Source organism: Treponema socranskii subsp. socranskii VPI DR56BR1116 = ATCC 35536, from assembly GCF_000468115.1.
GTDB lineage: Bacteria > Spirochaetota > Spirochaetia > Treponematales > Treponemataceae > Treponema_D > Treponema_D socranskii.
In genome coordinates this window covers 1-56782 of the sequence record NZ_AVQI01000080.1, presented here as the reverse complement: position 1 = coordinate 56782, position 56782 = coordinate 1, and the positions used below count along the sequence as shown (strand labels likewise).

General features: G+C 49.0%; 56 protein-coding genes, 1 tRNA gene and 1 pseudogene (1 of these 58 cut by a window edge). 31 read left to right on the top strand and 27 right to left on the bottom strand.

Translation table 11 applies throughout. The annotated features are described in order from the left end of the window. The 6 genes in view from HMPREF0860_RS11120 to dxs are tightly spaced (at most 32 nt apart) and all read right to left on the bottom strand, a layout consistent with a single transcriptional unit that may run on beyond the window. A protein-coding gene (locus HMPREF0860_RS11120; RefSeq protein WP_021329245.1) for a DUF2225 domain-containing protein crosses the window boundary here: on the bottom strand, window positions 1-297 show its start. Its footprint begins 588 nt before the window's first position; only the first 297 of its 885 coding nucleotides appear in the window; its start codon is at window positions 295-297; its stop codon lies off the left edge, out of view. 32 nt (window positions 298-329) lie between these two features. Next, complete coding sequence (gene acpS, locus HMPREF0860_RS11115) at window positions 330-704, bottom strand: holo-ACP synthase (protein WP_021329240.1); 375 nt, start codon at window positions 702-704, stop codon at window positions 330-332. Then, window positions 704-1666, bottom strand: coding sequence for a CdaR family protein (locus tag HMPREF0860_RS11110; RefSeq protein WP_021329233.1), 963 nt, complete (start codon window positions 1664-1666; stop codon window positions 704-706). Before HMPREF0860_RS11110 ends, acpS begins: the two co-directional genes overlap by 1 nt. Next, window positions 1644-2459 (bottom strand): diadenylate cyclase CdaA, encoded by an 816-nt coding sequence (gene cdaA, locus HMPREF0860_RS11105; RefSeq protein ID WP_021329237.1) that lies wholly within the window; start codon window positions 2457-2459, stop codon window positions 1644-1646. Before cdaA ends, HMPREF0860_RS11110 begins: the two co-directional genes overlap by 23 nt. A 27-nt stretch (window positions 2460-2486) precedes the next feature. After that, on the bottom strand, window positions 2487-3305 hold the full coding sequence (folP, locus tag HMPREF0860_RS11100) for a dihydropteroate synthase (RefSeq protein WP_021329234.1): 819 nt from the start codon (window positions 3303-3305) through the stop codon (window positions 2487-2489). Between the two features lie 14 nt (window positions 3306-3319). Next, a complete protein-coding gene (gene dxs / locus HMPREF0860_RS11095; protein ID WP_021495776.1) occupies window positions 3320-5320 on the bottom strand; it encodes a 1-deoxy-D-xylulose-5-phosphate synthase in 2001 nt (666 codons plus the stop codon). Between the two features lie 232 nt (window positions 5321-5552). On the opposite strand from dxs, the gene HMPREF0860_RS11085 reads away from it, so the two are divergent. Further along, the gene (locus tag HMPREF0860_RS11085; protein WP_038082449.1) at window positions 5553-6722 is read left to right on the top strand and encodes an ISAs1 family transposase; all 1170 of its coding nucleotides are present in this window, start codon (window positions 5553-5555) and stop codon (window positions 6720-6722) included. Here the strand turns inward: HMPREF0860_RS11085 and miaA are convergent. The 6 genes from miaA to rpsT all read right to left on the bottom strand — a co-directional run bounded on the left by miaA (window position 6664) and on the right by rpsT (window position 10690). Beyond that, complete coding sequence (miaA, locus tag HMPREF0860_RS11080; RefSeq protein ID WP_021331218.1) at window positions 6664-7695, bottom strand: tRNA (adenosine(37)-N6)-dimethylallyltransferase MiaA; 1032 nt, start codon at window positions 7693-7695, stop codon at window positions 6664-6666. The two genes, HMPREF0860_RS11085 and miaA, sit on opposite strands and share 59 nt — an antisense overlap. Then, entirely contained in the window at window positions 7682-7876 is a 195-nt protein-coding gene (locus tag HMPREF0860_RS11075) for a DNA-directed RNA polymerase subunit omega (protein WP_021331210.1), read from the bottom strand. Before HMPREF0860_RS11075 ends, miaA begins: the two co-directional genes overlap by 14 nt. Window positions 7877-7947: 71 nt before the next feature. Continuing rightward, the gene (locus HMPREF0860_RS11070; protein WP_021331223.1) at window positions 7948-8373 is read right to left on the bottom strand and encodes a bactofilin family protein; all 426 of its coding nucleotides are present in this window, start codon (window positions 8371-8373) and stop codon (window positions 7948-7950) included. Continuing rightward, a complete protein-coding gene (lnt, locus tag HMPREF0860_RS11065; RefSeq protein WP_021331222.1) occupies window positions 8373-9995 on the bottom strand; it encodes an apolipoprotein N-acyltransferase in 1623 nt (540 codons plus the stop codon). Before lnt ends, HMPREF0860_RS11070 begins: the two co-directional genes overlap by 1 nt. Next, the gene (locus tag HMPREF0860_RS11060; RefSeq protein WP_021331214.1) at window positions 9992-10309 is read right to left on the bottom strand and encodes an HU family DNA-binding protein; all 318 of its coding nucleotides are present in this window, start codon (window positions 10307-10309) and stop codon (window positions 9992-9994) included. The genes lnt and HMPREF0860_RS11060 overlap by 4 nt, the downstream gene beginning before the upstream one ends. Before the next feature lie 87 nt (window positions 10310-10396). Next, a complete protein-coding gene (gene rpsT / locus HMPREF0860_RS11055) occupies window positions 10397-10690 on the bottom strand; it encodes a 30S ribosomal protein S20 (protein ID WP_021331221.1) in 294 nt (97 codons plus the stop codon). A 250-nt stretch (window positions 10691-10940) separates the two neighbouring features. Between rpsT and HMPREF0860_RS11050 the strand changes: the two genes are divergently transcribed. The 5 genes from HMPREF0860_RS11050 (at window position 10941) to HMPREF0860_RS11030 (ending at window position 15494) form a co-directional block, all read left to right on the top strand. After that, window positions 10941-11363 carry a Fur family transcriptional regulator gene (locus tag HMPREF0860_RS11050; RefSeq protein ID WP_021331212.1) on the top strand — a complete coding sequence of 141 codons (423 nt, stop codon included), beginning with the start codon at window positions 10941-10943 and terminating at the stop codon, window positions 11361-11363. Window positions 11364-11433: 70 nt separating this feature from the next. Next, window positions 11434-14211, top strand: a complete 2778-nt coding sequence (locus HMPREF0860_RS11045; protein ID WP_021331211.1) for an ankyrin repeat domain-containing protein — start codon at window positions 11434-11436, stop codon at window positions 14209-14211. A gap of 9 nt (window positions 14212-14220) precedes the next feature. Beyond that, complete coding sequence (locus HMPREF0860_RS11040; RefSeq protein WP_021331224.1) at window positions 14221-14610, top strand: hypothetical protein; 390 nt, start codon at window positions 14221-14223, stop codon at window positions 14608-14610. Window positions 14611-14991: 381 nt separating this feature from the next. Next, window positions 14992-15234, top strand: a complete 243-nt coding sequence (locus tag HMPREF0860_RS11035) for a type II toxin-antitoxin system Phd/YefM family antitoxin (protein WP_038081676.1) — start codon at window positions 14992-14994, stop codon at window positions 15232-15234. Continuing rightward, window positions 15234-15494, top strand: coding sequence for a Txe/YoeB family addiction module toxin (locus HMPREF0860_RS11030; protein WP_021331225.1), 261 nt, complete (start codon window positions 15234-15236; stop codon window positions 15492-15494). Before HMPREF0860_RS11035 ends, HMPREF0860_RS11030 begins: the two co-directional genes overlap by 1 nt. A gap of 230 nt (window positions 15495-15724) precedes the next feature. On the opposite strand, the gene HMPREF0860_RS11025 is transcribed toward HMPREF0860_RS11030, so the two are convergent. Further along, window positions 15725-15997, bottom strand: a complete 273-nt coding sequence (locus HMPREF0860_RS11025) for a hypothetical protein (RefSeq protein ID WP_021331216.1) — start codon at window positions 15995-15997, stop codon at window positions 15725-15727. 85 nt (window positions 15998-16082) lie between these two features. On the opposite strand from HMPREF0860_RS11025, the gene HMPREF0860_RS11020 reads away from it, so the two are divergent. Next, window positions 16083-16424, top strand: coding sequence for a Trp family transcriptional regulator (locus HMPREF0860_RS11020; RefSeq protein ID WP_021331213.1), 342 nt, complete (start codon window positions 16083-16085; stop codon window positions 16422-16424). A 304-nt stretch (window positions 16425-16728) separates the two neighbouring features. On the opposite strand, the gene HMPREF0860_RS11015 is transcribed toward HMPREF0860_RS11020, so the two are convergent. The 11 genes and pseudogenes from HMPREF0860_RS11015 to HMPREF0860_RS10975 form a co-directional block, all read right to left on the bottom strand. Continuing rightward, a complete protein-coding gene (locus HMPREF0860_RS11015; RefSeq protein ID WP_021331226.1) occupies window positions 16729-17694 on the bottom strand; it encodes an oligopeptide/dipeptide ABC transporter ATP-binding protein in 966 nt (321 codons plus the stop codon). Further along, complete coding sequence (locus HMPREF0860_RS14275; protein ID WP_342341902.1) at window positions 17691-17948, bottom strand: oligopeptide/dipeptide ABC transporter ATP-binding protein; 258 nt, start codon at window positions 17946-17948, stop codon at window positions 17691-17693. The genes HMPREF0860_RS11015 and HMPREF0860_RS14275 overlap by 4 nt, the downstream gene beginning before the upstream one ends. A 60-nt stretch (window positions 17949-18008) precedes the next feature. Continuing rightward, window positions 18009-19373: pseudogene (locus HMPREF0860_RS14270) on the bottom strand (dipeptide/oligopeptide/nickel ABC transporter permease/ATP-binding protein); the annotation flags it as partial. Between the two features lie 15 nt (window positions 19374-19388). Further along, on the bottom strand, window positions 19389-19898 hold the full coding sequence (locus HMPREF0860_RS14265) for a hypothetical protein (protein WP_021495792.1): 510 nt from the start codon (window positions 19896-19898) through the stop codon (window positions 19389-19391). A 7-nt stretch (window positions 19899-19905) separates the two neighbouring features. Further along, window positions 19906-21027, bottom strand: a complete 1122-nt coding sequence (locus tag HMPREF0860_RS11005; RefSeq protein WP_021331208.1) for an ABC transporter permease — start codon at window positions 21025-21027, stop codon at window positions 19906-19908. Window positions 21028-21036: 9 nt separating this feature from the next. Continuing rightward, entirely contained in the window at window positions 21037-22848 is a 1812-nt protein-coding gene (locus HMPREF0860_RS11000; protein WP_021495799.1) for an ABC transporter substrate-binding protein, read from the bottom strand. A 52-nt stretch (window positions 22849-22900) separates the two neighbouring features. Then, window positions 22901-23764, bottom strand: a complete 864-nt coding sequence (locus HMPREF0860_RS13420) for a helix-turn-helix transcriptional regulator (RefSeq protein WP_021331220.1) — start codon at window positions 23762-23764, stop codon at window positions 22901-22903. A gap of 58 nt (window positions 23765-23822) precedes the next feature. Further along, window positions 23823-25994, bottom strand: coding sequence for a glycoside hydrolase family 31 protein (locus HMPREF0860_RS10990; protein WP_021331219.1), 2172 nt, complete (start codon window positions 25992-25994; stop codon window positions 23823-23825). 4 nt (window positions 25995-25998) lie between these two features. Next, window positions 25999-26832: a carbohydrate ABC transporter permease gene (locus tag HMPREF0860_RS10985; RefSeq protein WP_021495778.1), complete on the bottom strand. Its 834-nt coding sequence runs from the start codon at window positions 26830-26832 to the stop codon at window positions 25999-26001. Beyond that, window positions 26829-27719: a carbohydrate ABC transporter permease gene (locus HMPREF0860_RS10980; protein ID WP_021331201.1), complete on the bottom strand. Its 891-nt coding sequence runs from the start codon at window positions 27717-27719 to the stop codon at window positions 26829-26831. Before HMPREF0860_RS10980 ends, HMPREF0860_RS10985 begins: the two co-directional genes overlap by 4 nt. A gap of 72 nt (window positions 27720-27791) precedes the next feature. Further along, window positions 27792-29012, bottom strand: a complete 1221-nt coding sequence (locus tag HMPREF0860_RS10975) for an ABC transporter substrate-binding protein (protein WP_021331182.1) — start codon at window positions 29010-29012, stop codon at window positions 27792-27794. Window positions 29013-29253: 241 nt separating this feature from the next. Between HMPREF0860_RS10975 and HMPREF0860_RS10970 the strand changes: the two genes are divergently transcribed. Beyond that, window positions 29254-30111: an NAD(P)-dependent oxidoreductase gene (locus HMPREF0860_RS10970; protein ID WP_021331197.1), complete on the top strand. Its 858-nt coding sequence runs from the start codon at window positions 29254-29256 to the stop codon at window positions 30109-30111. Between the two features lie 54 nt (window positions 30112-30165). Here HMPREF0860_RS10970 and argS read toward each other — a convergent pair whose 3' ends face one another. Continuing rightward, on the bottom strand, window positions 30166-31989 hold the full coding sequence (gene argS, locus HMPREF0860_RS10965) for an arginine--tRNA ligase (protein ID WP_038081659.1): 1824 nt from the start codon (window positions 31987-31989) through the stop codon (window positions 30166-30168). A 230-nt stretch (window positions 31990-32219) separates the two neighbouring features. On the opposite strand from argS, the gene HMPREF0860_RS10960 reads away from it, so the two are divergent. The 12 genes from HMPREF0860_RS10960 to HMPREF0860_RS10905 all read left to right on the top strand — a co-directional run bounded on the left by HMPREF0860_RS10960 (window position 32220) and on the right by HMPREF0860_RS10905 (window position 44236). Further along, entirely contained in the window at window positions 32220-33167 is a 948-nt protein-coding gene (locus tag HMPREF0860_RS10960) for an L-lactate dehydrogenase (protein WP_021331174.1), read from the top strand. A gap of 274 nt (window positions 33168-33441) precedes the next feature. Then, on the top strand, window positions 33442-34833 hold the full coding sequence (gene fumC / locus HMPREF0860_RS10955; protein ID WP_021495798.1) for a class II fumarate hydratase: 1392 nt from the start codon (window positions 33442-33444) through the stop codon (window positions 34831-34833). A gap of 78 nt (window positions 34834-34911) precedes the next feature. Further along, window positions 34912-35730, top strand: coding sequence for a CoB--CoM heterodisulfide reductase iron-sulfur subunit B family protein (locus HMPREF0860_RS10950; protein ID WP_021331179.1), 819 nt, complete (start codon window positions 34912-34914; stop codon window positions 35728-35730). Further along, a complete protein-coding gene (locus HMPREF0860_RS10945) occupies window positions 35717-36112 on the top strand; it encodes a 4Fe-4S dicluster domain-containing protein (RefSeq protein WP_021331203.1) in 396 nt (131 codons plus the stop codon). The genes HMPREF0860_RS10950 and HMPREF0860_RS10945 overlap by 14 nt, the downstream gene beginning before the upstream one ends. A gap of 2 nt (window positions 36113-36114) precedes the next feature. Then, the gene (locus tag HMPREF0860_RS10940) at window positions 36115-38112 is read left to right on the top strand and encodes a CoB--CoM heterodisulfide reductase iron-sulfur subunit A family protein (protein ID WP_021331199.1); all 1998 of its coding nucleotides are present in this window, start codon (window positions 36115-36117) and stop codon (window positions 38110-38112) included. Next, entirely contained in the window at window positions 38103-38651 is a 549-nt protein-coding gene (locus HMPREF0860_RS10935) for a hydrogenase iron-sulfur subunit (RefSeq protein ID WP_021331191.1), read from the top strand. The genes HMPREF0860_RS10940 and HMPREF0860_RS10935 overlap by 10 nt, the downstream gene beginning before the upstream one ends. Beyond that, entirely contained in the window at window positions 38636-39610 is a 975-nt protein-coding gene (locus HMPREF0860_RS10930) for a 4Fe-4S dicluster domain-containing protein (protein WP_021495797.1), read from the top strand. The genes HMPREF0860_RS10935 and HMPREF0860_RS10930 overlap by 16 nt, the downstream gene beginning before the upstream one ends. Then, entirely contained in the window at window positions 39607-40674 is a 1068-nt protein-coding gene (locus HMPREF0860_RS10925) for a 4Fe-4S dicluster domain-containing protein (RefSeq protein ID WP_021331178.1), read from the top strand. Before HMPREF0860_RS10930 ends, HMPREF0860_RS10925 begins: the two co-directional genes overlap by 4 nt. Further along, on the top strand, window positions 40664-41491 hold the full coding sequence (locus HMPREF0860_RS10920) for an FAD/NAD(P)-binding protein (RefSeq protein WP_021331186.1): 828 nt from the start codon (window positions 40664-40666) through the stop codon (window positions 41489-41491). The genes HMPREF0860_RS10925 and HMPREF0860_RS10920 overlap by 11 nt, the downstream gene beginning before the upstream one ends. A 54-nt stretch (window positions 41492-41545) precedes the next feature. Further along, the gene (locus HMPREF0860_RS10915; protein WP_021331195.1) at window positions 41546-42223 is read left to right on the top strand and encodes a 4Fe-4S dicluster domain-containing protein; all 678 of its coding nucleotides are present in this window, start codon (window positions 41546-41548) and stop codon (window positions 42221-42223) included. Between the two features lie 17 nt (window positions 42224-42240). Next, on the top strand, window positions 42241-43851 hold the full coding sequence (locus HMPREF0860_RS10910; protein ID WP_021331206.1) for an FAD-dependent oxidoreductase: 1611 nt from the start codon (window positions 42241-42243) through the stop codon (window positions 43849-43851). A gap of 37 nt (window positions 43852-43888) precedes the next feature. Beyond that, window positions 43889-44236 carry a hypothetical protein gene (locus tag HMPREF0860_RS10905; RefSeq protein WP_021331193.1) on the top strand — a complete coding sequence of 116 codons (348 nt, stop codon included), beginning with the start codon at window positions 43889-43891 and terminating at the stop codon, window positions 44234-44236. Here HMPREF0860_RS10905 and HMPREF0860_RS10900 read toward each other — a convergent pair. Beyond that, window positions 44207-45595, bottom strand: coding sequence for an MATE family efflux transporter (locus tag HMPREF0860_RS10900; RefSeq protein WP_038082447.1), 1389 nt, complete (start codon window positions 45593-45595; stop codon window positions 44207-44209). The two genes, HMPREF0860_RS10905 and HMPREF0860_RS10900, sit on opposite strands and share 30 nt — an antisense overlap. A gap of 359 nt (window positions 45596-45954) precedes the next feature. On the opposite strand from HMPREF0860_RS10900, the gene HMPREF0860_RS10895 reads away from it, so the two are divergent. From HMPREF0860_RS10895 to HMPREF0860_RS10885, 3 genes are read left to right on the top strand one after another with little or no spacing between them, the layout of a single operon-like run. Continuing rightward, window positions 45955-46530 (top strand): biotin transporter BioY, encoded by a 576-nt coding sequence (locus HMPREF0860_RS10895; protein WP_021331189.1) that lies wholly within the window; start codon window positions 45955-45957, stop codon window positions 46528-46530. Then, on the top strand, window positions 46527-47312 hold the full coding sequence (locus tag HMPREF0860_RS10890; protein WP_021331175.1) for an energy-coupling factor ABC transporter ATP-binding protein: 786 nt from the start codon (window positions 46527-46529) through the stop codon (window positions 47310-47312). The genes HMPREF0860_RS10895 and HMPREF0860_RS10890 overlap by 4 nt, the downstream gene beginning before the upstream one ends. Continuing rightward, complete coding sequence (locus HMPREF0860_RS10885) at window positions 47306-47977, top strand: energy-coupling factor transporter transmembrane component T family protein (protein WP_038081654.1); 672 nt, start codon at window positions 47306-47308, stop codon at window positions 47975-47977. Before HMPREF0860_RS10890 ends, HMPREF0860_RS10885 begins: the two co-directional genes overlap by 7 nt. Window positions 47978-48073: 96 nt before the next feature. Here the strand turns inward: HMPREF0860_RS10885 and HMPREF0860_RS10880 are convergent, their stop codons facing one another. Beyond that, the gene (locus HMPREF0860_RS10880) at window positions 48074-49315 is read right to left on the bottom strand and encodes a hypothetical protein (protein ID WP_021331180.1); all 1242 of its coding nucleotides are present in this window, start codon (window positions 49313-49315) and stop codon (window positions 48074-48076) included. A gap of 259 nt (window positions 49316-49574) precedes the next feature. Here HMPREF0860_RS10880 and nrdR point away from each other — a divergent pair, with 259 nt between their 5' ends. The 8 genes from nrdR (at window position 49575) to HMPREF0860_RS10840 (ending at window position 56541) form a co-directional block, all read left to right on the top strand. Next, window positions 49575-50039, top strand: coding sequence for a transcriptional regulator NrdR (nrdR, locus tag HMPREF0860_RS10875; RefSeq protein WP_021331205.1), 465 nt, complete (start codon window positions 49575-49577; stop codon window positions 50037-50039). Continuing rightward, on the top strand, window positions 50036-52153 hold the full coding sequence (locus HMPREF0860_RS10870; RefSeq protein ID WP_021331190.1) for a ribonucleoside triphosphate reductase: 2118 nt from the start codon (window positions 50036-50038) through the stop codon (window positions 52151-52153). Before nrdR ends, HMPREF0860_RS10870 begins: the two co-directional genes overlap by 4 nt. A gap of 230 nt (window positions 52154-52383) precedes the next feature. Then, window positions 52384-52938 carry an anaerobic ribonucleoside-triphosphate reductase gene (gene nrdD / locus HMPREF0860_RS10865; protein WP_021331198.1) on the top strand — a complete coding sequence of 185 codons (555 nt, stop codon included), beginning with the start codon at window positions 52384-52386 and terminating at the stop codon, window positions 52936-52938. After that, window positions 52935-53717, top strand: a complete 783-nt coding sequence (locus tag HMPREF0860_RS10860; RefSeq protein ID WP_021331200.1) for a radical SAM protein — start codon at window positions 52935-52937, stop codon at window positions 53715-53717. The genes nrdD and HMPREF0860_RS10860 overlap by 4 nt, the downstream gene beginning before the upstream one ends. 211 nt (window positions 53718-53928) lie before the next feature. Then, window positions 53929-54001, top strand: a tRNA-Met gene (locus HMPREF0860_RS10855). 72 nt (window positions 54002-54073) lie between these two features. Continuing rightward, window positions 54074-55018 carry an ornithine carbamoyltransferase gene (gene argF, locus HMPREF0860_RS10850; protein ID WP_021331177.1) on the top strand — a complete coding sequence of 315 codons (945 nt, stop codon included), beginning with the start codon at window positions 54074-54076 and terminating at the stop codon, window positions 55016-55018. A gap of 89 nt (window positions 55019-55107) precedes the next feature. Further along, complete coding sequence (locus tag HMPREF0860_RS10845; RefSeq protein ID WP_156002175.1) at window positions 55108-55542, top strand: hypothetical protein; 435 nt, start codon at window positions 55108-55110, stop codon at window positions 55540-55542. Between the two features lie 12 nt (window positions 55543-55554). After that, on the top strand, window positions 55555-56541 hold the full coding sequence (locus HMPREF0860_RS10840) for a DHH family phosphoesterase (RefSeq protein WP_021331194.1): 987 nt from the start codon (window positions 55555-55557) through the stop codon (window positions 56539-56541). Window positions 56542-56782: the final 241 nt, after the last annotated feature.

Here is a 56782-nt window from a genome sequence, read left to right as displayed (position 1 = left end):
CATCGCGTCTTTATTTTTGATGTCTTTAAAATCCGACCACAGCATCGCCGTAAAGCAGTTCGGACACGCGCCGATGTCGTAGATAAGGGGATATATCTTTCCGTAGCGTTTCGACGGTTCGAAAATGCGGTGCAGTTCGTCGGTGAGCTTTCCGGCGATCATTCTGCCCTGTCCCGACAGCATGATCTCTCGATCGAATTCTTTATGGCACACGGGACACAGGCACTTATCTTTCGACCAATACGAAAGCGCGATTTTCTTTTTATCGGATTCCTTTTTTACGCCTTGAATCGTCATATCCCCACCTCTGTACGAATCATAAAACAATTCTACACTTCAATGACGACAAATGCAACAGTATATTCCTTTTCGTGGCTCAGCGATACCGATATCCGCACAGTCTTTCCGCATCGCATTTCGACAAGGGATGCGGCGCGCCTTTCGAGGCAAAGTTCGGGCTTGCCTTCTTCATTGTGTCCGACATAAACATCGGCAAGCTCAAAACCTGAGACACCGGTTCCGAGCGCTTTCGAAAAAGCTTCTTTGACGGCAAAGCGCGATGCGTAGTGTTCTTGCAGTTTTTGACGAGAACCGGAAGTTTTTATTTCGCGTTTATTGAAAAAACGCGAGATTAAATCGGGGTTTTCGACCCATTTCGCAAAGCGGCGCACATCGGCAATGTCGGTTCCGATGCCGTAGATCATCAGTCCTCCGCCTGCGCTTCGCGCCGTGCGCTTATCGTAACGCTCACCGTTTCCGCGCTTTGATTTTCGATTTGAAAATACGACGGAAGCGTAATGTACACGGGCAAATCGTAAGTACCCGCTCTATCGATCGCGCTGCAGTCGGCGTATACGGCACCATCCGAAAGTTCATAATCTTCAAGCGTCGGCACCGTCCCCGCCACATCGAAACTTATCTTCGGAGATTCTCCCTCGGCTTCGAACGATTCCGGCAAAAACAAGAGCTGTACCGGTACGTCGGTAAACTTTTTTACAAGCGCTTCTTCCGCAACTTCGATCCGCACGGTATAGGATTTTGCGGGATTTATCGCCAGGAGCGAATTGATATTTTGCAGCGACGCTTCAAACGTTTTCGACGCGGCAAGAGCCGTTACGTCGATCGCGGACGTATACACTTGCTTCGTTTCGCCGACCGCCCTGCGAGGACCTGTGATTTCGACCGTAGCAGGCTCCACCGACATTTTCGTAACGACATAACCGTGCTGCACTTCACCTGAAAGAGAAGGCGCGACAGAAACGTATTTCAGCGTTTTTTCTTCGAGACGCACGGACACCGATTCGGGATTTAATTTTATTTCAAAGGGATCCATGAGCAAAAGCTTCGGCGCCAAGTACACGGATACAGGCACCGAAAAGCTCCCTTCCTGTTCGTATTTTGTTAAGTCAAGCGTCGCCTTAAAATCGCTTTGCAGCGTTTCGGCAATGTTTTCCGCCGTCGAACGCACCGTAATGCGCACGTATTCGGGATAATCGCTCATCGGATACATACCGCCGTCAGCGACGACCTTTAACGGAACGGTGTACGTTTTCCGGTCGAGGAGCGATGTGATATGCACGAGATAGAGCACGAGCGCGAGGCCGAAGCAGATCACTTTTGCCGGCCAATTTTCCATAATCGTTTCAAACAGCCGCTTTACTTTCATCTATCGTATCCTCTACCTGATATGCGTCGGGCGTAATTTCGAGAAGGTTTTCGAGAATCTTCGTCAGCTCCGTCATCGTCAAATCGTAGTGCAATTTCGAATCGTATGCGAGGCTTATCGCTCCCGTCTCTTCCGACACGACGAGCACGACGGCATCGGAAACTTCCGAAAGACCGAGGGCGGCGCGGTGGCGCGTACCGAAGGTTTTTTTAATATCATACTGTTCGCTCAGCGGCAAAAAACAGCCTGCGGCGAGAAGCTTTCCGCCGAGTACAAAACACGCGCCGTCGTGAAGAGGCGTGTCCATGCCGAAAATCGTCACGAGCAGGCTCGACGAAAGATCGGCGTTGAGCTTGGTACCGGTGTTGAGGATGTCATCCATCTTCGTGTGCCGCTCGAATACGACGAGCATGCCGCGTTTTTGTTTTGACAGTATCTCAGCCGCGATCAAAACCGAATCGACGTAGGTATGCTTTGAGCGGCTGCCGAAAGCGAACCACCTGCTCTGTCCAAGCTTTAAAAAGAGTTTTCGCATTTCCGGCTGAAACACGATCGCGAACGCGATGAGAAAGCCCGGCCCCATAACGTTTAAAATCCACTGCAGCGTTTCCAGATGCAAAAAAATGGAAGCGGCATAGGCTAAGCCGACGATGACGGCGGCGCGGATAATCTGCATGCCGTTCGTTTTGACGATGAGCTCGTACGCTTTATACAGGATAAACGTGAGGATACCTATATCGAGAATAAGCCGGATATAATCGTATGCCGCACGCAGACTGTCCAACGATTTCAATATAATCCTCCGTTACAATATAAAAACTTAATCGACCAATGCTTTCATCACGCGAAGCGAATCGAGCGCCGCTCCGACGTCGTGTACGCGGACGATAGACGCACCTCTCATAACGGCGATCATATCCGCCGCAATCGTGCCGCAGAGCCGATCTTCGGTGCGCTTCCCCGTCATCTCGCCGATGCAGGTTTTTCGCGACAGCGCCATGAGAACGGGATAAGAGCCGCCGCAAAGCTTTCCGCAGTTTTTAATAAGAATGCGATTCGCTTCGAAATCTTTGCCGAAACCGATTCCCGGATCGACGATGATTTTATTCGACTCGATGCCTCGGGAAAGCGCATACGAAACGCGAGAGGCAAGGTATGCGTCCACTTCCCGAAACACGTCTCGATACGACGTATTGTTTTGCATTATAGCAGGAATTCCGCGTTTATGCATCAGTATGACGGGGATTCCCTTTTCGGCGGCAAAGGATGCGATATCCTCATCGTCTTCGAGAGCGGAAATGTCGTTTAAGATATCCGCACCTTCCGAAACTGCCGCTTCGATCACTTCCTTTTTCCGCGTATCGACCGAAATCGCTACGGACGATGCGGCTCGAATCTTTTTGATCACCGGAATGATGCGCCGTATCTCTTCTTCCGCCGACACGTATGCCGCCCCCGGCCTCGTCGATTCCCCGCCTATGTCGATGATGTCGGCTCCTTCATCGATGAGTTTCAGCGCAAGGCTTTCGTCTCCCCTGCTCCCTTCCCAAAACGAATCGGGCGTCGCGTTTACGATGCCCATAACAAAGGCGGACATTTCCGTTTTAATAATTCCGTCTTTTAGAAAAAGCGTTTTCACCGGCCGTACCCCCTTTAGGCGTTTCGACTTTCGACGAGGTGTAGCGCCGCCGCCGCGATATCTTCGCTCGACATGTGCGCATCCCGGCAGATTTCGGATCGCGTTCCTTGGGGATAAAATCGATCTTCAAAGGCTTTTAAGGCGACGAGTCGCATACCGCGCTTTACCAAGACCCCTTCGAGATACGAAGCGATGCCGCCGGTCAAAACTCCGTCTTCGACGATGACCGCTCCGTCGTAAGAGGAGGCGATGCGCGCAAAATAGTCTTCGTCTATCGGCTTAATAAAACGGAGCGCGTAGATATCGGCATATATGCCCTTCATCAAAAGCGATCGCGATGCGACGAGCGTTTCCGCGTACATTCCGCCCGTACACACAAAGAGCGTGCGGAAAAAAGTTCCCGCTTTTTTTTCTTCGAATTCCGCCGCTTGCAAAGGCGCAATATCCGCTGCCGAAACGATGACGCCCATCCCCTCTTCGACCGGGGAAAAAAAAGATGCCTGCTCCGACGGACAGGTGAGCTTCGGATAGCGGATCACCGTTGCACCCTCGGACTCGACGGCAAAAGAAAGACAGCGCTTTAAATCTTCTGCACTCGCGGGACACAATATGCGAAGATGCGGAATCGGGCGCAAAAGAGCGATATCGAACAAGCCCTGATGCGTCTCACCGTCTCCCGGAACGGCGCCCGCGCGGTCGAGCATAAAAACGGCATGAACGTCCTGCAGCGCGATATCGTGAATCATCTGATCGATCGCCCGCTGCATAAAGGTCGAATAGATGCACACGACCGGCACGAGACCGCCCCGCGCGAGAGCGCCCGCAAAAGTAACGGCGTGTTCTTCGGCGATGCCGACGTCGAAAAAGCGGTTCGGATAACGGCGCGCAAAAGCGTTCAAGCCCGTACCCTTCGCCATGGCGGCCGTCACGGCGACGATCTTTTCATCCTTTTCGGCAAGCGCAAGGATGGCGCCGCTGAACGATTCGGTAAAACTCAATTCATCGAATTTTTCGACCGCGCCGTCGGATATGAGAAAGGGACCGATGCCGTGAAAACGTTCGGGATTGTCTTCGGCGGGACTGTAGCCCTTGCCCTTTTTCGTCACGACGTGAACGACGACCGGACGCGGAAGTTTTTCCACGCGGCGGAACACCTTTTCAAGCGTCTGTTCGTCGTGACCGTTCAAGGGGCCTACGTATTCGAATCCCAAATCGACAAACAAATTGTTCGTCAAAAACATACCCTTGAGGGCACGTTTAAAGCGGAACGCGAGCTTTTCAAGTTTTTTGTTAAAATACGGAACGCGGTCGATAAAGCGGTCGATTTTATAGCGGACGGTTTGATACTGAGCGGACATCGTCATCCGCGAAAGATAGCGCGAAATGGATCCCGTATTGTGATCGATCGACATCTGATTGTCGTTGAGCACGACGATGAGATTTTTTGCAAGCTGTCCCGCGTGCGACAGCGCTTCGAAAGCCATGCCCCCCGTAAGCGCTCCGTCGCCGATAACAGCGACGACCTTTCCGCCTTTGTTTTGAATATCACGGGAGACGAGGAGACCGAGCGCCGAAGAAATCGACGTCGACGCGTGGCCGGCGCTGAAAAAATCGTGCTCGCTTTCGTCTCTCCGCGTAAACCCCGAAATGCCGCCCGAAAGTCGGAGCGTCGGAAACGACGCATAGCGCCCCGTCAGCAGTTTATGCGCATAGCACTGGTGGCTCACATCCCATACGATCGCGTCTTCGGGACTCGAAAACACGCGGTGCAGCGCAATCGTAAGTTCGACGACGCCGAGATTGCTTGCGAGGTGACCGCCGTTTTTGCCTACGACTTCGATAATCGTTTTTCTGATTTCGCGCGCGAGAACGGGAAGCTCGGACGACGGAAGTTTTTTAATATCTTGAGGGGAACGTATGCCGGAAAGGATCGTAAAAAAACCTCCGTAATTACAAACAAAAAAGACCGCGTCGGTTACACGAACACACGCGGCCTCTTCACAAAGTTTAAGCAAAAATCATTTGTTCTTGTGTCTGTTTTTCCTGAGCATCTTCTTTCGCTTATGTGTCGCCATCTTTTGACGTTTTCTTTTTTTTCCGCAGGGCACAACATACTCCTTACATCGAATAGTGTTTTCCAGTATCGCAAAATTCGCGTAATGCGTCAAGAGCGTGACGAAATATTTCACGGAAATCAATTTTGTCCGCGCACTGTTTAAAAAGTTGATAAAGTGGTAAAATGAGCGCATGAGGTGGGAAACATTAGAAGATGCACTTGCAGTGCTTGAGACGGAGCGGGAATACGACGGATATTTTTGTAGCGTACAAGATGCGGTTATCATCGTGATTCTGGGAAGCCTGTGCGATTTACAAAGCGTAAAGAAAATCTACGAGTGGGCAACAACCGAACATGTCAGAACATTTTTGGCAGAAACCTTCGGAATCAAACGGATACCGTGCTATTGGTGGCTGTTAAGTCTGCTTGGAATCATACGGCCGGAATCACTGAATGAGTGTATGAAACAATGGGTTGCTTCGGTTGTACCGGCTCTTGCAGCAAAACTTGAGACGGAAGAGGAAGAACAAAGCAAGAAGAAAAAGAAGCAGCCGTTGACGATAGCTATAGACGGAAAAGCTATCCGCTCAACGGGAAAGATGAAAAAATACGACAATCCCTTGCATATCATCAGTGCACAGATAGGGGAATTGGGGCTGACACTTGCCCAAAGAACGGTCGAATCAAAGAGTAATGAGATTCCGGCTGTACCGGAATTGATAAAAGAGCTTGAAATTAAGGGCTGTATGGTAGTCGCAGACGCAATGAACTGTCAAATAGAGACTGCCGAAGCGATAATTGGGGCGGAAGCGGATTATTTGTTAAGTGCGAAGGGCAATCAGGAAGCACTTATGAACGATATCGCAGAGTATGTTCAGGATACGAAGCTGAGAGCGACGATGGACAGCATCACGCGAACGGAAAAGGGACATGGGCGGAAGGAAAGGCGCAGTGCGTATACGAGTGATGATGTGGGCTGGCAACCGGGCGGCAGAACATGGCCGGCGCTTAAATGCATTGGAGCACTTCATACGCGATTTGAGACGAGCAAAGGTGTAACGGAAGAATGGCATTATTATATTTCAAGTAAAGCGTTACGAGCGGAAGAGCTGCTCCATCATGCAAGAGAGGAATGGTCGGTAGAAACGATGCATTGGCTGTTGGATGTACATTTTGATGAGGACAGATGCAGGGTGCAGAGTAAGAACATACAGCAGAATCTCAATATGCTGCACAAATGTGCGCTTAACATAATTCGCATACATAAGCGTGAGACACAATCGAAGCTGCCGTTGAACGGCATTATGTTCCGCGCTTTGATGAATCCTCAGACGTTATTACTGCTTTTGGGCAAAACTTGATTTCCGTGGAAATATTTTCGTATTTTTTCAAAAACGGCGCGACCGCCGTCTCCGCGATTTTGCGCGCAGCTTCGGTGCTTCCGTCATACGGAAACACGAGAGCACCGGGTATATTGTGCATATACGTATACTGTTTTTTCGCATAAGCGCGGCTCGCCGCTTTTATGCGCGCTTTTACCTCATCTTCGCTTCCGAGCGAAAACCATTCGCGATAGCCGATCGCACGCATGGCAGGCGATTTTTCCGTACAGCCTGCACCGATGAGTTTTTTCACTTCGTCCGAAAGCCCCGCGCGAAACATCTCATCCACGCGCGCGTCTATGCGCTCGTACAGCACTTGGCGAGGCATCGTAAGGATGAGCGTACAAAAATCGTAACGCTCTCGAAGACATGGCCGCCCGGCGAAAAAGCTCCGCGGTTTTCCCGTAGCCGTCACGATTTCGAGCGCCCGCTGTATACGGTAGCTATCGTTTTTGTGGATGATGCGTGCGCTTTCGGGATCAAGCGATAAAAGACGCTCCCACATCTTTTCGGCGCCGAGCGTTTGCATTTCATCATGCAGTTTTGCGCGGAGGGACGCATCGACGGCCGGAGTTTCGGGCAAACCCAGCATAAAAGAGCGGATGTAAAATCCCGTACCGCCCGAAACGACCGGCAGTTTGCCGCGTGAAAAGATATCCGCACACGCGTCGTCCGCACGCGCGATAAAATCCGCAGCCGAAAAAAAATCGTGGGGATCGCATATATCGATTAGATGATGCGGGAGTTCGGAAAGAAAAAATGCGTCGGGCTTTGCCGTTCCGATATCCATGCCGCGGTACACTTGCATCGAATCGGCACTGACGATTTCCGCCAGTCCGTTAAAAAAAGAGAGACTGCTCCGTGCAAACAGCGTTTGCAGCAAAGCAGTCTTTCCCGAAGCCGTCGGTGCAAAGAGGACGAGCACCGGAATGACGGCGTCATTGTCGTTCAATCTTAAACGTCACTTCGTCGTCAAAAAGCTGACGCGCGGCAAGGGAAACGACTTTGCCGTCGTTTTCTTCGATTTCCGGATCTTCGACCTTTGCCATCTGAAACGCGCGGCGGCTCGCCGCAACAGTGATTTCATAAATATTGTCGCTGTATTTTACGAGTTCTTCAAGCGGAAATACCATATACTACCTCACGCGATATTATAAGAGAAAAACACATCGTTGTAAAGACGACGTGTTGTGTCGCTTTCAGATCAATGGATCGCGTCGGATTTCAGCGCGAGCGCGTCTTTGTATTCGGAAGATGCGACGGAAAACAGATCGATGTCAGGCTCTTTATCGAGCATCGTAACCTGCCCTTCAAAATTGACGTCGCTTGCAATGCGAAGACGAGATGTCGTTATATCGCCGGTAACGCTGCTGCCGCTGCATATTTCAACGCGCTCGGATGCTTCGAGGTTTCCGGTAACGCTTCCCGACACGATAATAGAGCGCGCCGTAATCGTCTCTCCGGTACACACCGCGTCCTTTGCGATTTCCAAGTCTCCGCTCGCTTTTATCTTTCCGTTGAATTTTCCGGTGATGATAAGCTTATCCGAAAATTCAAGTTCGCCGTCGAACTCCGTTTCCGGTCCGAATATCGTCACATTGATTTTTTCGTCGTCGTGTTTTTCCGCCATTATATCCTACTTCGTTTTCCATTTAAAATAATGCACACAGTACACATGAGTAAAGCCGCCGCGACAAAAAAAATCGCAAGGGCATCGCCTATTTTATTATACAGTGTTTTTCCCGCACTGTCATCCGCGGCGGGCATCATGCCGGTTAAATACGTTTCGGTAAAGGGCTCCGCTTCGCACAAAATCTTTCCGGTACGGTCGACGATGCACGTCTGCCCAGAGGCGGTACTCCGAACGGCGGGCACTCGATTTTCGGCGCATCGGAAAACCGCCATCGCAAGGTGCTGATTTTGGCAGCTTAGGCTTTTCGACCACGCGTCGTTCGACATATTGATTAAAGCACGCGCACCGTTTGCGACAAAGCGGCGGCAGTCGTCACCGAACGTATCTTCAAAGCAGATCGGCACGGAAAACGAAATTCCCGCAGCGTGAAAAACGGTACGCTCTCTTCCTTTTGCCCATAAATGCGTGTCCGCTTTTTCAAGCGCATCGTAGAGCCGAGGAAGCCGCTTCGCAAAGGGCACCGTTTCCGTAAACGGCACCAAGTGAATTTTCCGATAGATTTCCGGTTCCGGCGGCACGACGTTTTTTCCGGGCGTAAAGACGAAAGCGCTGTTGTAATCGTCGGTACGAGTGCCGCCCGTGTCAACGGAATGAAAGTTTCCGACCACGAATACGGCTTTTTTTCCGTCAATAAAGTGCAGCACCGAATTGATAAGGTCGAACCTTCTCCTGTCGAGCCGCTTGGTATAGTGCGTCAAAATCGACGGAACGACGGCCGTCTCCGGCCACACGACAAGCGCTATGTCGGGATCTTCCGAAAGCGCGCGCTCCGTCAGCGTCATGAGCGTTTTAACATCGCGTTCGTAGGAAACTATATCGCCCTGCCACGGATCGGTATTGTGCTGTACCGCACAGACTTTAATATATGTTCCGTTTTTATTTTTTTGCGAAAGGAGCGCGCCTCCGTATGCGGCGAATGCGACAAGCGCGAAAGCCCAAAGCCCAATACCGCACACACGCCGTTTTGCCGATGCTCTAAAGCCCGCGATGTCTTTTGTTTCCGCACCGATATACACGGCATACAGCCATGCGGACGTAAAATCGATGAGAAAGGTAAGCGCCCACACGCCGAAAAGGGATGCACTCTGAATGAGGACGAGGTTTTGCCACTGCGTATAGCCTGCAACGCCGTACGAAAATCCCGCAAAGCCCGTCGTTTTAAGGTATTCGTGCGAACAGAGGATGAGCCATTCGGCGATCCACGCGTGACGTCCGCAAAACCTGTCGGCGATCTTTAAGCATAAAAAGAGCAGCGCGTACGAAATAAAATATTCGACGCTTATCGCAGCGGCGGCAACGACGTGAAAGGTGATAAGCCACGAAACGTACAAACAGTATGAAAGCGCTCCGTATACGCCGCCCCACAGCCACACCGTTTTAAAAGAGGAACGGCGGACGAGCATAAAGGCGGGAAAATACATCACCCATGCTGCGAGCGGAACGCCTTTTGAAAAGATAAAACCGGGATTTGCGAGCGCGAACAAAACCGCACCCGCAAGCGCTAAAAGAGCATTAATAAAAAAACGGTTCGGCGCGGAACGGTTTTCCGTAAGCGTCATTGTTCGGCCTGCTCTTCCTTGAGATTCCACAGCGATTTTTTGAGTTCCTGACCGGAGCGGAACGCGGCGACGTAGTGCGGATCGACGGAAAGCGTTTCGCCGGTTTTCGGATTCCGCGCGACCGATCTGCCTTTGCGCAAGCGCGGTTCAAAAGTTCCGAAGCCGCGCAGTTCGATCGTCGCGCCTCCCATAAGCGATTTTTTTATTTCCCCCAGAAAATTTTCCATCACCTCTTGAACGATGCGCCGTTCGCAATTCGTATTCCGGTACACCGATTCGATAAGGTCGTATTTTGTTATTTTTTTCCGAGGCATAGAATTCCCGATACGGCGATAAAAAAAGAACTCCGGCAGAAACCGCGCTGACGGCTTCCTCCGGAATTTTTTGGAGACAGGCAATACTTATTTTGCGGCCGCTTCTGCAGGAGAAGCAAAAGTCACATTGAACAGTTTTTTCATGCGGGACTTTTTGCGCGCGGCGGTATTGTGTTTGAGAACGCCTTTGCTGCGCGCGGAATCGAGTTCTTTTTGAACGAGATTGTACAAGTCTTCCGCCGTTTTTTGATCTTTGCGCTGCACAGCTGCAACGAAGTGTTTTACGGCCGTTTTGCACCGCGACTTAATCGCTTTATTATGAAGGCGGCGCGCTTCGCTCTGCTTAAATCTTTTTTCCGCAGACGTCTGTTTTTTTGCCAAAGGAAACCCCCAGTTAATGACCTAAAATGAATGTATATATAGTATCGAAGCGCTTCGCTTTAGTCAAGCGTACCGAAAATCTTATCGAAAAACTCATACATGATTTCGATATCTTCCCGAATTATACAAGTTACCGATTTACAGATAATTCATATTTACAATCGGGGACTGTACATTCTTTTTGAAAACGGCTATAGTAATCGAACGGATATAGAAATCAACCGGATATAAAACAGGAAGAGGTGCAATTATGAAAAATTACCACACAACACTCAGCGAAGCCGGAGTCAGACCCTCGGTACAGCGCGTCGCAGTCTATTCCTATCTGTGCGAACATCCCGTGCATCCGACGGTGGAAACGCTCTACGCTTCCCTGTCGCCGGAATATCCGACGCTGTCGAAAACAACCATATACAATACGCTGAAATTATTCGAAGAAAAAAAGCTCGTGCATTCTCTCAAAATCGAAGACGATAAACTCCGCTACGACGCGGACATACGACCGCACATCCATTTTAAATGCGAAAAATGCGGCAAAGTTTTCGACGTCTTCGACGATGCGAACATCGCCGACTATATGCTCAAGTGTACGGACGCCCTTCCGGAAGGCTTTGCCATGACAAAGATGCAGACCAATATGTGGGGCATTTGCCGCGACTGCGCAAAGCGCTGACGCAATTTCGCTCAATCGTCCGCCGTTTTTTCCCGATATTCTAAAAAGAAATCTATCGGGAGAAAATACGATGATTAAAAAGACACTCACATACGCTGCCTCATTCATTTTCTGCTTTGTTATATTTGCATGTACGTCGACACCCAAAGAAAGATCCGTCGTCGCATTGATTTTAAGCGGCAAAGGAAACGAAGCGAAAAGCCTTTTCCAATCGAAATACGATATAAACGAAACCGGCGCATCGGGAAATACGCCGCTCCATGCAGCCGCGATCGTCGATGATGCGGATTTAGCACTCTTTTTATTGATAAAAGGCGCCGACGACACAAAAATCAATTCCGACGGAGATACACCTCTGCATGCCGCAATCAAAAATGACAGCTTAAGCGCAGCACGAGTTTTTGCCGAAAACGGAAGCGGTGTTTTCGTACACAATGCGGACGGAAAAACGGCATTCGAAGCGGGATTGGAAAAAAGCGATGTCTACGAAACGGCGTTTATCACGCAAAAAACCGGAAGAGAACGCGATACGGACGGCAACACGATCGTCCACTATTGCGCCGCGCTGAAAAACGAGAGCGCCGTACGCGCGTGCATCAAAAAAGGCATTCCCGTTTCCGTACAAAACAATGCGGGAAAAACGCCGCTCGACATCGCGCTCGAAGATTCCGGCGACGAAAAATCCGTCGCCATCGCAGCCGATTTAATAACGGCGGGAGCCGAAACGAACAATGTACAATTTTCGTATTTTCAAACCGCAGTTTCCGAACGCAACGTCAATTACCGATTCGGCGACGGGCAGACACCGCTCCACATCGCGTCGATAAAGCATCACAAAAGCATCGCGCGCTATCTCCTTGTAAACGGCGCCGTTACATCGGCACAGGACATAACCGGCGCAACACCGCTTCACGAAGCCGTGCGTTACGGCGACATCGATATCGCAAAAGCGCTGCTCGAAAGCGGAGCTGACGTAAACGCGGAAGACAATCTCGGAAAAACGCCCGTCATGCTTGTCATTCCCGAAGATAAGCGCGAAGCGATGTACCGCATCCTCATCGCGCACAAAGCCGACACCACAAAAAAAGACGCTTACGGCGATACCGTACTGCACACGGCGACGATGACATCTCTCTCTCCCGCTATCCTCGAACTGCTTGTCGCATCCGGGGCGGATGTAAACGCGCGGAACAAAGACGGCGTTTCACCTCTTTTGATTGCGGTACAAAAACGCAATTTCGCCCACGTCAAATTCTATGCCGACCGCGGCGCCGACATCAATTCCGCCGATAAAGCGGGAGACACTCCCCTCACTCTCGCGTTCAAAGACGGACAGGCCATGCTCGAAATGCTCGTCAACCGGACGAACGCGTTTTCACACGATTCGAACGGCAACACGCCGCTTCACACGGCGATCATCGTCGGCGCACAGATCGAACAGATCCGCTACCTCGTAAGTCTCACCGACGATATAAACGCGCGAAACAAAGACGGCAACAACGCACTCTATCTCGCAGTCGAAAGGAACAATAAAAAAATCGGCGAACTTTTGCTTGCAAAAAATGCCGATATATTTTCGACAAACAACGCCAACGATTCGCCGCTCCACCTTGCGCTCAAAAAAGGAGGCGATACGCAAGGCTGGCTCATCACATCGCGCACGATCAGTGCGACCGACGGAAGCGGCAACACTGCTCTGCACTACGCAGTCGAATGGGGACTGAAAGCTGCAGTCGTGTCACTCATCGAAAAGGGAGCAAATCCCGAAGCAAAAAACGCAAACGGTGAAACTCCCCTTTTCAGTGCGGCAAAGACGAACGATCCGGCTATGATCGCCCTCATCGTAAAAGGCGGCTCGTCGATAAAAGCGCGCGACAATTTCGGAAGCAGTCCGCTTCATACCGCCGTCCGCTGGGATGCCGATGCGTCCGTGCGGGAACTCGTACAGCTCGGCATCGACGTAAATGCGCAAAACGTTGCAGGAAAATCCGCGCTTTCGGAAGCCGTGCTTGCGGGAAAACTTTCGACGGCGAAATTATTAATCGATTCCGGAGCCGATATAAACGCAAGCGACAACACGGGACGAACGATCCTCATAGATGCGATCAAAGGGCAAAACACAGGCGTCATCTCGATGCTGCTTTCAAATAAAGCGAATCCCCAGATTCAGGAAATCAACGGACGGAACGCATATCACGAAGCGGTGCTGACAGGAGACGTACGCATCATCGCTTTGGTGCGCGATGCAGGAGGTAAAGCGCTCTCCCGCGACAAAAACGGAAACACGCCCTTTTCACTTGCGTTTGACAAAAGCGACGGCATCGTAAAAACCGTGCTCGGAAACGACAGGACGATAACCGACAGCGACGGCAATACGCCTTTTCACATAATCGTTCAGGCAAAGGGACCGCTTCGAATTCTTTCCCTGCTTGCCTCTCTCGGCTATCCCTTCGACACGCGCAATGCCGAAGGCATGACACCGCTCGGTTATGCGGTCGAAAACAACGATGAAAACTATGCGCGCATTTTACTGCAAAACGGCGCGAATCCTTTTTCATCGATTGACAAAAAAGGGCGGAACGCGGCAACGATCGCGCTTGCAAGCGAAGAGCGTATACTTGCCGATATAGCAAAATATGCCGGAACGAAATCCGATATACAAGGCAATACGCTCCTGCACTACGCGGCACGCACGGCATCGGCTGACACGATACGAAAACTCCTCGCATACGGACTCGACGCAAACGCAAAAAATATTTCAGGCGAAACGCCGTATATGACGGCTCTCCGCTGGAAGCGAAACGATGCGGCAAACGTATTGAAAGCTGCGGAAAACGCAAAGCGATAGGAAAGAAAAATGAAAAAAATGTTTATTGTTTTATTTTTTTGTATTTTTTCAGTTACGGTTTTATTTTCTTGTGCAACCGGAAGCGCATTAATTACCGGAACCAAAAGAACAGCAACGAATCCTGAAAATGTCGTAATTTATACGGAAGCACCGCCAAAATATGAAGTCATTGGAATTGTGACGGCTTCCAGCGATTTAGGATGGACCGAACAAGGTGATTTAAATTATGCAATAGCGGAATTAAAGAAACAAGCTGCAAAGATCGGGGCGAATGGGATAATTTTGGAAAATGTCGGTACTTCAAACAGCGGTGGTATTATAAGCTACGGTGTGTATATTCCCGTTACTGCAAAAAATGTTTCAGGAAAAGCAATTTATGTATCTGATGACATAAATTAGATTTGATTGTAAAAACACATAACGCAGTTTTCAAATTTGATAAATACAAGGTATTAAGGATAAAAACCGTTTACCCTATACGCCGAGTGTAGGATGCATATTTATGCAATTTTACGAACATCAAAAATTAATAATTTTTTTTGTAAATTTGTAAAAAAACGCTGAAAATCGACCTGTTTTAACGGGATCGCCGCTATTTCTGTCGATTTTTTTGATTGTATAAATATGCATCAGTATAATATATTTATGCAATCAAAAGAGCGGCCGCGGAAATAGAAGCATACGCATAAGGGGCTGCCGAAAAGGGAATCGACTTTTGAGACAGCTTCTTGACATAACGTACGATTATTCGTACGTTTATACTATGAGGGAGGTATGTAAATGGCAGTAATAACAGCGACGGCAGCCAGAACAAACCTTTATAATTTAATTGACAGAACAAAAGATTGTCATGAACCGATTATAATTTCCGGTAAAAGAAATAATGCGGTTTTAATTTCAGAGGACGACTGGAATGCAATTCAAGAAACCTTGTACTTGTGCTCTATTCCGGGAATGAGAGAATTAATCATTGAAGCAAGTAACGAACCATTGGAAGAGAGCATTAAGGAACTTGACTGGTAATGTGGACTGTAGTTTATTCAAAACAGGCGGCGAAAGACAGTAAAAAAATTGAACAGGCAAATCTGAAACAAACGGTAAAACATTTAATTGAAATTATAAAGAACAATCCTTTTGAAAATCCTCCGCCTTACGAAAAGTTAGTCGGTGATTTGACAGGAAAATATTCAAGAAGAATTAATATACGGCACCGTTTGGTATATGAAGTTTTCGAAAAAGAAAATACCGTTCGTATTCTAAGAATGTGGACTCATAATGTTTAATAAAGGTAATGTTGTTAGATTAAATAGAAAATCATCCATTAGTTATATACTTAGGAATCGCTATTATCGCTTTTGGGGGAGGTTTAGGATTTCAAAAAAGAATATTGGATAATACTAATTAAGAAATAATTACAAAGGGCACATATATTTTATTAGATGATTTTAACACAAAAATAAACTCGAATTATGTTTCTTTAAGAGAATATAATCAAATACAAGCTGTATTCACATTACCCTGAATGAGCCTGCCCGCTATCTTTTTCTTTTTTCCAATCGTTGATAAATTTTTCATATGCATCGATCTGCGCGTCGAGGGCGCGCTGTACGACGGCGCTGCGTCCTTGCCAATTGTTTCCGTCGATTTCATACAGCACATTGAGCGTCATCTCGAGCGTTTCGATCGTCAAATCCTTATCCTGTTCACGACGACGGGCGAGCATGCGCAGTTCGCCTTCAAAACATTCGTCGTATTGCCGCTCGAGAGAAGTTAAAGCATCGGTCATGGGGACATATTACACAAGATATTGGACTTTTACAAGCTTTCATGATACTATGCATAGGATTTCAACTCAGGGGCGGAAACGGGTTATGAGCACACAGGCGGTAAAAAAAACAAAAAAAGGAACGGCACAAAAATCGCTCGAAGAAAGTTTTTTGGAGCTCTGCCGTCTCATCGCCGAAACGGACGACGAGCGCTTTATCCGCGATTTTTTCGGCTGTCTTTTTACACCTGCGGAACGGAAGGACTTTGCAAACAGATGGCTTCTCGTCAAAGAAATCGATAAGGGTACGACGCAGCGGGAGATTGCAAGGAGATTCGGTATGTCGCTGTGCAAAATCACGAGGGGATCGCGCGAATTGCACAAAGACGGAAGCGCGTTCCGCCGCATGCTCGAAAAATTAAAAAGCAAACAAACGCAAACGAAATAGGAAGTCGGCGGCCGACTTTGCCCGTCGCATACATACCGGCGGCAAAATCGCACGGCATCCGCTTCGCACGGCGCGCACAAAATCGAACGTGTGCGCGCACGAATTGCGCGCTCCTAAATCTGAAGATTTACTCGCTGTGCAATTTTAAGGAAGGTTTAAATTGAACGTCTGAGATAGCGCCGTTCAATTTAATTTCGAGTTTTCTTCCGAAAACTCGCGGATGTACGTGTGCGCGCTTGCGCACTAATGCGGCATTTTCGAAAATCGACATTTTCTGCAATGCCGCATTTTAAGGAAGCAGCCGCTACTGTACGAGAAGGCAGCGCACGCGGTGACCGCTTTCCGTTTCCGTCAATTCGGGAAGTGTTTCACAGCACGCTTTTTCCGCATGAGGACAGCGGTACGCAAAGGGACAGCCCTTTTCGGCTTCGAGCGTCGTCTTTACTTCCGCGTTCGATGCCGCTTCTTTTCCGAGCGCGCCGTCGAACAAAAGCTTCGTATACGGATGCAATTTCGTCTCATACAGATCGGCGGCAGGAGCTTCTTCGACGAGGATGCCGCGGTACATGACGCCGATCACATCGCAAAAATAAGAAGCGGCTTTCAAATCGTGCGTGATAAACAAAAAACTTAAACTCCGCGTTTTTCGAAGATCGTCGAGCAGATTGATGATCTGTCCCTGAATCGAAACGTCGAGCGCCGAAATCACTTCGTCGCAGATGAGCGCTTCTGGTTCCATGATAAGTGCGCGCGCAATCGAAATGCGCTGCCGCTGTCCGCCTGAAAATTCCGACGGACGGCGGAAAAGGTCGGCTTCGCTCATGCCGACTTCTTTAATAATTTTTACCGCCCTTTCTTTTGCATCGTCTTTTCCACGCCGTTTCGACGAATAGCGAAGCGGAGAGGTCATAATTTCAAAAACGTTCATACGCGGATTGAGCGAACGTGCGGGATCCTGAAAGATATATTTTACTTTTTCGCGGTAAGCGCGCATTTCGTTTTTCGTGTACGATGCGATGTTCCGCGCTTCTCCCGCTTCCGGCGCATAGCGTATTTCCCCCGATGTCGGTGAGTACATGCCGACCAAAAGGCGCGCCGTCGTCGTTTTGCCGCAGCCCGATTCTCCGACCAATCCGTATGTCGATCCTCGTTGTATCGAAAAGGATACGTCGTTTACCGCGTACACCGTCCGTTCTCCGCGCGCAAAAAATCCCGCTTCGAAGCTGAACGTTTTAGAAAGATGCCGTACTTCGATTATCGCGCCGCTCATTTTTTTGCTCCTCCGTCGATTTTCATCTCAGGGCACGACCTTCCGTCGGTGGCGCAGGATGAGCGCACAAAGGCGCATCTCGGAGCAAAGGGGCAGCCCCGCTCGGGTGCGGACGGATCGCATACTTTTCCCGGAATCGATTTCATGCGCTCTTTCGTATAATGCATGCCGAAGTTTGCGGAAGATGCGAGGAGCGCTTTCGTATACGGATGGCGGGGGGATCGCACGATCGATTCGGCACTACCCTCTTCCATCACTTTTCCGCCGTACATGACGATGATGCGGTCTGCGATGCGCGAAACGATGTCGATATTGTGGCTGATAAAGATGACCGAAAGTCCCCTTTCTTTTTGCAGGCGCATAAGAAGCGAAACGATCTGCGCTTGAATCGTCACGTCTAGGGCTGTCGTCGGCTCGTCCGCAATGAGCAGTTCGCAGCCCTGTGCGAGAGCGAGCGCTATGCCGATCCTTTGCAGCTGGCCGCCCGAAAATTGGTGCGGATAACTTGCAAGCCTCTTTCGCGGATCGGGAAGCCCTACTTCTTTCAAGAGCGCTTCAGCTTTTTCATACGCAGCATCCTTTGTACAGCTTTTGTCAATCGTGCGCAGCGCTTCGAAAAACACGCTTCCGACGGTTTGCAGCGGATCAAAGGAAAGCGCGGGCTCTTGAAAAATCATGCCGATTTTTTTACCGCGGAATGCCCTCAGTTCTTTTTCACCGAGCGCAGATAATTCCGTCCCTTCGAAATACACGCGTCCCGATAGAAACGCGTTTTGCGGAAGGAGATCCGGGATCGCACTTACCGTCACTGATTTGCCGCTTCCCGACTCTCCTACGATGCCGAGCACTTCGCCCCTTTGCATCGAAAACGAAACTCCGCGCACGGCAAAAACATCGATGCGTTTTCCTTCACGGAAAACGGTAAAGGTAACCGAAAGATTTTCGACCGAAAGAAAATTGCGTGCCGCCGGATACGCACTTTGCACATCGGGAGCGGATACGGAGGCGATCGAATCGTTTTCAGGCTGAGTTCCGCACGATGCAGGCCGAGCTTCCGCATCATCCGCCGCGCCTATGTCGAAAGCGGAGGGAGCGGTACGGCTGATCTCGCCGAAAGCCTGCACTTTTTTTCGCCGAAACTTTTTTCCGGCGAAAACCGCGTGATACGGATCGAAGTAATCGCGGAGCGCGTCGCCTAAAAAATTGAACGCGAGCGTTACTGTCAAAAGCAAAAGCACCGGCGCGAGCAGCCACGGATAATTTTGCAGGTTCGAAAGCGTTGAAATATTGCGGTTGATGAGCGAGCCCCAGCTGACGGCAGGATCGCTGATACCCAGTCCGAGGTATGAAAGCGTCGTTTCGCTCATGATAAAGCCCGGTACGCTGAGCGCAACGCTTACGATAAGAAGGCTCGCCGTCTGCGGTATGATGTGGCCGAAGATGATAACTGCCGGCGGGATTCCCTCAAGACGCGCGTTGAGAATAAAGTCTTCACGCTTTATCGCATGCACCATGCCGCGTATTGTCCGGGCGCTCGACGGCCAGCCGACGAAAGCGAGGATCAGCGTGATGAGCGCGTAAGAAGTACCGCTGTCCGTCTGCGTGTGCAAAAGCGAGCGCAAAAATAAAATGAGATACAGGCTCGGAATGAGCATAAAAAATTCCGCAAGTCGCATGAGGCTCCAGTCCGCAGCTCATCCGTAAAAGCCCGCAAGCCCGCCCAAAAGGACGGCGAGCAGGAGCGAAACGGCGGATGCGGCAAAACCTATCGTAAGGGAAATGCGGCTTCCGTAGACGATGCGCGAAAAAAGATCGCGGCCGAGATTGTCGGCGCCGAGGATGAAAACGGGATAGCGTTCGCCCTTTTCGTCGGGGATCGTGCCGAAAAGGTGTCGGCTGCACGGAATAAACCCGAACAATTTGTAAGATTCGCCTTTTACAAAAAACTTTACCGTTCGGTACTTTCCTTTGACGCGCGCGTATTTCCACGAAACGGGATCGAGGACGCGGCATTCCTGTGCTGCGATTCCCCGTTTCGTTATGCGGATGTTCGCAGGATGAAAGGTATCGCGGCCGAAGCTCATCGATGCGGGATAGGGCGCAACGAATTCCGCAAAGAGCATTACGGCGTATAAAATCACAATGACGATAAGCGAAGCGAATGCGATGCGTTTCGTCTTTAAAAAATTAATAAATTTTTTCATGCGCGCCTCATTGACTTCCGTAGCGGATGCGCGGATCGACAAAGGCGAGCGCGATATCGGAAGCGATCATACCGACGAGAACGAGAAACGAAATAAACATACTGTTCGCAAGTACGAGATTGATATCTTCCTGCAAAACCGCTTCATACATAAGACGCCCGATGCCCGGATACGAGAAGATGATTTCAAGCACGAGAGAACCGGAAAAAAGACCCGCAAGCAAATTCGCGCTTCCCGTGATATACGGATTGAGCGTATTGCGGAACGCGTGATTGAAGTACACCCTCTTTTCGCTCGTACCGCGGGATCTCAAAGCGGTGATATAGGGCATTCCCATTTGATCGAGCATCGTCGCGCGTATCATGCGGAGCGTGGCGACGGTGCCGCCCAAAAACGAAGCGAAGAGCGGAAGAAATGTGTGATGCATATAAGAAAGCGCAAATCGTCCGGGAGAGAGCGAAAACGGAAAATCGGGATAAGCGGTCACCGGAAAAAGACCGGTAGCCGATGCGAAGAGCTGCAGCAAAATCAAAAGCAGTATGCCCGGAAACGCGTGAAAAAAAAGCGCGACGAAAGTTACCGCCGTGTCGAGTTTCGTACCCGCTTTGCTTGAAAGGTAGACGCCGAGCAAAAAAGACGTAAAGGTAATGCACACGAGCGAAATGAGATTCAGCACGACGGAATTGACAAGGCGCGATTTTATTAAAAACGAAACCGGTGCGCGAGAAACGAGAGACACGCCCAAATCGCGATGAACGACGACGCGGCCGAGCCACTTCCAATACTGCACGAAAAAGGGACGGTCGAGTCCGTACTCCGCGCGGAGGGATGCCATCTGTTCGGAAGAAAAGGCGTTGTCGGCTTTTGCGCCGGAAGCTGAAGGAGCGCTTTGCGCACTCGACATGATCTGCTGCGTCATCATCCGGTCGACGATATCGCCGGGAGCGAGCGCCATCAGAGCGAACATCGAAAGGCCGAGCAAAAAAAGAAGGGCAAGCATCGTGATAAAACGGGCGCTTATATACGACGCGAGCGGAAAGGTTTTTCGAAACCTCCGCCACGGAAACGAAAGCGAGCCGAAGGCGCCGGCGATTATATTGTTAATATTGATTTTATCCGTACTACGCATCACAGTGTCCTATTGTTTTAAAAAAACGTAATCGAGCATCGCGCCGTTCAAATTGTCGTAATACACGTTCGAGTGATTCCACCGGTTTCGAATCGCAAAAAAGCTCCGGGGGCGGACGAGATAGATGACGGGACACTCGTCGAGCAAAATCCGCTGGTATTCGTTCCAAATCGCAAAGGCCGCATCCCGATCTATCGTATAGTTTCCCTTATTATAGAGATAGTCGATACGCGCTTCCCATTCGGTGGCGGGAGCCGCCTGCAGCGGGTGCCACAAGTGCAGGTTTCCGGACGAGGGCCACACGTTGCTCCCCTGCGACGGAAAAAGAGGGGTGCCGAGCGCGATGATCACCGATTGCCAATCGTAAGTTGCCGTCAAAGATTCGACGAGCTTCTGAAAATCGACTTGGCGGACGTTTACCTTTATGCCCGCCTTTGCGCATTCGTCGGCGATGATCTGCGCGATATCGTTTGCAAGCGTACTCGTAGACGGAATCGCCAAATCGAATTCGACAAGAGCGCCTTTCGAATCATAGAGAACGCCGCCCTTCTCTTCCATGCCGCATTTTTTTAATAATTTCCGTGCTTCGTCGATGTCATAACGCCAACGGAGCGTGATGTCGGGGTTGTAGTACGGATTTGCACGAGAGAAAAAATAGTACATCGGCTCGGCAAGTCCCCGATACGTCTGCACGATGATGCGCTCGCGATTTAAAAGGCAGCTCATCGCCTGACGGAATTCCTTTTTTGTAAACCACGAATAAAAAGGTTTTTCTTCGTTTACGGGATTTTGATTGAACGACCACAGAGAAGATCCGAGAGAGCCTTCGGCGTTGAATACCGTAAAATCTCTTTGATCGGCGACCGCTTCGTTTACATCTTCGGGACGGAGCTGATACGTTTCGAGTTTTCCCTGACGGAACAAAAGATAATCCGTGTTTTGATCTCCGACGATCTGCAAAACTTTTTCTTCGGGATATGGTTCCGCGACTCCGTTTGCATCTTTATTCCAATAGTGAGGATTGCGCTTGAGCACGATGCGCTGAGAAGGCGCATATTCTGCGATATACCATTTGCCCGCCGAAGGGAGAGATCGCGGAGAAGACGCGATGCTGAAAAGATTTTTTACAGCGTCGACGCCGCCTGCCTCTTTTGCCGGACGATAGATAAAAGACGGACAGATATTCATATTGACTGCAAGGATGGGTTCGGCGACGATGCGCGGAAACAGAAAATCGAAACGCTTTTCATCGATTTTTACGATATCGATATGGCGGACGGAACCGTCGTCCATCGTCATAAACTGCTGCGGATAACCTGAGCTTTGAAAGGCTTTGTCACCCGCAATTTCATCATACCAAAAAACGACATCGTCGCTCGTAACGGGAATCCTTTCAGGCGAATCGTAATACGTCCAGTACATATCGTCACGGAGCGTACAGTGCAGCGTAAGCGTTCCTTTTTGCTTGTCGATGTCGATCGCGTAAGAGGCGGCGCGCGGCGACCACTTTCGAAGCGTCGGATCGTAATCGAAAAGAAAATCGGTCGTCTGCGCGATAAGGGAACTCGACGATGCATCGCGCTCGGCGATATAGTGATTGAACGTTTTCGGATCGGTCATAACCGAATCGTACCACGTACCGCCCGCCCTTCCCGGAACATAGGAGCCGCCCGTCCACGGCTTCGAGCAAGTGTGCGAAAGCATTTCGCCGTTCATCGCTTCGATCGCCGAATCGATTTCTTTTTCGGTCATTTCGGGAACGCGCGTACACGAAGTACAGATGCAAATCAAAGTGGCGGCAAATATCGCTATACGCTTCATAGCTTATTGTCGCACATTGAAAAGAACACGTCAACTTGCGAGGGTTTTCGTCTTATATAATATCATCGCTTATGATTAAATCTTTTTTTTGGAAATAAATATTGCGGTACTCCGAGGGTGAAATCCCTATGTACTTTTTGAAAATAGCCGAAAATGAAAATTGATTGTCAAAGCCTAAAATATGCGCGATTTCCTTGATCGATTTATCGGTTGCCGTCAAATAGCCTGTTGCAGCGCTTATTTTTAAATGATTAAAATAACGATGCGGAGTCGTATGTACTTCACCCCGAAAAAGACGTATAAAATATTCGGGAGATATATTCAATTTTTTTGCCAAATTTTTTACTTTGAGGTTTGTATTTACGGCTTTTTCCATATATTGTATGGCACGCACTATGATAATGGATTGTTTTTTATCGGTTAAACGTGTTTTTTCAATATAAGTATCTTTATCCGCATCAAACCATCTGAATATAAAGCTCGCCAGCAAGTATTCGGCCGCACGATTAAGATGAACTTCCGGAGATTTTGCAAGCGTATAAATTTCTTCAAGCTGAAAACGTATATGTATATCAACGGAAACGAATACGCGATGTTTTTTTAACGAAAAAGACAGTATTCGATAAAGGCTTTGCGATAGTTCGTCTTGATCTTCAACCGAAAACAAAAACGCATAGTACGTTATCGGCTTGATAACAGCTTCCGGTAAGATAGAATGAAAATCATATGCTCCGCTTAAAAATACTTTTCCCGGCTCTATGGGATACTTTGCCGTATTTTGCAAAAAAGAGCCCGTACCCTCAAGAAAAACATGTACTTCAAATTCTGAAGCCCCGTGTACATGATAGCGGCCGTGCCATTGTAACCGTTCTCCCGAAAACAGACGGTATACATATACGGCATCTTTTATTTTCATAAAAATATTATACTATCGTAGGTTCACAAAAAGTCAAGGAGTGAAAGAAAAGCAAAAATTAAAAGCTTTTTTCGTATATCTGATTCCAATCCGTTTGGTCGATAGCTTGGGCCGGTGGAACGTATTTGATTTTAGATCCTTTTTTTACCATAATGACAATCGGCAATGTGTCGATATTAATGGAATGCCATTGCCGTCCCTGAAAAATTTCTTTTGTAAAATAATGAACCCATTCTCCGCTAGGCAAATATACATCTCGTTGCTTTACACCTGATTTAAATATTGGGGCAACAAGGATTTTATCGCCGAAAAAGTATTCATCGTCAATATACCATGCCGTTTTATCATCCGGATATTCGAAAAACAGCGTTCTTAATAAAGGAAATCCTTTTTCAAGGCTCTCTAAAGATTGCTCCAGAATATAAGGTAATAAGCTATATTTGAATTCAACGATTTTTCTGAACATATCGGTAAATTCCTCGCCGTATTCCCACGGTTCTTTCGGAGGCTGTCCGTGACACCTGCTGTGTGAAGTCAACATGCCGAAGGCGAGCCACCGCAAATATAAGTCTTCAGGAGAACGCTGCGTAAAACCGCCTATATCATGACTCCAAAAAGTAAATCCGCATAAACCTAAAGAAAGTCCCGCCCGCAAGGTTGCAGCCATTGCCGAATCGGTTATTTCCGCATCTCCTGCCCAATGCAGGGGATAACGCTGACTTCCCGCCCAAGCGCTTCGTCCCCAAATGATGCCGGCTCCGGTTGCCTGCTTTGTTGCTTCAAATACTGTTTGATTATAACGAAGCGGATATAAATTGTGTTCATATTTTCCGCTTTGCTTTGAATAATATACACCGTGTACCGGAGCAGCTTCTCCAAAGTCGGCTTTTATTGCTTCGACACCGATATCAAATAATGTTTTCAGCTTTTTTTCATACCATTTTTTTGCATCGGGATTACTGAAATCAAGGACAGCATCTTCCGTCGGCAAGAAACCGTCCGAATCAAAAACGGCATAATTATTTTGTATTATTTCATCATATAATTCATTGGTCGGCGTAAAATAAGGTAATTGCCAAAGAGAAATATGAAACCCTTGTTCTCTCAAATCGGCTATCATTTTTTGGGGATCGTTAAATCGCGTATGAGAAAATTTATAATTGCATTTCCAGTCGTCTTCAAACCATCCCGTATCCAAGTGAATAACATCGCAGGGTATTTTTAGACATCGCAGCTTTTCGGCAACATTGCGAACCTCTTCTTCGGATTTATATGTAATACGGCTCATCCACAGTCCGAAACTCCAGTTTGGGAGCATGGGGGAACGGCCGGTTAAATCGGTATAATTATACAGAATCTCTTTCGGAGTGCCTGTAAAAATAAAAATATCAACATTATCGTCTATATAGAGAGAGGCCGTTTGATCATACGAATTACCGAAATCAAATGTCATAGCAGCTGTAGAATGTACAAAAATACCGTATCCTTTACTGCTCATAAAAAAAGGTATCGGTTTATACATTTCCGTACTTTGGGCTCCTAAAGCATCGTATGTTGATAAATTGATTTTTTGTCCGCGTTTGTTTAGTCCGGTAAAAGATTCTCCGCATCCGAAAATTCCCTCATTATAGTCTAAGGAAAAAGAAAATGCGGATGTTTTTTGTAAAGACTGTACATTTTTTGCATAACAAATCGGTGTGCTGTAACTGTTATCCAAAGCTGTATTATCTTCATAATGAACGGTTTTTATAATGCTGTTACCCTGTAAATCATATATTTCAATGTGAAAGGGATTTTTTACAAGAACGACTCTGTGTTTTTTATTTGTGTACGTTATTCTTTGTTCATCTTCATATATATTCTCGGGAGTGTCGGCTTCTATCTTTTTTATCAACATTAACTCCTCTGTATTTACCTTTCTTTTTTCTTTGGGAAAATACTGTATGCGCACTATGCCGTCGGAAACAAAACTTATTGAAAAAGAAAGTCTTTCGGTACATTCATACTCGGGCGGGAATTCCCATGGGGATATATTTTCCAGAGGTGCGGTAATACAGTTAAAGCTCATTCTGTATTTTCTTACAAAACGTTTGGCAAGCAAGACGCCTTGTCCCGTCTTGATGTCGAAAGAAAGAAGACGTTCAATATAAAAATAAGTATTATCAAAATTATTAAATTGACCGCTTACGTCTATCGGCTCATTTAATAATTTTTTTCCGCTCATTTTCATTTTGTTACTCCTTTACAGACCCGCTTGTTAAGCCGCTTATTATATATTTTTGAAGAAATATGAACAGTAAAATAACCGGAATGATAATAACCGTACCGAAGGCCATTATGTTATTCCATTGAATGCCGTATTTACCTATATAATTATAAATTCCGGCATTAATAGGTCGCGTTGTTTGGCTGGAAAGAAAAGTCAATGAATAGATCAAGTCACTCCAGCCGAATAAAAAAGAAAAAACGCCTACCATAATAATTCCGGGGTATGAGATAGGAATGATTATTCGTAAAAAAGTCGTCCACATATTACACCCGTCAATTTTAGCAACATCTTCCATTTCGCGCGGAATGGATAAAAAATAAGGGCGTAAAATAATCACTGCAAAGGGAATTGCGGAAGTGCACGAAGCAAAGATAGGTGCAAAATATGTATCGATTAGGTCTATTTTTTTAAAAATAATAAACATCGGGGTGAGCAATAATGTTACCGGCATCAGCTGTGTTAATAAAAAAGACTGTATAAACGCTCCTTTAAAAATAATATTAAACCGAGCCAAGCCGTATGCGGCGGGAACGGCTAACAAACCCGTTAAAACCATAGTTAAAAAGGCGACTATAAAACTGTTTTTAAAGCCGGTTAATAAATTATATTCCCCCTTTGAAAATTGTTCGATATAGGAAGTAAAAACGAGTTCTTTTGGAAAAAAAGTCAGATTAATTTGAAATATTTCTTTTTCGGTCTTTAATGAAGTGATGATAATCCAGTATACGGGAAATAAAAAAAGAACGGCAATGCATATAGCAATGATGTTTAAAATGCATTCATTTTTTTTATTTTTCATTGCTCTTCCTTTTTTACAATATATAAATACAGCATACTGATGCATAATAAAATAAAACACAGTATATTTGCGGTTGAAGCACCTAAACCGAAGTTAAATTGATTAAACGAATAGCGGTATGCCAAGGTAGACATTACCTCCGTTGCATTAACAGGGCCGCCGTTTGTCATAATAAATACGAGGTCAAAAACTTTAAACGTGTAAATAAAACCTAAGGTAAGAACTGCATAAATTGAATGTTTTATGCCCGGAATTGTAATAAACCAAATCTTATGATACCATTTCGCGCCATCAATGTCCGCAGCTTCATATATGTACTCGGAAATGGTACTTAACCCGGTTACAAGCAATATCATATTAAAAGGAATCCCTATCCAAACATTAGTTAAAATTAAGCTCCACATTGCCGACCGCGGAGCAACGAGCCATGGTATCGGTTCTTTGATAAAATGAAAACGTAATAAGATATAATTGATAATTCCGCCTTGCATCGAAAACATAAATTTGGCATTTAATGCCGTTATGGTAATCGGAATAAGCCATGCCACCATAATAAGGCCCCGTATAAAATTTGCCGTTCGAAAATTCTGATTAAAAAATAAGGCAAGGGAAAATCCGATAAAAAATTGCAAAATAATACACATAAAAGAAAAAAAGAGAGTATTTTTTAACGATGTTCTGAAAACACTATTTTTGAAAATAGTAAAATAATTCTGAAGACCGATAAAACTGCTGTCGCCGGAACTTAAGGTCATTAAGTCGACTTTTTTGAAACTGATAATAATATTATAGAGGATAGGATAGCCTACGAAAAAAAGCATAAACGCCACTGCCGGGAGAATAAAAACATATGCACCTATATGGTGTTCCGTTGCTTGTTTTTTCATTTTGTCTCCAGTCAACTTCTATGCGGAATGTGCCGAACACGGCCGTTTTAAGCACATTCCTCATGTGTATTGCTATAACAGCGGTGAAATTATTTGTTGCGCTTGCTTACAAGCTTGTTCCGGAGAAGCTGCGCCGGACAACGCTTCTTGTAATGCCGTATATATCGCTGCCGACATTTCAGGCCACTTCGGATGGGGACCCCGCGGCATGGCATACTGCATTTGTTCCATAAAAACTTTTTTGATAGGATCATTAGTCCATATGGGATCCTGCGCCACATCTTTGCGCGGCGGGAAATATCCTGTCTGGCTTATAAATTCTTTCATTATTTTTTGATCGCCCATATATTGCAGGAATTTCCAAGCTAATTCGGTATTTTTGTTTTTTACAATACCTATGTTTTCTCCTCCTAAAACGGAAGCGTATTTTACGTCTTTCGGAACTTTTGCAACGGCAAATTTCATCCCTTTGGAATCTTCGATAATCTGAGGAATCATCCACGGACCGCCGACAAACATGGCGAGCTTTCCTACTGAGAATTGCTTTTGAATGTCGCCCTGTCCCCAGTTAATCGTTTCTTTGCTCATACTGCCGTCATCAATCAGTTCTTTCAAAAAAGCAACCGCTTTAATCGATTCGGCACTGTCCATTGCGTCATAGCGTCCGCCGGAAGCAATAAGCCACGGTAAAAATTGAAAGGTTGCTTCTTCACTTTTAGGCATTGCAACCCCTATACCGAAGGTGTTTTGATTTGTGAGTTTTTTTGCGGCGATGCGCAATTCATCCCATGTAGAAGGAGGGGTTATATTTGCGGCTTTCAACATATCTACGTTATAAAATAGGGCTAAACAATTGCTTGTTAAGGGAATACCGTAATACTTACCTTTGTATTGTACTGAATTTAAGGGACCTTCAAAATATGCGGAAGTGTTTTCCCATGATTTTATCTTATCGGATATATCTTCAAAGACATTCATTGCCGCAAATGCCGCATGATCGGGATTGTCAATCATAATTATATCCGGTAAGGAGCCTCCCGCTATAGCAACGGATAACTGTTGCTTATAGGTTCCAAAGGGTAAAAATTCCGCTTTTACAGTTATGTTATTTTGTGCAGCAAAATCATCAACCAGTTTTTGAAAAATCTTTTGTTCGTTGCCGGAAAAATACGTCCATATGCTCAATGTTTTTGCATCTTCCGGTTTTACAACAGAAGCTGCTTTGTTTTTTGAGCATCCGATAGAGAATACCAATACCGATATGCAAAGCATACTGAATACAAGTTTTTTCATCTTAATAACCTCCTCGTTTATCGTAAATTTAGGCATTTTATCTGTTTTTAGTATAAGTCCGGCGTCTGGTACCAGCCATACCGTTTTTTGATTTCATATATAAAAAATTGATATCAACATCTTATGCAGGCGATAACTTCTTTTCATGACTGCAATATATAAGAATATACAGAAAAGGAAAAATATGATAAAATTCAAAATAACGGACATAATAATTGAAGTAATTAGGAGGAATGCTGATATGAAAAAAATCGGTTTTATCGGAGTCGGGATCATGGGAAAGTCGATGGTTCGCAATCTCATGAAAGCTGGATTCGATCTTCGCATATTCGCCCGGCATAAGCAAAACGTCGAAGACGTCATTTCCGAAGGCGCCGTCTTTTGCGACAGCATTTCGGACTGCGTCAAAGGCTCCGACGCGGTTATCACGATCGTAGGCTTTCCGCCCGACGTCGAAGACGTGTATTTTTCTCCCGGAAAAATTATGGACAGCGCGAAAAAGGGAACATATCTCATCGATATGACGACGACGAGCCCGACGCTTGCCGAGCGTTTGTATCGCGAAGGAAAAGCGAAGGGCTTTCACGTAATCGACGCGCCGGTTACCGGAGGCGACACGGGTGCAAAAGCGGGTACGCTTTCCATTCTCGCAGGCGGAGACAAAGAAGATTTCGAAGCGTGTATGCCGCTTTTCAAAGCGATGGGAACGAATATCAATTATCAGGGCAAAGCGGGAAACGGTCAGCATGCGAAGATGGCGAATCAAATACTGATTGCGGGCGCACTTTCGGGCGTATGCGAAGCGTTTGCTTACGCGAAAGCGAAGGGGCTCGATTTAAACGTATTGTTAAAATCGGTTGCAACGGGAGCGGCAGGAAGCAAGCAGCTCGACGCGTTCGGCCCGAAGCTCATCGCGGGCGACTACGCCCCGGGCTTTAAGCTCAAGCATTTTATTAAAGACATGAAGCTTGCCGACGACGAAGCGAAAAAAGCGGGACTGCATCTCGGAGTGCTCGAACACGTGCTCGAAAATTACGAAGCGCTCGAAAAAGAAGGATTGGGCGAAGACGGCACGCAGTCACTCATAAAGCGGTATTAGATCGAAGCGCCGGCGCGTACCGCACAGCTGAACGAGTCGGTCTGCCCGGCGTTTCTACATCTTTTCCAAATACGGCACGAGCACGAGATACATCGCGTTTTTTAAAACGGTGAGTGTGCATTCGGCAAGGAAGAGGCGCCCTCTCACGAGCTCCGTTTTTTCCGCGGCGAGGATCGGGCATTGCTGATAGAATTTGCCGAACGCTTTGCTTACGTCGTACAAATACTGCGCGACCACGCTCGGATCGAGCGCTTCCGCAGCTTTTGCGACGACGGACGAAAAGTCGCCGAGTTTTTTTATTAAATCCCATTCGCTTTCAAACGAGAGAAGCGAAACGGCTTTTTCGCTTGTATCGGGAGCGATGCCGCTCTCTTCCGCTTTCCGCAAAATCGACGCGATGCGCGCGCCCATGTATTGCAGATAGGGGCCGGTGTTTCCGGTAAAGGACAGCGACTCTTCGGGATTAAAGAGCATGTCTTTGACCGGTGCGACATTCAATAAATAATAATGGAGGGCTGCGAGCGCAATCTTTTCCGCTACATCGTCCGCATCTCCGACGTCTTCTTCCCTGCCCTTCGCTTCGATTTCTTTGAGAGATGCCGCATGGAGTTCGTCGATCAAATCGTCCGCGTCGACTATCGTTCCTTCTCTGCTTTTCATTCTGCCGCTCGGCAAGTTGACAAGGCCGTAGCTCAAGTGATAGAGATTCGACGCCCAATCGAAGCCGAGTTTTTTCAATATGTAGAAGAGCACTTTAAAATGATAGATCTGTTCGCTTGCGACGACATAGACGAGACGGTTGAACGGCCAGTCATCGTGCCGGCTGATCGCCATGCCGATATCCTGCGTCATGTAGACGGATGTGCCGTCTTTTCTGAGCAGCACTTTTTCGTGTTCACGGTCGTCTTTGCCTCCGACGACTTCGCTCACGTCGATGCGCACGGATCCGTCGTCCGCTTTGAAAAATATGCCCTTTTCAAGTCCCGCTTTGATTTCGTCTTTACCTTTGAGGTAGGTTTCACTTTCGAAATAGAGTTTATCGAAGGATACGCCGGTACGCGCATAGGTTTTTTCGATGCCCGAAATCGTCCAGTCGTTCATCTTTTTCCAAAGCGCGAGGACTTCTTCGTCTCCCGCTTCCCACGCCCTCAGCATCGCTTCCGCTTCGGATACGGCTTCGGGATGCTCTTTTGCATACGCATCGAATTCAACATAGCACCTGCCGACAAAGTGATCACCTTTTATACCGAGCGACTCGGGCGTATCGCCTGAGGCTTCATGGAATAGTTTGTAGGCGAGCATCGATTTGCAGATATGTATGCCGCGGTTATTGATGATGTTCACCTTATACACTTCCGCGCCCGCTTTTTTCAAAATGCGGCTCACGCTTTCACCGAGCGCGTCGTTTCTCATGTGCCCAAGGTGGAGCGGTTTATTCGTATTCGGGCCGGAATATTCGACCATAACGCGCTTTCCGGCAAAAGTTTTTTTTCCGTCGTCGCTTTTCGAACCGTACTCGATACCCTCTTGGGCGATACGCGAAAGGATTGCAAAAGAAGCCGACGATTTATCGAGCTTAACGTTTACGTAAGGGCCTGCGGCAAGAAATTCACCGACGGAAGATACGGAGATCCCTTCAAACGACGTTTCGGAATTGATAATATGCACGACGCCTTGTGCGATCGCAGGAGGCGCGAGGCGGAAAAGTTTTGCATAGGCAAACATCGGAACGCCGATATCGCCCAGAGCGGGATCGGGCGGAGTTTGCAGCGTCAAACTGTCGGCATCAATGCTCGATGCGTCCGGATTTTTTTCGGCGATAAATCGATTCAAAGCCGCAGCGACCACAATGCGGCAAGCGCTTTTTGCATCATTCATAGGCGCTATGATAACCTTTACGGCGAGTTTTGTACATTCCCCGATAAAAAATATGTGCGACAAACACGCCGGACGCCGGCACGTATACATCCCCTTCCTTGTCAATTTTCCACTTTACATTTTTTTTGCAATTCGCTAGTATTTTTTGTGTGGATGTGCCGTCGGCACAAGAGGGAGCAATCCCCATACAAGACTTGCTGTAGCAAAGTAGCAGTGCAGAGGAACAAAAATTGGCATTCAAAGTCACGATCATCGGAGCCGGTCAAGTAGGCTCTACGATCGCGTATTCGCTCACCGTTAAAGGCATCGCGTCTGAAATCGTAATGATCGATATCAATACGCAAAAAGCTTTGGGCGAAGCGCTCGACATCAGGCAGGGTACGCCGTTCTGCGACCCCGTAACCATCTATGCAGGAACCTACGCGGATGCAAAGGATTCCGACATTGTCGTTCTGACATCGGGCGTCGCACGAAAGCCGGGACAATCGAGGCTGGATTTAGCGCAGACGAACGTCGACATCACGAAAAGCATCATCCCTGAAATCATCAAGTACGCTTCGACGGCGATTTACGTGATAGTTTCAAATCCCGTCGATATTTTAACGTATCAATTTTGCAAAATGTCGGGACTGCCGCAAAATCAGGTTTTCGGTTCCGGGACGATCCTCGACACTGCCCGCCTTCGCGCACGCATCGCCGAATACTACCACATCGCACAGCAAAACGTACACGCATACGTTTTCGGCGAACATGGAGATTCGTCGTTTATTCCGTGGTCGCTTGCAAATATCGCGACAATTCCCGTCGACGAATATAAATCCTGTCTCGAAGATAACGACAAACTCATCCCGCCGCTCGTTCACGAAGAAGTCGAATCCTATATCCGAAGCTCGGGCGGAAAGATCATCGAACGCAAAGGGGCGACCTTTTATGCCGTAGCGATTTCGGTCGCGCACATCGTCGACTGCATCAACAACGCCGCCGACACGACGCTCACCGTCTCCGCGATGGCGAACGGCGAATACGGCATAAAAGACGTAAGCCTTTCGATGCTTTCCGTCGTCGGCCGCACGGGATTTCACGGGCACTTACTCGCACCGCTTTCCGATATGGAAATCGTACAGATGCGGCGCAGCGCGGACTGCTTAAAAGACGTGATCAAACAGATACGGTTTTAGTATCGGTGCTTTGGTGTGATTGCGGACGACTGTTCGCAGGATCGGAAAATGCGCCGAATACGAAGATCCCGTTTCTACTGAAAACGGGATATTAATAACCTGTCTGCACAACTTGCGCCGCTGCCCGATTATCGGTTTCTTTTTCCGAACACTATCCTCACCCGCAATCATTTCAGATCATTGATCGGTAAGCGAAACGAACGGTCAATTTCGATTTTAATAAAATACGAAATTGAATTATTAATTTTCGATAATAATTATACGGGGAAAAGCGATGGGCGATTTCAGAATTGAACACGATTCGATGGGAGAAGTAAAAGTTCCTGTCGACAAATATTGGGGAGCGCAAACCGAGCGCAGCCATGAAAATTTCCGCATCGGTGTCGGCATTGAAACGATGCCGCGGGAAATCACAAAAGCGTTCGGGCATTTGAAAAAAGCCGCTGCGCGCGCGAACTGTGCGCTGAAGCCTGAAAAGATGACGGCGGAAAAACTTTCGTGCATAGAAAAAGCCTGCGACGAAGTGATCGAAGGAAAGCTCGACGAACACTTTCCGCTCGTCGTATGGCAGACGGGAAGCGGTACGCAGTCGAATATGAACGCGAACGAAGTGATCGCAAACCGAGCAAACGAAATCGCGGGTAAAAAGCTCTGTCATCCGAACGACGACGTCAATATGAGTCAGTCGAGCAACGACACTTTTCCGACGGCGATGCACATCGCAGCCGTCGTCGAAATCGAAGATAAACTCTTTCCGGCGATAGATTTGCTTGTATCGACGTTTAAAAAGCTCGAAGCGGTAAACGAAAACGTCGTCAAAAGCGGGCGTACGCACTTGCAGGATGCCGTCCCGATTTCATTCGCACAGGAGATAAGCGGCTGGCGGACGTCCCTCGAAAAAGACAAAACCCTCATTTCACTCGCGCTTCCCGAATTGAAAGAGCTCGCACTCGGCGGTACGGCCGTCGGTACGGGACTCAACGCGCCTCGAGGCTTCGACGTAAAAGTTGCCGAAGAACTGTCTTCTCTCACCGGAAAGCGCTTTATCACGGCTCCTAATAAATTTCACGCGCTCACGAGTAAAGACGAAATCGTCTTTGCTCACGGAGGAGTAAAAGCGCTCGCGGCGGATTTATTAAAAATCGCAAACGACGTTCGCTGGCTCGCTTCGGGTCCGCGCTGCGGGCTCGGCGAAATACACATCCCTGAAAACGAGCCGGGCTCTTCGATCATGCCGGGAAAAGTCAATCCGACGCAGTGCGAAGCGGTGACGATGGTTGCGGTGCAAGTGATGGGAAACGACGTCGCCGTCGGTATCGGCGCGAGCCAGGGCAATTTCGAACTCAACGTATTTATGCCGGTTATCGCGTATAATTTTTTGCAGTCGGTACGTCTGCTTTCCGAAGCGATCGTGTCGTTCAACGACAACTGCGCGTCGGGCATTACGGCGAACAAAGAAAAGATGCATTTCAACCTCTACAATTCGCTCATGCTCGTCACCGCTCTGAATCCGTACATCGGTTACGAAAACGCGGCAAAGACGAGTCACAAAGCGTACGAAGAAAACATTTCGCTGAAAGACGCATGCGTATCGCTCGGTTTTTTAACTGCGGAAAAATTCGACGAAGTTTTTCATCCCGAAGAAATGGCGGGCGTAAAGCGTTGATGCACGGCGCCGGATGCGGCGGACTTTGCAAAGAGCACGACGCGCTCGGAGAAAAGTTTTATTGAGAGGTTTTTGAGTATGGACGATCACCGTATATATTCGTATTTTCCGGGATGTACGCTTCGAAACAAAGCGCTCGATTTGGATCGCTATGCCCGTTCCTCGGCCGAAGCGCTCGGGTTTACGCTCGAAGAGATTCCCGATTGGCAGTGCTGCGGCGGAACCTATCCGCCGGCAAAAGACGAAATCGCAACGAAGCTTTCATCGGTGCGCGCACTTGCGGCCGCACGGGATGCGAAAAGAGAACTCGTTACGATATGCTCGGCGTGTCACAACGTCATAAAACAGGTAAACGACGATATGAGGCGGGACGACAACGTCATCGTAAAAGTCAACAACTATTTTAAAAACGACGGTATCTCCTATCACGGGGAGACGAAGGTGCTGCACTACCTCGAAGTGCTGCGCGACGCGGTCGGCTGGGAAAACGTCAAAGCGAAAGTAACGAAACCGCTTGCGGGCAAAAAAATCGGAGCGTACTACGGCTGTCTCCTGCTGCGGCCGGGACGCGTTATGAAGATGGACGATCCGGAAAATCCGAGCATCCTCGAAGATTTTATATCGGCGATCGGAGCGACACCTGTGCGCTATTCGCTTCGAAACGAGTGCTGCGGCGCGTACACGATGTTCGACGGCGGAGACATTCCCGAAAAACGGTGCAAAAAGATTTTGGATAACGCCGAATCGCAGGGAGCCGAGCTGCTCGTCACCGCCTGCCCGCTCTGCCGTTATAATCTCGTCAAAAACAGGAACAGCGAAAACGTAAGCGTTCTGTATTTTACCGAACTGCTCGCCGAAGCGCTCGGCGTCAAGGAGCAATGCCGTGCTGCAGTCTGAACTCAATAAAATCCGCGATGAAATACTTTCGATCAGCGGAGTAAACGTGCGCAAGTGTATGCAGTGCGGAAAATGTTCGGGTACTTGCCCGTCCTACGACGATATGGAATATCACCCGCACGAATTCGTACACATGGTCGAAACCGGCGATATCGAAGAGCTTTTGAAAACGGAATCGATGTACCGCTGTCTGTCGTGTTTTGCGTGCATGGAAAGATGTCCGCGCCAAGTCGAACCTGCGAAGATCGTAGAAGCGGTGCGCACCGTCGTCGAACGAGAGCGGGGTGCGGAACGACTCGCTGCCGAAAAAGTGCCGTTTTATATCGACGGCGATATGCCGCAGCAAGCGATCGTCAGCGCATTCAGAAAGTATAGGAAGTGAGTATGCGGAAAATCGGAGTTTTTGTGTGCCACTGCGGCACGAATATAGCCGGCACGGTCGATGTAAAAGCCGTCGCGGACGCGCTCGGAAAAGAAGCGGGCGTCGTCTTTTCGACGGACTACACCTATATGTGTTCGCAGACGGGTCAGGATCTCATCGCCGACACGATAAAAAAACATGAGCTCGGCGGAGTTGTCGTGTGTTCCTGTTCGCCTCGTATGCACGAAGCGACGTTCCGAAAGTGTGCGGAAAAAGCGGGTATCAATCCCTATCTGCTCGAAGTAGCGAACATCCGAGAGCAGGATTCGTGGATATGCAAAGATATGCCGACGGCGACGGCAAAAGCGATTTCGCTCGGAAAAGCTGCGATCGCAAAAGTGCTGTTGAACGAACCGCTCACTGCGGGCGAAACGCCGGTCACCAAGCGCGCTCTCGTCATCGGCGGAGGTATCGCGGGCATTCAGACGGCGATCGACATCGCGGACGCGGGGTTTCCGGTAGACATCGTCGAAGCGAAGCCGACGATCGGCGGCAAAATGGCGCAGCTCGACAAAACCTTTCCGACGCTCGACTGTGCGGCCTGTATACTCACGCCGCGCATGGTCGAATGCGGGCAAAATGAAAATATCAGGATCCTCTCGTACAGCGAAGTGACGGATATCAAAGGATTCGTCGGAAACTTTACCGTGACGATAAAACGCAAAGCGCGCTACGTCGACGAAACGAAATGTACGGGCTGCGGCGAATGCGTGCAAAAGTGTCCGCAAAAAAAAGTGCCGAACGAATTCAATATGAATCTCGACAAGCGCTCCGCGATCTATATTCCCTTTGCGCAAGCCGTTCCGAAAATCGCGACAATCGATGCCGCACACTGCATGAAGCTCACGTCGGGAAAATGCGGCGTCTGTTCGATGGTGTGTCAGGCGAAGGCGATCGACTACGGTGCGAAAGATATGTTCATCGAAGAAAAATACGGAGCCATCGTCGCCGCAACCGGCTACAATCCGATCGACTTGTCGAAGTTCGACGAGTTCGCGTATTCGCAAAGCAAAGACGTCGTATCATCCCTCGAATTCGAACGTCTCATGAATGCGGCGGGGCCTACCGGCGGCACCCTGCTCCGCCCTTCCGACGGCAAGCATCCCAAAACGATCGTCTTCGTCCAATGCGTCGGAAGCCGCTGTTCGGCGGACGCGGAAAAAGGTCACGAATACTGTTCGAAAATCTGCTGTATGTACACGGCAAAGCACGCGATCCTCACGAGAGACCACTACCCCGATACGGAGTGCTACGTGTTTTATATCGACGTGCGCACACCGGGAAAAAACTTCGACGAATTCTACCGGAGGGCGGTTGAACAGTACGGCGTGCACTATATCAAAGGCATGGTCGGAAAAGTGTCCGTCGAAGAAGACGGTACGCTCGACGTGCAAGGCTCGGATCTGCTCATGGATAAACAAGTCCATATCAAAGCCGACATGGTCGTACTCGCCGCTTCCATCGAAGCGGATAAGTCCGCGCGCTCATTGGCGACGATGCTCACCGCGAGTATGGACACGAACGATTTTTTTACCGAAGCGCATCCGAAGCTCCGCCCCGTCGAAAGCCCGACTGCCGGCGTCTATCTTTCAGGCTGCGCGCAGGGACCGAAGGATATACCCGAAACGGTTTCACAGGCAAGCGCGGCGGCGAGCAAAGTTATCGGATTGCTTGTAAAGGATAAACTGAAAAACAATCCCTGCGTCGCCGAATCCGACGAAGCGATGTGCAACGGCTGCTCGCAGTGCGAAAACGTATGCCCCTACGGCGCGATCACGTATATCGATAAAGACTTCCGCGGCATAAACCGCACGACGGTGACGCGCCGAGTCGCGCAGGTAAACCCCGCCGTCTGTCAAGGCTGCGGCGCGTGTACGGTCGCCTGTCCCTCGGGAGCGATGGATCTCAAAGGATTTACGAATAAAGAAATCATGGCGGAGGTCGATGCGCTATGTCTGTAAAAAACGATACGGCGTTTGCACCCGGTATTTCGTCAAACGCCGGCACGAAAAGCGGCACGAAGCCGAAGACTGTCGATGCGGCGGCCGAAAACGATGTTCTCGAAAAAAAAGGTGCATTTAGACCGAAGATCGTAGCCTTTTGCTGCAACTGGTGTTCGTACGCGGGAGCGGATTTGGCCGGCAGCAATCGCCTCGAATATCCGGCCGACGTCAAAATCATCCGCATTCCCTGTTCGTGCCGCCTGAACCCGATCTTTATCCTGCGCGCGTTTCAGCGGGGAGCCGACGGCGTCATCCTCTGCGGCTGTCACCCGGGAGACTGCCACTATACGAGCGGCAACTATTTTGCGAGGCGGCGTATGACGCTCCTCTTTTCCATGCTCGAATTCCTCGGCATCGAAAAAGGAAGGACGAGAGTCGAATGGGTGTCCGCGGCGGAAGGCGCGAAATTTGCCAAAACGATGCATGAATTCGTCGAGACGGTAACGGCGCTCGGAGAAAACAAACGGCTGGAGGATTTACGATGCAAAGCGAAATGACCGGCGAATTGGTAAGCCGCGCAAAAGCGCTGCTTGCGGATAAAACCGTACAGCTCGTGCTCGGCTGGAGAAGAGGCCTTTTCGATTACGATGTAACGCCTTCGCTTTTTACGTCGGCGGAGGATGTCGAAAAAAACTTCGTATACAACGAATACAGCGCGGCGAATCTGTCGAAATACCTCGTCAAAGAAACGCGCAAAATCGAAACGGCGAAAAATACCGTGCGTACGAACAACGCGCTTGCAAAACAAAAAGACGCAAACGCCGAAACACAGGCGGAACCCGAAGCGAAAATACTCGTGTTTTTAAAACCCTGCGACACCTACAGCTTTACCGAATTGCTGAAAGAACACCGCATTTTCAGAAGCGACGTATACGCGATCGGCGTTCCGTGCGACGGCATGCAAGACTCCGAAAAACGAGAGCTGTCCGAACGCTGTGCCGTGTGCAAAAGCAAAAAACACATCGGCTGCGACGAACTTATCGGAGAAGACGGAGACGTACGGGATTCCGCGCGCTTCGACGAAGTTGCAAAGCTCGAAGCGATGACGGAAGAAGAGCGCTTTGCGTTTTGGCAAAACGAACTTTCGCGCTGTATCCGCTGCAATGCGTGCCGCGATGTCTGTCCCGCCTGTACTTGTACGACGTGCGTATTCGACAACCCCGCATCCGGCGCTGCACAAAAAGTCGCCGCATCGAGTTTCGAAGAGAGCATGTACCATATCATCCGCGCGTGGCACGTCGCAGGCCGTTGTACCGACTGCGGCGAATGCTCGCGCGTGTGTCCCCAGCGTATTCCGCTGCACCTCATCAATCGAAAATTTATTAAAGACATCGACGAACTCTACGGTTCTTATACGGCGGGAAGCGATATGGAGACAAAGCCGCCGATGCTCACGTATAGGACGAGCGACGCGGAGCCCGGCATCATCTATTCGCGTTCGGGAGGTACGTTATGAGAACTTTCGTATCGCTGCCGTTTGAAAAACTCGACGAGCTCTTTGCCCTCATCGCACAAAAGGAAGCGCTGTATATTCCCGTAGACGACGCATCGGGTAAAGCCGATTTTAAACGCTGGGAAAAAGGCGCCGTCCTTTCGTCCGAGCTTAAAACGGTGAGATCGGCAAAAGATTTTTTCTTTCCGAAAATCGAAAACCTCGTGCACTACAAGCTTTCGGGCAAAAAAATCGAAGTCGAAGATCCGCGTACCGAATCGGAAGACTTTGTCGTTTTCGGCGTACGCGCGTGCGACGCTGCGAGTTTTGCGATCGTCGACGACGTGTACATCAATATGGAGCCGGTCGATACCTACTACAAAACGCGGCGAGAACACGGCACCGTCGTCACGCTCGCCTGTTCGGAACCGAAAGAAACCTGTTTTTGTAAACTCTACGGCATCGATGCGGCCGAGCCGCAAGGAGATGCGAGCGCGTGGATCGCCGACGGAAACGTCTTTTTTCGCGCAAACACTGAAAAGGGAGACGCGTTTATCGAAATCATCAAAAGCATGACGAGCGAGAGCGGCGCGGATATCGTCGAAAAACAGCAAAAGGCGACGCGGGAAAAAATCGACAAACTGCCTTTTGTCGATATCGACCTTTCGAAATTTCGCGGCGAAAACATGCTTTCGATTTTCAATCTGTCGGTGTGGGAAAACCTTTCGGAAGCGTGCTTGGGCTGCGGCACTTGTACATACGTGTGTCCGACGTGCATGTGTTTTGACATCAGGAGTTTCGATACCGGATGCGGCATACGGCAGTTTCGCTGCTGGGACAGCTGTATGTTTTCGGACTTTACGAAGATGGCGGCCGAAAATCCGCGGCACACGCAAAAGGAGCGCTTCCGTCAGCGCTTTATGCACAAGCTCGTGTATTATCCGATGGATCACGGCGGCGTTTACAGCTGCGTCGGCTGCGGGCGCTGTCTTGAAAGCTGCCCCATCCGCATGAACATCGTAAAAGTTATGAAAACGATAAACGACGACACCCGAATCGAAAAGCCGGAGGTACACGATGGAAAATGATATGTTGATTCCGTACATCGGCGTGATCACCGACATACGCGATGAGACGGGAGACGTAAAGACTTTCCGCGTGGTCGGACGCGACGGGAAAAAATTGTTTTACCACAAGCCGGGTCAGTGCGCGATACTCTCCGTTCCGGGCGTCGGGGATTCCATGATTTCGATAACGTCTTCTCCGACGGTCGAAGCATATCAGGAGTTCAGCATAAAAAAATGCGGATGCGTCACGTCGTGGCTGCATGCGGCCGAAAAAGGACAGGAGATAGGTGTGAGAGGTCCGCTCGGAAACGGCTTTCCCGTCGACACCGTTTTTAAAGGCAAAGACTTGCTCTTTGTCGCAGGCGGTATAGGTCTCGCTCCGCTTCGAAGCGTTATCAACTACGTCCGTTCTCACCGAAGCGATTACGGCAAAGTGACGATCGTTTACGGTTCGCGCTCGAAACAGGATCTCGTCGCGTACAAAGAGATCACCGAAGAGTGGATGAAAGCTCCGGACTTTACCGTATATTTGACGATCGATAAAGCTCAAGACGATTGGGACGGTCACGTCGGTTTTGTGCCGCCCTATGTCAAAGAGCTCAACCCCGACACGAGTATGACGGCGATCATGTGCGGTCCGCCCATCCTCATTCACTTGACGCTCGCCGGACTCAAAGAGCTCGGCTTTAAAGATACGCAGATATTTACGACGATGGAGATGCGTATGAAATGCGGCATCGGAAAATGCGGCAGGTGCAATATCGGCGACAAATACGTATGCAAAGACGGGCCGGTGTTTTCGTTCGACGAACTCGGAGCCCTTCCGCCCGAATATTGACGGGCAAAAGAAATCAAGGAAACGAGATATTAATAATTTAAAGAGGATTGTGCCATGTCGGAAAAATTGATAAACATTTACCTGTTCGGGAAACGATATGAAGTGCCCGAACATCTGACGATCATGAATGCGATGGAATACGCGGGGTACGAACTCGTGCGCGGCTGCGGGTGCAGAAACGGTTTTTGCGGCGCATGCGCGACGGTGTACCGCATCAAAGGACAAAACCGCCTGTACACGTGCTTGGCGTGCCAGACAAAAGTCGTCGACAATATGTACATCGCGACGCTGCCGTTTTTTCCGCTCGTAAAACAAGTGTACGACATCGATGCGGTCACGGCCGAACAGCGGATCATGATGGAGCTCTATCCCGAAATCTACGCGTGCGTCGGCTGTAATGCGTGTACTCGCGCGTGTCCGCAGAATTTGCACGTCATGCAGTACATCGCCTATGCGCAGCGCGGCGAATTTCAAAACTGCGCGGACGAATCTTTCGACTGCGTTATGTGCGGCATCTGCTCGTCGCGCTGTCCGGCAGAAATCAGCCATCCGCAAGTAGCCGAACTCGCGCGCCGCTTAAACGGCAAATACATCCAGCCGGAAGCAAAGCATTTGACCGAACGCGTCGGAGAAATCAAAGACGGAAAATTCGAAAGCCTGATTCAAAATCTCATGGCAAAGCCGATCGATCAAATCAAAGAGCTGTACAACAGCCGCGACATCGAAGCGTGACGAAAAGGAGCGTGAATATGTATACGGGCATTATGAAAGAGTCTGCGGAAAAGGTCGCCGCAAAGAGAAAGGAAAACGCCGCATTTGAACCGCGCCGCATGAGCGCGGAAGAAAAAGAGGCGGTACTGCGGGAATATCATCCCGATCATATAACGGAGCAGTTTACCGAACTTACAATCGGGCCGAATAAGGGTGAAAAAGCGCCGCTTGAGCTTGCGGAAATTTTACAAGGCATGCCGCGCATAGAACTTGAAAAAATCGATTTGACGAAAGCCGATTACGAAACCGACGTACTCATCATCGGAGGAGGTGGTGCGGGAACGGCGGCGGCGATAGAAGCGGACAACGCGGGCGCAAAAGTGCTCCTCGTCACAAAACTCCGCGTCGGAGATGCGAACACGATGATGGCCGAAGGCGGCATTCAAGCGGCCGACAAAGCGAACGATTCGCCCGAACGGCATTTTCTCGACGCTTTCGGAGGCGGTCACTTCGACGCAAAAAAGGAACTCGTCTACGAACTCGTCACCCGTGCGCCCGAAACGATCCAATGGCTCAACACGCTCGGCGTCGAATTCGACAAAGAAAAAGACGGCACGATGATTACGACGCACGGAGGCGGCACGAGCAGAAAGCGCATGCACGCGTGTAAAGATTATTCGGGCGCCGAAATCATGCGCACGCTCCGCGACGAAGTTTTAAATCGAGCCGAGCGGATCACCGTCGTCGATTTTACGAGCGCGGTGGAATTATTAAAAGATGAAAAAGGAAACTGTGCCGGTGCCGTGCTCATGAACATGGAAACGAAAGAGATGCTCGTCGCAAAGGCGAAAGCCGTCATCATCGCGACGGGGGGAGCCGGACGCATGCACTATCAGGGTTTTCCGACGTCGAACCACTACGGCGCGACGGCGGACGGACTCGTGCTCGCGTATCGCGCGGGCGCAAAACTCCTCTATCAGTATTCGCTCCAATACCATCCGACCGGCGTCGCCTATCCGCAGCAAGTGTTCGGTGCGCTCGTTACGGAAAAAGTGCGCTCACTCGGCGCAAAAGTGTGCAATATCGACGGAGACGCTTTTATCCATCCGCTTGAAACGCGCGACGTGGAAGCTGCCGGCATCATCCGCGAAGTAAAAAAAGGCAAGGGTATTCCGACGGGTATGGGAGAAGGCGTATGGCTCGACACGCCGATGATCGAGTTGAAAAACGGTGAAGGCACGATCGAAAAGCGCATACCCGCGATGCTGCGCATGTTCGAAAAATACGACATCGATATCAGGCGCGATCCGATCCTCGTCTACCCCACCCTGCACTATCAAAACGGCGGCGTCGAAATCGACAGGGAATGCAAAACGAATATCGGAAACCTCTTCGTCGCAGGTGAAGCATCCGGCGGCATTCACGGGACGAACCGTCTTATGGGAAATTCTCTTTTGGACGTCGTCGTCTTCGGACGCATCGCGGGAACGGCGGGCGCACGGCAAGCGCAAAAAAACGCGATGCCTGAAAAGCTTTCGCTCGAACACGTAAAGGATTTCGAAAAAGAGCGGGCGGCGGCCGGCATAAAAACGCAAACGCGTTCACCCCGCCTTTTGCCGCATTATACGCATAGAGACGGTGAACTCTAAAAACGATATAATTTGCACAGGGAGGAATAATTAAATTATGGAACATCAGGTGCTTGAATTTCTCGGAATCTTAAAAGACGGCGTATTTTACCCCGCGAGCATTCTCGAATCGATTATGATTTTATGCTTCGGTCTTTCGTGGCCGATGTCGATCGCGCGCTCGCTGAAATCGAAGTCGACCAAGGGCAAAAGTCTTTTGTTTATGTGCTTTATCGCGTTCGGCTATATCTGCGGCATAAGTGCAAAGCTCCTCGAGCACAAATATAACCTCGCCTTTTGGTTTTATATCCCGAACATCGTCATGGTGACGACGGATATATGCCTCTATTTTCGGAATAAGCGAATCGAAAATTCGCTAAGCGAAACGATTATCATCGAAGCGTAAGCGCTTACCGCCTTCCGCAAGCGGTTTTATTTTCGTGCGGTACACTTTCACCATAAAAAAGCACGAAAGGCCGACCGACATGACTTCCGCTATCGGAAAGGCAAGCCATACGTCGTCGATATTGCGGGCAAGCGACAAAAGATAGGCGGCCGGCAAAAGCACAAGGAGCTGACGCGCAAAAGAAACGAACATGCTGTACATCGCCGAACTGAATGCCTGAAAGACCGACGACAGCGAAATCGCGACTGCAGCACCGACAAAGCTCGATGCGATAATGCGCATTGCGGGCACTCCGATCGCAAGCATCGCATCCGAAGCTTGAAAGAGTTTTAACAACTGCACCGGAAAGAGTTCGAAAATAAGCGTACCGAAAGCCATAATGCAGACGGCAAGGATGATACCGCTTTTGATCGCCTGCATGATACGCTTTTTGTGTTCCGCTCCGTAGTTGTACGCGATGATCGGAACGATACCGTTATTCAAACCGAAAACCGGCATAAAGATAAAGCTGTTCAGCTTAAAGTACACGCCGTATACTGCGATCGCCGTCGACGAAAACGATCCGAAAATGAGATTTAAAAAATACGTCGTAACCGACGTAATCGAATTGAGCAGGATCGACGGTACGCCCACTTTATAAATCTGCTTTATAACGAACACGTCGGGACGAAAGCGCGAAAAGCGAAATTGAATCTCTTTATTGATTTTTATATTAAAGATAAACGACAGGCACATACTGAGCCACTGCCCGATAACCGTTGCAAGCGCCGCCCCCGTCATACCCATGCGCGGAAAAGGGCCGATGCCGAAGATGAGCAGCGGATCCAAAATGATATTCGTGAGTGCGCCTGCCGTCTGCGAATACATCGTAAAAACCGTGCGCCCCGTCCCCTGCAAAAGACGGTCGAGCATGATTGCGGAAAACATACCGAAAGAGCCGAGCACGACGACATTCAAATACTCCATGCCGAAATCGATAATTTCGCGGTTAGCCGTCTGGCTTGTAAGATAGGAGTGCATACAAAAAAGGCCGATAACAAAAAAGACGATAAAGCTGCATACGGCGAGAAAGAGTCCGTTTTCCGCAGCGGCATTTACTTCGTCCTGTTTTTTTTGGCCGAGCCGCATCGAAAGGATGGCGTTTACGCCGACGGCCGTTCCGACGCCGACGGAAATCATAAGTCCCTGAACGGGAAAAGCGAGCGATACGGCCGTCAGCGCGTTTTCGTTTATCCGCGCGACGAACACGCTGTCGACGATATTGTAGAGCGCTTGCACGAACATCGAAAACATCATCGGAAGCGACATATTCAAGATAAGCTTGGTGACGGGCATCGTGCCCATTTTATTTTCCTGCATTTTTACCAGTGTATAAGGAATGCCGCCCTCTGTCAAACCGATTCTGCGGCCAACCGCGGAAATCAATTTTCAGAGGCACTGTTTAAAAAGTTGATAAAGTGCTAGAGTGTCGGTATGAAACGGGAAAAAGCGGAAGATGCACTTGCAGTGCTTGAGACGGAGGGGGAATACGACGGATATTTTTGCAGCATAAAAGGCGCGGTTATCATCGCGTGCCGGGAATTACACTAATCCGACCGCCCTCAAAGCATGACAAAGCTCCGGTACGGGGCGTTTTTTTGTGTGCCGCAAGACAAAAATATCCGCATTTTAATTGTCAACCTATTGTATTTATTTAGCACTGATTGTAAACTTTCGGTATGAAAATAAACAACACTCGTTTTATCTTTATCGTTTTGTTTGCAGCGATCATCTGTGCGGGCTGCTTTATCGCAGTACCTATAGGCCCCGGCGGCATTCCGATCGTCATGCAAAATATGTTCGCCGTACTCGCAGCTCTCACGCTCGGAGGCTTCGGCGGATTTTTTTCGGCGCTGCTCTTTGTCGCAGCCGGCGCGCTCGGACTTCCCGTCTTTTCAGGCGGCGCGGGCGGGATCGCGCGCCTTTTGGGGCCGACCGGCGGATTTCTCATAGGCTATATACTCGCAGCCCTCGCCGCAGGTTGCATCGCACGAAAGCCTCGCGCAGGTGAAAAAGCCTTCAGCGCAAAAAACATCGTAAAGCTGTCGCTCGCCTCTCTTGCGGGATTTACGCTCATCTATGTTCCGGGCATCCTCCGCTTTATGCAGCTGACTCACCGAAGTTTTTCCGCGTCGATTGCAGCCTGCCTCATTCCGTTTATACCCGGAGATCTCATAAAGCTCGTTCTCTCAGTTCCGCTTGCGGCAAAGCTCCGCACGGCGGCTGCCCGTTATTTTACCGACAAAAGCGAATGACGCAGGACGATTCAGTTCCGCACGCCGCTTCGTTCCCGAACGGCGCTTCCCTTTCCGTCGAAAAGGTGACGAAAACCTTCCCCTCGTATGAGGGGGAACAAAGGTTTACGGCTCTTTCGGAAGTGTCGTTTTCGCTTTGCGAAGGAGATACCGCCCTCATCGCGGGGGCGAACGGTTCGGGAAAAAGCGTACTCATGTCGATCATCGCTTCCCTCGACAAAGCCGATTCCGGTACGGTGGAAATCCTATGCGGCGGAAAAGCGGCACAGTGCGGGCTTGTATTTCAGGAAGCCGAAATGCAGCTTTTGGGAGAGACGCCGATCGAAGACGTGATGTTCGGCTTAAAAAATATCGGATTAAAAAAACGGGAAGCCGAACGAAAAGCGCTCGACGTGCTTGCGGAAGTAGGTCTTGCGGGAAAAGAAAGATCGAGCGCGCGATTTTTGTCGGGAGGTGAAAAAAGACGGCTTGCCGTCGCGGGCATCATAGCGCTCGATATGCCGCTCGTCATATTCGACGAACCCTATGCGAACCTCGATTATTCGGGCGTGCGGCACGTGAACGCGCTTATCAAACTGCTGAAAAAAAAAGGAGTGACGATCATCATACTCACGCACGAACTCGAAAAATCGCTTGCGCTCTGTAACCGCTTTATCGTGCTGTACCGCGGAAAAAAAGTATTCGATGGAAAGCCCGCCGAAGGGGTGGCGCAAAAGCTCGAAGCTTGGGATATCAAAAATCCGCTCGCTTCCTACAAAGGTCTTCGGGATCTCGAATGGTAAGGCTTTTCGGCTACCGAAGCGGTTCGTCTTTTTTGCACAAATGCGATGCGCGCATAAAACTCGTTTTACTTTTTGTACTCGGCACCTTCGTTTTCATCTTGCCCCGAAACGCCGTGATCGCCTGCATCGCGATTTTTTTTGCGCTTTCCCCTGCCATCCGCTTTCCGATGAAAGAAATCCTTTCGTCGCTCAAGCCCGTTGTGTATTACGCGCTTATACTCTACAGTTCGTCGATAGTATCCGCCCTTTTCGCTCACGCTCCCTTTCCGCTTCCGTTCATCCCTTCCGAACGCGACATCGTCATTTTGTGCCGCCTCGCCCTCGCCTTTTTAATCGCAAACGCAGTCTACCGCACGACGAGTCCCCTCGAGCTTAGAGAAGCAGTCGAATCGATCGAAAGAGGTGTCGTGCGGATATTTCGGCAAAGAGCGGAATACCGCCGGCTGCTTTTTTCGGAATCCTTATCGCTTTTAATCGTACTCATTCCCGAAGTATTCGCCGTGTGGCAGGCGGTTTTTCGCGCGTGGAAAGCGAGGTGCGGAAAAAAAGGAGTCCGCATGGTGTTAACCCTTTTTCCGGTCTTTATTTCCGTGTGCATGAAGCATACGTATATAATGTCGCTCGCTCTAAAAGCCAGAAAGCTTCAAAAAATTGATAATGGGTAATTAATAATCAGTAATTGTGCGGGTTCCGGATATATTTCCGTTTATAAAAATATATCCGGCTCCGGTCGGCACGTACAATGAAGTACCTTTAAATCTTTACTTTATATCTTTTATTTTTTCCGCCGAGAACAAGTAATCTTCATACGCCTCTTTTATATGCGGCATATCCAATTTTAAAGCGTCGGTCGGAAATTCGGTGAGCGATTGTGAGCGCAAAACTTCTCTGCGAAGCGTATTCACAAAGGTTCTAAAACTTTTATTTGTGATGCGGTTATATTCTATTGATTCAAGTTTGCTTTGACGATAAAATTCCCGTAAAACTGGATTTTTTATATTTTCTTTATCGTCGGCAAAAATCTCATCGTATTTCAAATCGACGATTTTCCCTTTTTCGTATATCACTTCGAGTCTCGTGCTTATGCCGCAATCATAGGGCTGCGTTATTCCCACATACCTTTTATCGGTCGCTTTTTCTTTAACTTCTTTCGCCATCTCTTTGAGTAAAGGAACAAAACCGTTTCTCGCACTGTTGGACGAACCGAACAGAGTTTTATAATCAAAGTCCAGTTTTTGATTTTTTAATACCTGCCATTCCAAATAGCTCATTCCGTTTATGAGTGTAACCAGGGTATAGTCGGTTCTCGGACTTTTCGCCTGAAAAAAACCGTAACCCGAACGACGCTTTGTTTCTCCCGCCCATTCGGCAGCATAATATGTAACGGGCGGTCTTTCATTCAATTCTATATGCACGATTTCGTTATTATTAACCACAACTTCGGCATACGCTTCATAGCCGCCGTCAAAAACTTTTTGGCCGGAATAATAGTCGCCTGCGATAATTCCCTTGGGAGGCTGAACCGACCAGTACATAGCATCGATTTTTTCCTGCCCTTTTTTTGTTTTTTTCTTTGCCAGTTCCATAGCTTCTTTAACTTTAGGGTCCGCTTCCAATTCTTTGGAAGCTCCTTTTTTACCGTCGTATTTTAATGTCTGGGAGTGATTTATCATGTCGGCGGCGGTTCTGGACGCTCCGCTCGATGCGTCATAATCATACACTTTGCCGTTTATGACGATTTTGTCTGAGCTTTTATCGATGTATTTATAATAATTCGGAGTGTAATTTATTTTTTCCCGTTTTTTATTATTACATACATAGTCATCCAAGTTGATGAGCGTTTTCCATTTATCGACCTGGCTCACCGTCGGAGCCGATACGGCATCGACTTTCTTTGTCGCCCCCGCTTTCGCGTCTACCTTGGAAGGAGTCCGGGCATTAGCCTCTGCTATAAATACTCCCAGCAATAAAAAAATCTTTAAAAGATTATTTCCGTTCCTCATAATGTATCTCCCTATTTTAGTAATAATTTTGAATGATATTAACAGATTTTCCTAACCTTGTATAGGTAAAAGCTGTGGCATTCTTTTTTAAATAAATTGATTTTTGTACCCGGAAAACACGTAAAAATCGTAAAAAAAACAGAAAATTTTCGATGCGGCATCTTGCAATATCAGCTATAGCGTTGTATAGTATTAGCATATCGTTTAAAACGCTATATTTAGAGTACAAATTTTAAATAATTTGTTATAAGGGATCGATATGCGGTGTCCGTATTGCGGAAGTCTCGACGACAAAGTTATAGAATCGCGTGCGATGGCAAACGGTGAAAGCATCAGGCGGCGTCGCGAATGCCTCGGCTGCGGCTACCGTTTTACGAGTTACGAGCGTATCGAAGAAAAACCCTTTATGGTTGTCAAGCGAGACGGAAGGCGCGAACCCTTCGAGCAGGCAAAGCTCGAAAAAGGCATCAGCCGCGCCCTCGAAAAGCGGCCGGTATCGATGCGGATGGTCGAACAGATCGTATCCGAAATCGAAGACAAAGCCGTTATGAGCGGAAAAGTGAGCCGCGAAATCTCGACTGCGGAACTGGGGGAACTCGTGCTGCAGCGTTTGTATGAAATCGACAAAGTGGCGTACATCCGCTTTGCTTCGGTATATAAGCATTTCGAAAACCTCGACGAATTCATCACCGAGGTAAAAAACATAGAGGGGAAACAGATATGAGCGGTCAGGCAGTATTTCCGGAATGGCGGAATTTTTTGGGCGGGAGCGGAGATAAAGAGACGGAGGGATTTATCAAATCCGTCGTAAAGCGATCGGGGGATATAGCTTCTTACGACCGCAAAAAAATCGAATCGGCGATCGGACGCGCAATCGAAGCGGTCGAAAAACGGAAGGATCCCGAGCGAGCGGAAAAGCTTACGGACGCAGTAGAAGAAAGGCTCCGCCTGCGCCTTGCGGGAAGCAGGACGCATTCGATTCCCGCCATCGAAGAGATTCAGGACGACGTCGAAAGCGTCCTCATCGAAAACAACGAAGTCGAAGTCGCAAAAGCGTATATCCTCTACCGCGCGCGGCACGAAGCGATCCGTGGTGCAAAGAACCTCATGCTCGACATCAATAAAACGATGGACGAATATTTGAGCCGAAGCGATTGGCGCGTCAAAGAAAACGCGAACGTCAATTTTTCACTCGGCGGTCTCATCTTGAGCAATTCCGGCGCCGTTACGGCAAACTATTGGCTCAACAATATCTATCCGAAAGAAGTGGCGGACGCGCATAAAACGGCGGCCTTCCACATTCACGATCTTTCGATGTTTTCCGGCTACTGCGCAGGCTGGTCGCTGAGGCAGCTCATTCAGGAAGGACTCGGCGGCGTTCCCGATAAAATCACATCGACGCCCGCGACACACCTTTCGACGCTCGTCAACCAAATGGTGAACTTCCTCGGCATCATGCAAAACGAATGGGCGGGCGCTCAAGCGTTCAGCTCTTTCGACACCTATCTTGCGCCCTTCGTCAAAATCGATAATCTTTCGGAAAAGAGCGTGCGGCAGTGCATCCAAAGCTTTTTGTTCGGCGTCAACACGCCGAGCCGCTGGGGAAGCCAGGCGCCCTTTACGAACGTCACGCTCGACTGGGTGTGTCCCGACGACCTCAAAAACAAAAAAGCGATCGTCGGCGGCGAAGAACAGGAGTTCACGTACGGCGACTGCCAAAAAGAGATGGATATAATCAATAAGCAGTTTATCCTGCTCATGCTCGAAGGAGACGCTTCGGGACGGGGCTTCGGCTACCCCATTCCGACGTACAATATCACAAAGAATTTCGAATGGGAAAGCGAAAACGCGGAATTGCTTTTTAAAATGGCATCCCAATACGGCACTCCCTATTTTCAAAATTTCGTCAATTCCGATTTGAATCCGAGCGACGTGCGCTCCATGTGCTGCCGTCTCCGCCTCGATAAACGCGAGCTTCGAAAACGCGGCGGCGGACTTTTCGGCTCCGACGAGTTTACCGGTTCCCTCGGCGTCGTTACGATCAACCTCCCGCAGATCGGTTTTCTCGCAAAAGACGAAAAAGCGTTTTTCAAGCGGCTCGACTATCTCATGGACATCGCGCGCGACAGCCTGTGCATAAAGCGCAAAGTGATCCAGCACCTCCTCGATACGGGGCTCTACCCCTATACGAAGCGCTATCTGCACACGCTCGACAATCACTTCAATACGATAGGGCTCTGCGGCATGAACGAATGCTGCCTCAATTTTCTCGGCACATCGATCGTCGATCCGAAAGGCAAAGCCTTTGCCGAACGCGTACTCGACTATATGAGAAGCCGGCTCGCCGACTATCAGGAATCGACGGGAGAGCTCTTTAACCTCGAAGCGACGCCCGCCGAAAGCACATCGTTCCGCCTCGCTTCCCACGACAAAAAGAATTTCCCGGGAATCATCACGAGCGGCACGGACGAAAGCCCCTTTTATACGAATTCGACGCAGCTTCCCGTCGACTATACGTCCGACATTTTCGAAGCCCTCGATTTACAGGAAAGCCTGCAGACGCGATACACCGGAGGCACGGTTTTCCATACCTTTATGGGCGAACAGATAAAAGACTGGAGAGCGTGCCGCGATTTGGTAAAAGCGGTTACGGCAAACTACCGCGTACCTTACGTGACGATTTCTCCGACCTATTCGATTTGCCGAAGCCACGGTTATTTGAACGGAGAACACTTCGAGTGTCCTAAGTGCAAAGCGGAAAAGGAAAGAGAGCTGCGTTTAAAGCTTGAACGGCTCGAAAAAGAAAAAGAGGCCGTGCTCGCATCCGAGCGACTATAAAAATACGGCGGCCGGAAGAACTGCCCGCGGGGTCGCTGCAGTACGGCAGATCTGCGGCAAGGTACAACCGATTTTATACGGGCGCGTTTTCGGAGCGTTTTCCGGTACGCACTGCTAAATATAGCGTAAAAAACTTGACATAGGGTTAAAATAGCGCTACAATTAGTGTATGTATTATATCTAATACATATATGATATATTTACAACTATGGGCTTAGGGGGAAATTGCTATGGCGGAATTGAAACGAACGATCAAAGAAATCGATGCGGATATCGAAGCGACGAGGGCGGCGCTTGCGGACGTACACGGCTCGGAAACCGAAGTGTACGCGCGCATCGTCGGCTATTACCGCGCAGTCCGCAATTGGAATAAAGGCAAACGCGAAGAATACGATCACCGGAAAATGTTCGCCGTTCCCGAAAGTGCGGCGTACGAAATTACCGAAGCGGACAGCGCATGCGAGTGCGCCTCCCCTGCACGAATTACGCAGCCTGCGGCGAAAGCCTCCGCTTCACGCACGGCGGATTTTGAAAAAAGCGGCAGATGGGAACTCTTTTCGAGAAAAACCTGCCCGAACTGCCCGCCGGTACAAGCGTATATGGCAAAGCTTTCGATGCGCGGCAAAACGATCGACGTCGACACCGATGAAGGACTTGCCGAAGCCGCAAAAAAAGGCGTATTCGCTTCTCCGACGGTTATCGTCTATGACGAATCGGGTGAAGAAAGCGCGCGATGCCACAGCGTCGAAGAGCTCGACGCAGTATTCGCTTCCGTCACGGCATGACGGAAGGTTCGATTCCCGAAACGCTCCTGCACGCAAAAGCCGGTGTCCTCGTAAAGACGACGCTCGTCGATTTTCCCGGCCGCGTCGCTTCTTCTCTTTTTTTGTGCGGCTGCAATCTCCGCTGTCCCTATTGTTATAACGCCGGCCTCGTGCTCGGCGGAAAAGCTGCAGCGGACGATATCTATGCGACGGCGGAAGAAGTCTTTTTACACCTCGAAAAACGGAAAAACGTCCTCACGGGTTTTGTCATAAGCGGCGGAGAGCCCCTCGTAAATCCGCTTACGCCCTACCTCGTCCCTTATGCGAAAGCGCTCGGCTACCGTGTAAAGCTCGACACGAACGGCACATTGCCCGACGAACTGAACGTTCTTATCGAAGACGATAAAATGCGCCCCGACTTTATCGCGATGGATATAAAAACCTCCCCGTCGCGCTACGGAGAGCTTTTAGGCAGCCTGAAAACGCAGGACAAATCGACCGAGGTAAAAATCGCGGAGGATTTTTTTTCCCGCATTGCGCAAACCGCCCGCCTCACCTCTTCTCTCCCGCCTTCTTCGCGCGAATGGAGAACCGTGCTCGTCCCGCCCCTCGTAACGAAGCGCGACATACGGGAAATGGCGGCTCTGCTCCCTTCCGACGCATCGTGGAGATTTGCGCAGTTTCGAAACGAAAACTGCATCGATCCCGCATATAACGATATCGCCCCGTACTCCGACGCGGAAGCCGCTTCTCTCGTCGAATATGCAAAAACCTTTATCGAAGATTCCGAACTCCGCTGACCCGAAAGATGCGAGCCGACGGCGTTTTATCGATACGGCTATATGCTGTCGGTAACCGTTTTTAAAATTGCAAGAATCTTGCAGTTCTTGCACGAATTCTTGCAAATCTTGCAAATCTTGCAATTTTAGAAAATTTAATGTACCCAGGGATAAAGCGTCGAAAACCTTATTGACAAAATAAAGTGAAATATGCTATGCTTGATTTTATCACGGCGGCATAGCTCAGTTGGTAGAGCATACGGCTCATATCCGTAGTGTCTGTGGTTCAATCCCACATGCCGCTAAATACGCTCACACGATTGTGCGCAGGTAATTTACAAAACTTTCCATTCAAGCTACTATATTCCCCATAAGGTATGGAAACATTTAAAGCTCCGTTTAAGGGGCGATCGCTCCTCAATTGGATCGATTGGTCGCCGGACGAAATCGAAACGCTGCTCGATATCGCATGTACCGTAAAAGTGGAAGCGAAACGGGGAGAAGTTCACGCGCGCTTTGCCGGAAAAACTATCGCACTTATTTTCGAAAAACGCTCGACGCGCACGCGAAGCGCTTTTGAAAGCGCATTCGGCGAAGAAGGCGGTCACCCGGTTTTTATGTCGACGCAGGATATCCAGCTCGGTACAAAAGAATCGGTTAAAGACACGGCGCGCGTACTCGGCAGGATGTTCAACGCGATCGAATTCCGCGGGTTTAAACAGGAACACGCCGAAGAGCTTTCTCTCTGGGCAGGCGTTCCCGTCATCAACGGGCTGACCGACGCCTTTCATCCGACTCAGGCGCTCGCCGATGTGATGACATTGAAAGAACATTTTGGAACATTAAAAGGGCTCAAATGGTGTTTTTGCGGCGACGGCAGAAACAACGTCGCGCGGAGTCTCATGCTCATTTCGGCAAAGCTCGGAATCGATTTTTCGGTTTACAGCCCGAAAGAGCTTTTTCCCGACGAAACGATTCAAAATATCTGTGCACCGTTTGCATCTCAATCGGGAGCAAAGATCACTCTCGGCGACGATAAAAGCGTCGTCCGCGGCGCCGACTGCCTCTATACCGACGTATGGGTATCGATGGGAGAAGAAACGCTCAAAGAAGCGCGCACAAAACTGCTCTCCCCTTTCCGCGTAACGGAAGAGCTTATGAGCGAAACGGAAAAATCGACATCCGTCTTTATGCACTGCCTGCCCGCAGTAAAGGGCGAAGAAGTGAGCGAAGCGGTATTCGAAAGTAAAGCGAGCATCGTATGGGACGAAGCGGAAAACAGAAAACACACGATAAAAGCTATTATGCTCGGCATAATGTGACGATACATAAAATAAGCGGTTTTTCCGCGCATAAAGCGCGCGAGGCAAACTCGATTACCGGTTTTTAAGGAGTTTTTATGGGAGTTGTTATGAAAAAGATTGTCCTGTGTTTTGCAGCCCTTGTGCTCTGCGCCGCAGCTTTGACGGCGCAAAAAACGACGCAGCCGAAACTCGACGAAAGCAAATGGTCTTCCGTTACCTATTTTACCGTTCCCCTATATAAAGTGCTGCAGACGGAAGACGCATACGTTGTCATCTATGCAAAAAATAAAGTCGGAGCAGGTTCGACGACGATTCCGAAAAAATGGGCAAAGGGCAATACCGAAAATCCGCGCAAATTGAAATTCCGCACGGTGCGCGGAACGCTTCAACCCTTTATGACGATCGTCAAAGACAACGGCAAATTTTTACGCGTCATTTTAAGCGTCCCCCCGACGAAGAACACCGATTTTTGGGGATTGGCCGATCCGAATAAAGTGACGGATACCGACAAAGATACGCTCGAAGAACTCGACTTAAACTGAGCGCAATCTTTTATGCAACTGCTCACAGAAACGGAAGCCAAATCGTTCCGAGATTTTATCGACCGGCATGATTTTTTTTACATCTGCGGTCATAAAGAGCCCGACGGCGACTGCATCTGTTCGTGCATCGCGCTCGGTATGCTCGTTCAAAAAAAAGGCAAAGAGTTTCAGCTGCTTTCCGCAGGACCTTTTAAGCGTACCGAAATAAAGCGATATGAAAATCGATTTTCTTCTTCGATGCGTTTTTTAAGTGAAGAAGAGCGCAAAAAGAGCGCACTCATCATCACGGACTGCTCGGAATACGCGCGGCTCGGAGACATCGACGGTGACTTGCACAACCTCGATACTTGCGTCATCGATCACCATAAGACAGCCTCTGCTCCGGAGGGCGCGCTTTGCATCATCGACCCGTCTTCCCCCGCCGCCTGCGCGATCGTTCAGATTTTGTACGAAAGCGTTGTCGGCCCCATACCGAAAGAAACGGCTGAAATCCTCTTTACCGGCTTGTGCACCGACACGGGATTTTTCCGCTTCCTCGAATCGGATTCCGCCGAAGTCTTCAAAGCCGCCTCCCGCCTCGTCTCTTCGGGCGCAAATCCGAGAGCGACTTACGACTTTATTACCGGCGGAAAGCCTTACGAAACGCGGAAACTCCTCGGTTCCGCTCTTTCCCGCGCGGAACGCTATCTTGACGGAAAACTCATTGTCACGAGCGAAACGACGGACGATACGCAAAAATGGGGCGCCGAAGGCCGCGATTCGGACGCATTGTATACGCTGCTTCTCGCTTCGGAAAAAACGCTTGCTGTCGTTTTCGTAAGACAGGAAAGCGAACATTCGTGTACGATAGGATTTCGTTCGCGCGGAAACGTCGACGTGAGCGCGGTCGCGGCAAAATTCGGCGGCGGCGGGCACAAAAACGCTTCAGGTGCAAGTTCGAGCGGAAAAATCGATACGCTCATCCCTCAAATCGTCAAAGAATTCGCCCGCGTTTTATAAGGGCGCGAAGAGAGATATTGATTTTCAAGGAGATACGATAAAAAGCGCCGTCTGAAATATCGCCGACACTTTTTATCTCGAGTTTGCTTGGATGTTTGCAGAAGACGTGTATACGTGTTATTTCGATAAAAATCGCATGACTAGGATACGTTTTGTTTTGCAAACTCGACTATTGAACGTGTGCGCACACGCGCACGGCTAAAAACTTTTTCGGAAATTGATATTTCCTGCAAAAGTTTTT

Coding starts and splice junctions, on each gene's coding strand:
- acpS (WP_021329240.1), bottom strand. CDS start 704: ATGATCTACGGCATCGGAACCGACATTGCCGATGTGCGCCGCTTTGCG.
- HMPREF0860_RS11110 (WP_021329233.1), bottom strand. CDS start 1,666: ATGAAAGTAAAGCGGCTGTTTGAAACGATTATGGAAAATTGGCCGGCA.
- HMPREF0860_RS11085 (WP_038082449.1), top strand. CDS start 5,553: ATGAGGTGGGAAACATTAGAAGATGCACTTGCAGTGCTTGAGACGGAG.
- HMPREF0860_RS11075 (WP_021331210.1), bottom strand. CDS start 7,876: ATGGTATTTCCGCTTGAAGAACTCGTAAAATACAGCGACAATATTTAT.
- HMPREF0860_RS11070 (WP_021331223.1), bottom strand. CDS start 8,373: ATGGCGGAAAAACACGACGACGAAAAAATCAATGTGACGATATTCGGA.
- lnt (WP_021331222.1), bottom strand. CDS start 9,995: ATGACGCTTACGGAAAACCGTTCCGCGCCGAACCGTTTTTTTATTAAT.
- HMPREF0860_RS11060 (WP_021331214.1), bottom strand. CDS start 10,309: ATGCCTCGGAAAAAAATAACAAAATACGACCTTATCGAATCGGTGTAC.
- HMPREF0860_RS11050 (WP_021331212.1), top strand. CDS start 10,941: ATGAAAAATTACCACACAACACTCAGCGAAGCCGGAGTCAGACCCTCG.
- HMPREF0860_RS11045 (WP_021331211.1), top strand. CDS start 11,434: ATGATTAAAAAGACACTCACATACGCTGCCTCATTCATTTTCTGCTTT.
- HMPREF0860_RS11040 (WP_021331224.1), top strand. CDS start 14,221: ATGAAAAAAATGTTTATTGTTTTATTTTTTTGTATTTTTTCAGTTACG.
- HMPREF0860_RS11035 (WP_038081676.1), top strand. CDS start 14,992: ATGGCAGTAATAACAGCGACGGCAGCCAGAACAAACCTTTATAATTTA.
- HMPREF0860_RS11030 (WP_021331225.1), top strand. CDS start 15,234: ATGTGGACTGTAGTTTATTCAAAACAGGCGGCGAAAGACAGTAAAAAA.
- HMPREF0860_RS11025 (WP_021331216.1), bottom strand. CDS start 15,997: ATGACCGATGCTTTAACTTCTCTCGAGCGGCAATACGACGAATGTTTT.
- HMPREF0860_RS11020 (WP_021331213.1), top strand. CDS start 16,083: ATGAGCACACAGGCGGTAAAAAAAACAAAAAAAGGAACGGCACAAAAA.
- HMPREF0860_RS11015 (WP_021331226.1), bottom strand. CDS start 17,694: ATGAGCGGCGCGATAATCGAAGTACGGCATCTTTCTAAAACGTTCAGC.
- HMPREF0860_RS14275 (WP_342341902.1), bottom strand. CDS start 17,948: ATGGAAGAGGGTAGTGCCGAATCGATCGTGCGATCCCCCCGCCATCCG.
- HMPREF0860_RS14265 (WP_021495792.1), bottom strand. CDS start 19,898: ATGAAAAAATTTATTAATTTTTTAAAGACGAAACGCATCGCATTCGCT.
- HMPREF0860_RS11005 (WP_021331208.1), bottom strand. CDS start 21,027: ATGCGTAGTACGGATAAAATCAATATTAACAATATAATCGCCGGCGCC.
- HMPREF0860_RS11000 (WP_021495799.1), bottom strand. CDS start 22,848: ATGAAGCGTATAGCGATATTTGCCGCCACTTTGATTTGCATCTGTACT.
- HMPREF0860_RS13420 (WP_021331220.1), bottom strand. CDS start 23,764: ATGAAAATAAAAGATGCCGTATATGTATACCGTCTGTTTTCGGGAGAA.
- HMPREF0860_RS10990 (WP_021331219.1), bottom strand. CDS start 25,994: ATGAAAATGAGCGGAAAAAAATTATTAAATGAGCCGATAGACGTAAGC.
- HMPREF0860_RS10985 (WP_021495778.1), bottom strand. CDS start 26,832: ATGAAAAATAAAAAAAATGAATGCATTTTAAACATCATTGCTATATGC.
- HMPREF0860_RS10980 (WP_021331201.1), bottom strand. CDS start 27,719: ATGAAAAAACAAGCAACGGAACACCATATAGGTGCATATGTTTTTATT.
- HMPREF0860_RS10975 (WP_021331182.1), bottom strand. CDS start 29,012: ATGAAAAAACTTGTATTCAGTATGCTTTGCATATCGGTATTGGTATTC.
- HMPREF0860_RS10970 (WP_021331197.1), top strand. CDS start 29,254: ATGAAAAAAATCGGTTTTATCGGAGTCGGGATCATGGGAAAGTCGATG.
- argS (WP_038081659.1), bottom strand. CDS start 31,989: ATGAATGATGCAAAAAGCGCTTGCCGCATTGTGGTCGCTGCGGCTTTG.
- fumC (WP_021495798.1), top strand. CDS start 33,442: ATGGGCGATTTCAGAATTGAACACGATTCGATGGGAGAAGTAAAAGTT.
- HMPREF0860_RS10950 (WP_021331179.1), top strand. CDS start 34,912: ATGGACGATCACCGTATATATTCGTATTTTCCGGGATGTACGCTTCGA.
- HMPREF0860_RS10940 (WP_021331199.1), top strand. CDS start 36,115: ATGCGGAAAATCGGAGTTTTTGTGTGCCACTGCGGCACGAATATAGCC.
- HMPREF0860_RS10935 (WP_021331191.1), top strand. CDS start 38,103: ATGTCTGTAAAAAACGATACGGCGTTTGCACCCGGTATTTCGTCAAAC.
- HMPREF0860_RS10930 (WP_021495797.1), top strand. CDS start 38,636: ATGCAAAGCGAAATGACCGGCGAATTGGTAAGCCGCGCAAAAGCGCTG.
- HMPREF0860_RS10925 (WP_021331178.1), top strand. CDS start 39,607: ATGAGAACTTTCGTATCGCTGCCGTTTGAAAAACTCGACGAGCTCTTT.
- HMPREF0860_RS10920 (WP_021331186.1), top strand. CDS start 40,664: ATGGAAAATGATATGTTGATTCCGTACATCGGCGTGATCACCGACATA.
- HMPREF0860_RS10915 (WP_021331195.1), top strand. CDS start 41,546: ATGTCGGAAAAATTGATAAACATTTACCTGTTCGGGAAACGATATGAA.
- HMPREF0860_RS10910 (WP_021331206.1), top strand. CDS start 42,241: ATGTATACGGGCATTATGAAAGAGTCTGCGGAAAAGGTCGCCGCAAAG.
- HMPREF0860_RS10905 (WP_021331193.1), top strand. CDS start 43,889: ATGGAACATCAGGTGCTTGAATTTCTCGGAATCTTAAAAGACGGCGTA.
- HMPREF0860_RS10900 (WP_038082447.1), bottom strand. CDS start 45,595: ATGCAGGAAAATAAAATGGGCACGATGCCCGTCACCAAGCTTATCTTG.
- HMPREF0860_RS10895 (WP_021331189.1), top strand. CDS start 45,955: ATGAAAATAAACAACACTCGTTTTATCTTTATCGTTTTGTTTGCAGCG.
- HMPREF0860_RS10890 (WP_021331175.1), top strand. CDS start 46,527: ATGACGCAGGACGATTCAGTTCCGCACGCCGCTTCGTTCCCGAACGGC.
- HMPREF0860_RS10885 (WP_038081654.1), top strand. CDS start 47,306: ATGGTAAGGCTTTTCGGCTACCGAAGCGGTTCGTCTTTTTTGCACAAA.
- HMPREF0860_RS10880 (WP_021331180.1), bottom strand. CDS start 49,315: ATGAGGAACGGAAATAATCTTTTAAAGATTTTTTTATTGCTGGGAGTA.
- nrdR (WP_021331205.1), top strand. CDS start 49,575: ATGCGGTGTCCGTATTGCGGAAGTCTCGACGACAAAGTTATAGAATCG.
- HMPREF0860_RS10870 (WP_021331190.1), top strand. CDS start 50,036: ATGAGCGGTCAGGCAGTATTTCCGGAATGGCGGAATTTTTTGGGCGGG.
- nrdD (WP_021331198.1), top strand. CDS start 52,384: ATGGCGGAATTGAAACGAACGATCAAAGAAATCGATGCGGATATCGAA.
- HMPREF0860_RS10860 (WP_021331200.1), top strand. CDS start 52,935: ATGACGGAAGGTTCGATTCCCGAAACGCTCCTGCACGCAAAAGCCGGT.
- argF (WP_021331177.1), top strand. CDS start 54,074: ATGGAAACATTTAAAGCTCCGTTTAAGGGGCGATCGCTCCTCAATTGG.
- HMPREF0860_RS10845 (WP_156002175.1), top strand. CDS start 55,108: ATGAAAAAGATTGTCCTGTGTTTTGCAGCCCTTGTGCTCTGCGCCGCA.
- HMPREF0860_RS10840 (WP_021331194.1), top strand. CDS start 55,555: ATGCAACTGCTCACAGAAACGGAAGCCAAATCGTTCCGAGATTTTATC.